Below are 57,671 nucleotides of genomic sequence, written 5' to 3'. Positions count from 1 at the left end.
ATCTTCGTGGAAGCGCAGGGACAGGACGACGACGCTTTCGAGCGCGCGCTGTTCCGCGCCCGCCGCCGTGCCGAGACGGCGCTGGCGGAAGATGCACACTTTTATGTGGTGACCTTGTCCGCCCAGGTGATCGGCTACAAGGCGATGGCCGCTCCCGGCCGCCTGCGCGAGGTCTACCCGGACCTGGGCCACGCCGCCCTGGTCTCCGACGCGGTGGTATTCCACCAGCGCTTCTCCACCAATACCACGCCGCAGTGGAGGTTGGCCCAACCGTTCCGCCTGCTGGCGCACAACGGCGAGATCAACACCATCCGCGCCAACCGGCGCTGGATGCAGGCGCGCGAATCGATCCTGCGCTCGCCGCTGGTGGAGCTGTCGGATCTGGGTCCGCTGGTGCGCCAGACCGGCTCGGACTCGGAAAGCCTGGACAACGCGCTGGAGGTACTGACCACCGGCGGCCTGGAGCTGATCGCCGCGATGCGCGTGCTGGTGCCGCCGGCGTTCGCCGCGCGCGAAGGTATCGACGAAGACCTCGCCGCGTTCTACGAGTACTACGCACTGCACAGCGAACCCTGGGACGGTCCCGCCGGCCTGGTGATGTGCGACGGCCACTACGCCGCCTGCACGCTGGACCGCAACGGCCTGCGCCCGGCGCGCTGGGCGCTGTCGGACGACAACCACCTGATCGTCGCCTCCGAAGCCGGCCTGTGGGACGTGCCCTCGTCGCGCGTGATCGCCAAGGGCCGCCTCGCGCCCGGCGAGATGATCGCGGTGGATTTCGCCAACCGGCGCCTGCTGCGCAACGCCGACATCGACGACATCAACCGCCGCCGCGCGCCCTATCGCGACTGGCTGCGCGCGGGCGTGAGCTATCTGGAATCCGACCTGATCGATCCCTCGCTGGCCGCCGAACCGCTGCCGGCCGAGCAGCTGCGCTGCTATCAGAAGCTGTACGGCCTGTCGCGCGAAGAGCGCGAGTCGGTGCTCAAGGCGCTGGCCGAGCTGGAGATGGAGGCGACGGGCTCGATGGGCGACGACACGCCGATCGCGGCGATGTCGCGCCAGGTGCGCCCGCTGTTCGACCGCTTCCGCCAGGCCTTCGCCCAGGTCACCAATCCGCCGATCGACCCCCTGCGCGAAAAGCTGGTGATGTCGCTGGTGACGCAGATCGGACCGGAGGGCAATCCGTTCGAACTGCAGCCGGAGAACGCGAAGCAGATCCTGATCAACTCGCCGATCCTTTCGCAGCGCAAGCTCAGGCAACTGCTGGCACTGCCGCAGTTCGCCGGCACGCCGCGCTTCGACCTGATGTACGCGCCGGAGGAAGGCCTGGAGAACGCGCTGCGCCGCTTGTGTCGCGAGGTGGCGCAGGCGGTGCGCGAGGGTTGCGCGCTGGTCTTCCTCAGCGACCGCTATCCGGAGCGCGGGCTGCTGCCGATCCAGTCGCTGCTGGCCACCGGCGCGGTGCATGCGCACCTGATCGACGAAGGCCTGCGCTGTCAATGCAACATCCTGGTCGAGACCGCCGCGCCGCGCGATCCGCACCAGTTCGCCTGCCTGATCGGCTACGGCGCCACCGCGATCTATCCCTGGCTGGCCTACCAGAGCCTGTTCGAGCTGGGCCGCGAAGGTCATATCGCCAGCGACCGCATGGAAGTCGGCCGCAGCTATCGCCGCGGCATCCGCAAGGGTCTGCTGAAGATCCTCTCCAAGATGGGCATCTCCACCGTCGCCGGCTATCGCGGCGCGCAGCTGTTCGAGATCGTTGGCCTGGCGCCCGAAGTGGTGTCGCTGTGCTTCCCCGGCACGCCTTCGCGCGTTGGCGGCGCCGGTTTCGCGGAGCTCGAGCAGGACCAGCGCCTGCTGGCCGCCGAAGCCTGGAACGAAGCGCAGTCGCTGCGCGCTGGCGGCCTGTACAAGTACGTGCACGGCGGCGAGTACCACATGTACAACCCGGACGTGATCGCCAGCCTGCAGAAGGCGGTGCGCACCGGCGACGCGACCGACTACCGCGTCTATGCGGATTTCGTCGACCGCCGCCCGCCGTCCGCGCTGCGCGACCTGCTCAGCCCGCGGCCGCTGGGCGACGCCATCGCGCTGGACGACGTCGAATCGGTGCAGAGCATCCTGTCGCGCTTCGACTCGGCCGGCATGTCGCTGGGCGCGCTGTCGCCGGAGGCGCACGAGGCGCTGGCGATCGGCATGAACCGCCTCGGCGCGCGCAGCAATTCGGGCGAGGGCGGCGAGGATCCGGCGCGCTACGGCACCGAGAAGATGTCCAAGATCAAGCAGGTCGCGTCGGGGCGCTTCGGCGTCACGCCGTCCTACCTGGTCAACGCCGAAGTGCTGCAGATCAAGATCGCCCAGGGCGCCAAGCCGGGCGAGGGCGGCCAGCTGCCGGGCCACAAGGTCGATGCGACCATCGCGCGACTGCGCTACGCCAAGCCGGGCATCGGCCTGATCTCGCCGCCGCCGCACCATGACATCTATTCGATCGAGGACCTGGCCGAGCTGATCCACGACCTCAAGGAGGTCAACCCGGCCGCGCTGGTCTCGGTGAAGCTGGTCAGCCATGCCGGCGTCGGCACCGTCGCCGCGGGCGTGGTGAAGGCCGGCGCCGACCTGATCACGGTCAGCGGCCACGACGGCGGCACCGGCGCCAGCCCGCTGACCTCGATCAAGTACGCCGGCACGCCGTGGGAGCTGGGCCTGGCCGAGACGCAGCAGACCCTGCGCCGCAACGACTTGCGCGGCCGCGTGCGCCTGCAGACCGACGGCGGCCTGAAGACCGGCCTGGACGTGGTGAAGGCCGCGCTGCTGGGCGCCGAGAGCTTCGGCTTCGGCACTGGCCCAATGGTGGCGCTGGGCTGCAAGTACCTGCGCATCTGCCATCTGAACAACTGCGCCACCGGCGTCGCCACCCAGCACGCGGTGCTGCGCAAGGATCACTTCACCGGCCTGCCGGAGATGGTGATGCACTACTTCCGCTTCGTCGCCGAAGACGTGCGCGGGCATCTCGCGCGGCTGGGCGCGCGCAGCCTGGCCGAGATCATCGGCCGCAGCGACCTGCTGGAACAGCTCGAAGGCGCCACGCCGGTGCAGCACAAGCTCGACCTGCGTCCGCTGATCCACGGCGACGCGCTCGGCGCGGACGTCGACTTCGCCTGCACCCTGCCGCGCAATCCGATGCGCGACGACGCGGCGCTGGCCTCGCGCATCGAAAACGACACCCGCGCGGCGGTGGCGAACGGCACGGGCGGCGAGTTCCGTTATGCGATCGCCAATACCGACCGCGCGATCGGCGCGCGGCTCTCCGGCGAGGTGGCGCGCCGCTGGCGCGACCATGGCATGGACGAGCAGCCGATCGTGCTGCGCCTGGAAGGCGCGGCGGGCCAGAGCCTGGGCGCGTGGAACGCCGGCGGCGTGCACATCGACCTGATCGGCGAAGCCAACGACGGTGTCGGCAAGGGCATGGCCGGCGGCCGCATCGTGGTGCGTCCGCCGCTGGATTCGCCGTTCGCCAGCCAGGACGCCTCGATCATCGGCAACACCTGCCTGTACGGCGCCACCGACGGCGAGCTGTTCGCCGCCGGCCGCGCGGGCGAGCGCTTCGCCGTGCGCAACTCCGGCGCGCTGGCGGTGGTGGAAGGCGCCGGCGACCACTGCTGCGAGTACATGACCGGCGGCGTGGTGGCGGTGCTGGGCAAGGTGGGCCTGAATTTCGGCGCGGGCATGACCGGCGGCTTCGCCTACGTGCTCGACCTCGAGCGCGACTTCGTCGATTGCTACAACCACGAGCTGGTGGACATCCTGCGCATCTCGCCGGAAGGCATGGAGCACTACATGCAGCACCTGCGCGGCCTGGTGTCGCGCCATGTGGAGCTGACCGGCAGCGAGTGGGGCCGGCAGATCCTGCGCGACTTCCGCGGCCTGCAGTACAAGTTCTGGCTGGTGAAGCCGAAGGCCGCGAGCCTGGATGCGCTGGCGGAAGAACTGAGGAGTGCGGCGTGATGACGATGACGATGCTGCCGCCAGGAAGCGGAGCAGGGAAACGCGGCGTACGGATCGGGCGAAAACGCTCGATCCGCGCGGCCTCCTGCGGTTGACCCTTTCCATACTCCTGCCGACTTCCAGCTCCCATGCCAGACAAGTCCTTCCAATTCCTCCATGTCGAACGCCAGACGCCGCGCACCGTCCCGGTCGCGATCCGCGTGCTCGGCTACGGCGAGATCGCCGGCGACTTCGCGGCGCCGCAGGCGGCCGGGCAGGCGGAGCGCTGCATCGATTGCGGCAACCCGTACTGCGAGCACGCCTGCCCGGTGCACAACTACATTCCCAACTGGCTGAAGCTGGTGCAGGACGGGCGCATCCTCGAAGCCGCCACGCTGATGCACGAGACCAATCCCTTGCCGGAGATCTGCGGCCGCGTGTGCCCGCAGGATCGCCTGTGCGAAGGCTCTTGCACGCTGGAGCAGACCGATTTCGGCGCGGTGACCATCGGCAGTATCGAGCGCTGGGTCACCGACGAGGCGCTGCGCCAGGGCTGGCGCCCGGACCTGTCGCGCGTGCGCGAGAGCGGCAAGCGCGTGGCCATCGTCGGTGCCGGTCCCGCCGGCCTGGCCTGTGCCGATCGCCTGCGCCGCGCCGGCATCGCCGCCGACGTCTACGACAGCCAGAGCGAGATCGGCGGCCTGCTCACCTTCGGCATTCCGCCGTTCAAGCTGGACAAGGGCGTGGTGCGCACGCGCCGCGACGTGCTCGAAGGCATGGGCGTGCGCTTCCTGCTCGGCCGCGAAGTCGGGCGCGACGTGGAGTTCGGCCAGCTGCTGGACGATTACGACGCGGTGTTCGTCGGCACCGGCGCCTACACCTATGTGGACGCGGAGCTGGCGGGCCGCGAGCTGCACGGCGTGCACGACGCGCTGCCGTTCCTGATCGCCAATACCGAGCGTCTGCTGCGCGACGAACCGGCGCCGCACGCCTTCGATTTCCGCGGCAAGCACGTGGTCGTGCTGGGCGGCGGCGACACCGGCATGGACTGCAACCGCACCGCGATCCGCCTGGGCGCCGCCTCGGTCACCTGCGTGTACCGCCGCGACGAGGCGAACATGCCCGGCTCCGCGCGCGAGGTGAAGTACAGCCGCGAAGAGGGCGTGGAATTCCTGTTCCAGCGCCAGCCGCTGCAGATCCTGGGCGACGCCGAAGGCAAGGTGCGCGCGGTGCGGGTGATCGACACCACCCTGGTGAAGGACGGTCATGGCCGCGCACGCCCGCAGAACGTGCCCGGCACCGAGGCGGAACTGCCCGCCGACGTGGTGATCCAGTCCTTCGGCTTCCTGTCCAGCCCGCCGGACTGGCTGCGCTCGCATGGCGTGGCGCTGGACCGTTCCGGCCGCATCGTCACCGGCGCCGCCGGCATGCTGCCGCACCAGACCAGCCATGCGCGCATCTTCGCCGGCGGCGACAACGTGCGCGGCGCGGACCTGGTGGTACGCGCGGTGTATGACGGCCGCGAGGCGGCCGGGTCGATCGCGCAGGCCTTGTTGGGCTGATTCCGGCACTGCCGCAAGAAAAAGCGCCGTCCTGCAAAGGGCGGCGCTTTTTCTTGTCGTTTGTTATTGCTGGTATTCCCGAATAAATCGCCGGAATTAGAACGTTCCAAATAAGCGGACGGGTGAATAAGGCATTTATTGGCCCGCGACATACTCATTATCTCGGGCACGCGTTATGCATTTAATTTGTCGCGCAAAATCTTGCGTCATCAATGGCTTGGTCTGATTGGTCATGGCCTTGTGAAGCGAACCTTAAAGTGCTTGACTCTCTTTCGGACCCATTAAGCATGCGCCGTGCGGCGCATTCCCCCACCCCGGCTGATGGGTCCTCTGGCGCAATGCCTTAACAAACAAAGAGAGGCCATCCCCATGAAGCGCAACCAGCTTGCACTGACCCTGGCCGGTTTGTTGTTCGCCCCGGTCGGGGCTGCTTTCGCACAAGACGCAGCCACTCCACCCCCACCCCCGCCTCCGCAGGATCAGGCGAAGCAATTGCAGACCATTACGGTGACCGGCTCGGCCGTGCCGCGCATCGACGTGGAAACGCCGTCGCCGGTCACCGTGCTCACCGCGCAGCAGATACAGCGCAGCGGCATGACCACGGTATCGGACGTGGTGCGTTCGATCTCCGCCGACAACAGCGGCTCGATCCCCAATGCCTTCGCCAACGGTTTCGCCGCCGGTTCCTCCGGCGTCGCGCTGCGCGGCCTGACGGTGAACTCCACCCTGGTGCTGGTCGACGGCCATCGCGCGGCCAGCTATCCGGTGGCGGACGACGGCCAGCGTTCCTTCGTCGACCTCAACACCATTCCGCTCGCGGCGGTGGACCGCATCGAAGTGCTGAAGGACGGCGCCTCCTCGCTGTATGGCGCCGACGCCATTGCCGGCGTGGTCAACATCATCCTCAAGCCCAACTACAAGGGCGTGGAAGGCACGGTCGACGTCGGCACCTCGCAGCACGGCGGCGGCTTTACCCGCAAGGCGACCTTGCTGGCCGGCGCCGGCGACCTGGAGAAGGACGGCCACAACGGCTACATCGCCATCCAGTACCAGAAGGACAACCCGATCTGGCTGCGCCAGCGCGGCTTCCCGTTCAACACGCAGGACCTGCGCTCGATCGGCGGCCCCGACCTCAACATCGGCCAGCCCGGGCAGCGCACCGGTTCGGTGTATGGCTCGGTGACGCCCGGCTCGCTCACCCGCCCCGGCGATATCACCAGCGGCACGCCCAATGCCGGCGCGCTGGCGCAGCCGCTACGGCCCTGCGGCAGCAACTCGATCGGCGTCACGGATGACACCGGCAGCTATTGCGAGCAGAACTTCCAGTCGCTGTACGGCCAGGTGCAGCCGGCGATGGAACAGGGCGGCATCTATGGCCGCTTCACCATGAAGATCAACGACACCACGCGGGCCTATATCTCGGCCAGCTACTTCGAGGCCAAGACCTGGGTGCCGGGCCTGCCGCGACAGGTGCAGAGCAGCACGCCGCACAACACCAACAACATCGCCCTGCCGCCCGGCAATCCGAGCAATCCGTTCCCGAACGACTACGCACTGATCAACTACGCGTTCGGCGACATGGCCAACGGCTTCAACTACGACAACCACAATGCGCGCATCGTCGGCGGCGTGTCGGGCGCATTCGGCGAGTGGAACTACGACGTCACCGCGGTGATCAACCACGACTGGCTGGACACCAAGCAGTACGGTTTCATCAGCTACGCCGCGCTGCTCGACGCCATCAACAACGGCACCTACAACTTCGCCAACCCCGCGGCGAACAGCGCGCGCGTGCGCTCGGCGCTAGCGCCGGGCTACGACAAGACCTCCACCTCCGACCTGGATTCGCTGGACCTGGCGGCCAACCGCTCGCTGTGGGACATGGCTGGCGGTCCGCTCGGCTTCGCCGTCGGCGCGCAGTTCCGCCATGAGTCGATCGACGATCCCACGCTCAATCCGGACTTCGAGTTCCAGGGTCTGGGCAATGCCCATACCAAGGGCAGCCGCAACGTCTCGGCGGGCTATGTCGAGTTCAACGCGCCGCTGCTCGAAACCCTGGAAATGGACGTATCCGGCCGCCTGGACCACTACTCCGACGTGGGCTCGCACTTCACGCCCAAGATCGGCATCAAGTGGAAGCCGTTCGACTGGGTCGCGCTGCGCGGCACCTATTCCAAGGGCTTCCGCGCGCCGAGCTTCTCGGAGAACGGGTCGAGTTCGTCGCAGGGCTTCATCAACCACACGCCGCCGGCGGACTTCATCGCCGCGCATGGCGGCAGCGGCAACGGCTACGTCAACCAGTACGCGCTGTCGCTGGCCACGCTGGCCAACAAGGACATCAAGCCGGAGAAGGCGCGCAACTACACCCTGGGCGTGCTGGTGCAGCCGACCAACTGGCTGAACGTGTCGGTCGACTACTTCAACATCAAGAAGGAGAACGTGATCGGACCGGCCGACGCCTCCGCCGCGCTGGCCAACTACTACGCGGGCCTGCCGCAGGCACCGGGCGTGGTGGTGATCCCGGATACGCCCGATCCACTGCATCCGAACGCGCTGCCGCGTCCGGCGGAGATCGACAGCCTGTACATCAATGCCACCTCGCTGAAGACCACCGGCATCGACGTGGACCTGCAGGCCCACTTCGATTTCAACCACGACATGCACTACATCAGCCAGTTCAGCGGCACGCAGATCTTCAACTGGACGCTGACCTTGCCGGACGGCACCAAGCAGCAGTTCGTCGGCACGCACGGGCCGTACCAGCTGTCCTCCGGCGCGGGCACGCCGCGGCGGCGCATGTCCTGGGCCAACACCTTCGTGTGGGGCCCGGCCACGATCACCGGCACGCTGTACCACGTCAGCGGCATGGACAACTACGCGCTGGATGCCGGCACCGATCCGAGCAACTGCCTGAGCGTGATCCCGGTCAGTTGCCACATCGGCTCGTTCACCTATATGGACCTGACCGGCAGCTACCAGATCAACGACCACATCGCGGTCACCGCGTCGGTGATGAACCTGTTCGACCGCAAGGCGCCATTCGATCCGTCCAACTACGCCGGCGGCGGCGCCAACTACAACCCGACGTATGCGCAGGCGGGCCTGGTCGGCCGCTTCTACAACCTGGGCGTGAAACTGAAACTCTGAGGCAAGGGGAGTCCGGGGGCGGCGCGCCGGTAGCCGGCGCGCCGCTTTTTTGTGTCCTTTGACACCTGCGTTTGTCCCCGCCATGCGGCTGCGCGCGGTACGCTCTGCGTTCGATCCGTCCACCCGCAGGGGAAGCTCCGCATGCGCATCGGCCTGGCCGCCAATCAAGCCCATCACAGCCACGCGGAGTCCGCGCTGTTCCGCTGGCTGCGCGCCAGCCAGCAGGGCATCCGCGAACTGGATATCCGCCTGCATGCGGTGGGCCGCACCTACGACGCGATCGTGCGCGATGGCGTGCTGGGCGACTACGCGGGACTGCTGCGCTATCCCTATGGCCGCGAAGGCGGCCTGATGAAACTGGTGGCGGAGATCGTGGGCCTGCCGGAATCCGGCCGCGCGCTCGACGGCGCGGTGTACCTGATGCATCCGGTGGACCCGTCCTCGATCTTCCCCGAGGCGATCGCGCTGAAGCGCCAGTGCGTGATCCACCAGAAGCCGTTCATCTCGACGGTGGCCTCGGCGCGCGACTGGGTCGAGCTGGAACGCATCCTCGCCGGCTTCGCGCCCGACCCTGGCGCCGACGCGCTGCATGCACTGGAGCACCAGACGCTGGCGCTGATCGCGCACGATGCGATGAAGCCGCAGATGGTGGCCTATGCCGCCGAGCATTTCGACGTGCTGTCGCGCTTCGCGCAGCGCATCGCCACCGGCACCACCGGCCAGCGCCTCAATGAGCTGGCCTGGAGCCGCGGCTGGCCGCAGGAGCAGGACTGGGTGCAGCGCTACCAGAGCGGCCCGATGGGCGGCGACGCGCAGATCGCCGACCTGGTACTGGAACGCCGCTGTCAGCGCGCGCTGTTCTTCGAGGACCCGCACGTGGCGCGCCAGCACGAGGCGGACATCCAGCTGCTGGAGCGCGCCGTCACCACGGTCACCGACGACGCGGTGTGCATGACCTCGCCCGCCGTGGCGCGCCGCTGGGCCGAGGCGGTGCGCCGCCGCGCCGAACTGCGTCCGTGCTGATGCCATGTGCCTGATCGCCTTCGCCTGGCAGGCGCATCCGCGCTGGCGCCTGCTGCTGGCCGGCAACCGCGACGAGTTCCATGCGCGCCCCAGCGCCGCGCTGGCGCGCTGGAACGACAGCGTGGTGATCGGCGGGCGCGACCTCGAAGCGGGCGGTACCTGGCTGGGCGTGACCGACGCGGGCCGCTGCTGCGTGGTGACCAATGTGCGCGATCCGCGCGATCCGCAGCTCGGCGCTTCGCGCGGGCTGCTGGCGACGGATTACCTCGCCGGCGCAGCGGATGCTACGGCGCATGCGCAGGCCTTGCAGGCCGATGCGGCGGGCTATCGTCCGTTCAACCTGCTGACCTTCGACGAGGCCGCCGCGTTCTATCTCGGCAACCGTCCCGTGCCCAAGGCGCAGGCGGTGATGGCCGGCGTGTACGGCCTGTCGAATGCCGACTTCAATACGCCCTGGCCGAAGACGCGCGCCTTGATGGGTCACGTGGAACACTGGCTCGCCGCGCACGGCGAAGGCGACGACTTCGCGCCGCTGTTCGCCGCGCTCGCGGACGAACATCGCGCGCCGGACCAGCAACTGCCCGACACCGGCGTCGGCCTGGAGCGCGAACGCTGGCTGTCCTCGGCCTTCATCCGCGGCGAGCTCTACGGCACGCGCGCCAGCACGGTGGTGGCGCTGGGGCACGATGGGCGCGGGGTGATCGTGGAGCGGCGCTTCGGGCCGAATGGGCGCGAGGAAGGCGAGACGGCGATGAGTTTCGGTGAGGGGTAATCCTAAACCTTGCCAATTGGAACCCTTCTCCCTCCGGGAGAAGGTGGCGGCAGCCGGATGAGGGTACGGGCGGAGCGGTGCGCGTCACTCTTGCGCTCCGCCCGCACCCTCACCCCAACCCCTCTCCCGGAGGGAGAGGGGCTCAAGATTCTGGAAACGTCCCGTCGACGTAGTACCAGCGCCCATCCTCGCGCACGAAGCGGCTGATCTCGTGCATGCGCTGCGCCTTGCCGCCGCCGTAGCGCAGGCGTGCGACGAACTCGACGGTGGCGCGATCGTCCTCGCTTTCATGCTGCTTCACGCTGAGGCCCAGCCAGGTCGGCGCCGGCTGCTGCGCGCCCAGCTTGAGCGTGGTCGGCCGCGTGCTGGCGTGCCAGGTGGCGAGCAGGTAGTCCTCGCGCTTGAGCACATAGGCGCTGTAGCGCGAGCGCATCAGGGCTTCCGCGGTGGCCGCTGCCGCGCCGTCGTGCAAGGGCCCGCAGCAGCGGAGATAGCCGGCGGGATTGCCGCAGGGGCAGGGCGTGAGCGTGTCGATGGCTTGCACGGAGGGCAGGCGGCGCTTGGCGGCGAAAGACGGGACATCATGCCACCCGGGGCGGGGCTTGGCACGGGCGGTCGGCCAAATGGACGAGGCCTGCGCGCTCAGCCGCGGCGCCACACCCGGCAGCGGTTGTTCGCCGGCATCGCCACGTCGGCGACGGGGCGGAAGCCGGCCCGCGCGGCGAGCGCATCCACCGCTTCGGCAGCGCGGATGCCCATGTGCGCGCCGCGCTCCTGCAACCACTGGTCGAAGGCGGCATTGCTGTCGCTGGTGTATTCGCCGCCGTAGTTGAAGGGACCGTAGATCGCCAGCGTGGCATTGCTCGTCGTCGCCTCGGGCAGCCGTGCGAACAGCGCCTCGACTTCAGGCCAGCCCATGATGTGCAGCGTGTTGGCGCTGAACACCGCGTCGTAGCGATGCGCCGGCCAGGCGCCGCCGACGTCCAGTTCCAGCGGCGCCGGCGTATTGGGCAGTGCGGCTTCGTCGAGCCACAGACGGATGCCGGGCAGGTTCTCCGCGCGATCCGAGCATTGCCAGCTCAGCCAGGGCATCGCCGCGGCGAAGTGCACGGCGTGCTGGCCGGTGCCGCTGCCGATCTCCAGCGCGTCGCGCCGGTCGGCGAAGTGTTCGCGCAGCACCGCGAGGATCGGCTCGCGGTTGCGTTCGCAGGAGGGCGCGCTGGGTTTGTCCAACGGCTCAGGCGGGCCGGCCGCGCAGGATCCGCGCCGGCAGCATCAGCAGCGCGCCGAGGAAGGCGAACACCGCGTTCACCGTGATGCCCACCAGGCGCAGCGGCAGCGTGAGCAGCCACACGATCGGATACAGCACCAGCGCGAGCAGGGCGATCGGCCAGCAGAACACCAGCAGCAGCAACCAGAGCAGGAAACCGGCCATGGAAGGATTCCTCGCGGAACGGGGGACAGGGTGCACGAACTCTAGCGCGCCGCGCGGCGATCAGGGAGATGACTCTCTACACCCCAATATGGCGAAGCGTATGACCGTGCCGACGTTGGGGTTCGCCTGCGGCTCACCCCAACCTACGCCGGCGCAAGAATGTACGGCGCTTACGGCATCGGATTCACGCCGATCCAGCGCGTGTGCAGGACGAAGGCGAACAAGGCCCAGGCCGCCACGCCGACCACGATCGCCACCAGGTCGCCGCGCAGCGTGCCGGCGGGATAGGTGACACCGTTGGCGCGATCGCGCCGGCGCGACACCACGAAGTCCGCCACCGCCCACAGCAGGAACGCGCCGAACAGCACCACGTCGTGCAGCATGCCGGTGGCCAGCAGGTGGCCGAAGGCCCAGGTCTTCACGCCGGCCAGCATCGGGTGGCCGAGCTTCGCCTTGAAATGATTGCGCGGCACATAGGCGGCGACGATCAGCACGAACGCCACCAGGGTGAACAGCGCATTGAGATGGCGCAGCCCCATCGGCGGCACGTACAGCAGCACCGGCTGCAGCCGCGCCTGGCCGAAGCCGTAGATCAGCAGCACGAAGCCCGCGATCGAGACCAGCGAATACAGGCCTTTCCAGCTTTTCTCGCCCAGGCGCGCGATCTGCCGCGCGCGCCAGCCGGCGGCGAACATGTGCACGCAATGCACGCCCAGGAACAGCAGCAGACCCAGGATCAGCAGTGTCATCGGGAACCCCTTCCGGACGGATGGGGCGAGTATAGGGCGCTAGGCGCCCGGCGGCTGCAGGCGCACGGCCAGCGCCGTCGCCTCGTCATCCAGCGCCAGCGTGCCTTGCATGATCGACGGGACGTGCCACACGTCACCCGGCTGCAGACGGCCTTCGGGCGTGACGATCTCTCCCGCGACCGCATACAGCAGCGCGACACCTGCCAGCGCGTGCGCGCCCGCGCGCCAGGTCTCGAGCTGGCCGTCGATCGCACCGCGCCGCAGCATCAGGTTGAAATCGCGCGTGGCGCCGCCGAGCAGCACGACATCCACCGCCGCCTCGCCGGGAAAGGCGAACGGCGCGTACGGCTGCTCCAGCCGATGCTCGCGCCCGTCCGCGAAGCGCATGACGAAGCCCGCGCCTTGCAGCAGCGCGATCTGCCGGTCTACTCCGGGAAACGCGGAGAACGGCGCGGCACTGTCCACCTCGGCCACGCTCACGCGCCAGGCGAAGTTGCCGAGATCCGCCCCAGCCGGATGAATGGCCAGCTCACGCGTGCGGCCCATGCCGTTCTTCCACGGCGTCACCGCGATGTCCGCGGCGCGCACGATGCTCACGCCGCGCGCTCGATCGCGCGCGCGAACGGCGGCAGTGCGTTGAGCATGCGTTCGCCGTAGCGCTTGGTCACCACGCGGCGGTCGAGCAGCACGATGCGGCCGTGGTCGGTCTCGGTGCGGATCAGGCGGCCGCAGTACTGGGTGAGCAGGCGCGTCGCATCCGGCACGGTGACTTCGATGAAGGGATTGCGCCCGCGCGATTCCAGCCACTCGGCATAGGTGGCGCCGACCGGATCGGTCGGCACGGCGAACGGCAGCTGGGTGATCACCACGGTCTCGCACAGCTTGCCGGGCAGGTCCAGGCCTTCGCCGAACGAGGCCAGGCCGAACAGCGTGCTGCCCTTGCCGGCCTCGACGTCGACGATGTGCTCGGCCACCAACTGCGCCTTGCCCAGCGAACCCTGCGCGCGCACCTTGCGCACGCATTCGATCGGCAGCTTCTGCAGCACGCGGTCGAGCTTGGCGCGCGAAGTGAACAGCACCAGGTTGCCGGCGCCCCAGTCCAGATTCGCGGCGAGCCAGTCGCTGATTTCCTGCGCGTGTTCCTCGCGCGCATCCGGCATCGCGCGCAGCGCCGGCACTTCCAGCCGCGCCTGTGCGGCCAGATTGAACGGCGAGGGCAGGCTGAGCGTGACTGCACCGTCGGGCAGGCCGACGGCGTCGGCGAAGGTGCGGAAATTGCCGCCCGCGCTGAGCGTGGCCGAGGTCATCACCACCGCGCTGGCGTTCTCCCACAGCACGCTGCGCAGCAGGCCGCCGGCGGAGACGGAGGAGGCATGGCAGACCAGCTGCTGGTCGCCGGACATCGTGACCCAGCGCGCCAGCGGCGGCCCGCCTTCGCGGTCCTCGCTGGACCAGGCGCGCCAGGTGCGCAGCTGGCGGTCGATGCGCTCCAGCGCCATGCCCAGCTCGCGCGACAGCGCCTCGTTGGTGGGGCCGCTCTCGGTCATTTCCAGCACGGCGCGGCGCACGGCGCCGACCCAGCGTTCCATTTCGCCGGTGAAGACGTACAGCACGCGCGCGTGTTCCACCCACGACTCCGGCAGCTGGCCGAGCGAGCCGCGGTACATCGGTTCGTCGTCGGCGGGCGAGGGCAGCCAGTGCAGGCGGATGTCTTTTTCCAGTTCTTCCAGCGCGTCGCTCAGTTCCTGCAGTTTCTCGTCGCCGGCATCGAGCGAGAGCTTGCCGATCACTTCCTTGTCGGTGAGCGAATAGGCCGCGTGGATCTGTCGGCCGAGGCGGCTGAGCTGGCGCACGGTGACGCTCATATGCACTTCGGCGGCGCCGCGGTCGATCGCCTTCGACGGCACGTGGTGGCCTTCATCGAAGATGTACAGCACTTCATCGGGCTTGGGCAGGATCACGCCGCCGAAGCCGTCTTCTTCGCGCGGCATGGTCAGGTCGGCCAGCACCAGGTCCTGGTTGGCCACGATGATGTCCGCGTCGCCCACTGCGCGACGCGCGGCGAAGAACGGGCAGGCCATGAACTGGCCGCATTTGCGGCCGGTGCAGCCGCCGGCGCTGGTGGTGATCATGGCGCGCAGCAGGTCGCCGGGGGCTTCCGGCGCGTTGTCCATGTCGCCGTCCCATTCGTGGCGGTCGAACGCCCCGGCGAGCTTGGCCAGCACCTGCTTGTCGCGCTCGGCCGGCGGCTTGGACCACAGCGCGAGATCAGCCTCGAAGCCCAGCCCCATCTGCGCGGTGTCCTGCAGGCTGTTGCTGGCCATGGCCAGGTTGCGCGGGCACAGGTAACGGCCGCGGCCCTTGGCCAGCGCGACCTTGGCCTCGCGGCCGTTGAGCTTCAGGTACAGCGGAATGTCGCGCTGTACCAGCTGTTCCTGCAGCGCGATGGTGGCGGTGGCGATCAGCAGCTTTTTCTTCTGCGCGCGCGCCACTTCGACGCCGGCAATCAGATAGGCCATCGACTTGCCGGTGCCGGTCGGCGCCTCGATCACCGCGGCGCCGCCTTCCACGGCCAGCGCCTTGGCCACCTCGGCGATCATCTTTCCCTGCGACGCGCGCGCGCGGAAGCCAGGCAGGCCCTCCTTCAGGCGCGTGTAGGCGGCGCGGATGGATTCCTTGGTGTCGTCGGTGAGCATGCGGCCGGCGGGGAGACTGCGAAAGGCGCGACCGTCGAAGCGGCTGGCGCGGTCCGGCCATTGTAAGGGGTGGACGTAGGTTGGGGTGAGCCGCAGGCGAACCCCAACGTCACCGTAATCGAGTGCCATGTTGGGGTTCGCCTGCGGCTCACCCCAACCTACGCCGTTCGTCGTGTCAGCTTTCCGCCGCGATCTTGCGCAGGCTTTCCTCGAACACTTCCGGCGGCTGGCCGCCCTGGATCAGGTAACGGTCGTTGACGATCACCGACGGCACCGCGCGCACGCCCTGGCCCTGGTAGAAGGCCTCCTGCGCGCGTACCTCGTCGGCGTAGCGGCCCTCTTCCAGCACCTGGCGCGCGTGGCCGGCATCCAGGCCGACCTGGGCCGCGGCGGCGACCAGCACCTCGCGGTCGCTGACATTGCGGCCGTCGGTGAAATAGGCGCCGAGCAGCGCGCGCTTCAGTTCACCCTGCCGACCCTGGGTCTCGGCCCAGTGCAGCAGGCGATGCGCGTCGAAGGTGTTGTAGATGCGCTGGCGCCTGTCCAGGTTGAAGGTGAAGCCGACATCGGCGCCGCGCTGGCGGATCGCCTCCTGGTTCTGCTTCATCTGTTCCGGCGTGCTGCCGTACTTGCGGGCGAGGTGTTCGCCGACGTCCTCGCCTTCCGGCGCCAGCTGCGGGTTGAGTTCGAACGGCTGGAAGTGAATGTCCGCCTGAACTTCGCCGTCGAGCCGGCGCAGCGCTTCGTCCAGCGCGCCGAGGCCGACCGCGCACCAGGGGCAGACCACGTCGGAAACGAAATCGATCTTGAGCTTGCGTGCCATGGCGGGCCTCCGGTGGTGGAAGGACAGGAGATGCGGCCTGGATTGCGTGCGATCAAGCCGGTGCCGTCCGTACGAACGGCACCGGCGCGCGGAGTGCTTACATCTTGCCCATGAAATCCGACTTGCCGAGTTCGGCGCCCGCCGCGCGCAAAATCGCGTAGGTGGTGGTGCAGTGGAAGAACAGGTTCGGCAGCACGAAGTGCAGCAGATAGGCCTGGCCTTCGAACTGATGATCGCTGCCGCGCGTCTTGATGGTCACCGTGCGTGCTTCGCTGCCGTCGACCTGTTCGGGCTTGAAGCCCTTGATGTATTCCACCACGCGTTCGATGCGCGCATAGAGCTGCTCGAAGCTGGTCTCGGTGTCCTCGAACTTCAGCGGCTCCACGCCGGCCAGGCGGGCGGTGCCGTTCTTGGCCATGTCGGTGGCGATCTGCACCTGCCGCACCAGCGGATGCATGTCGGGGATCAGGCGCGTCTGCAGCAGCACGTCGGGCGCGATGCCCTTGGCCTGCGCGTGCGCCTCGCCCTTCTTCAGCACGTGGTGCAGGTTGGACAGCGCGCGCAGGAACACCGGCACCGAGGCCTGGTACATGGAAAGCGTCATGAGGATGGCTCCGAGGAGTGGACAGGATCGATATCGACAGGATGCGTCGCCGCGACCGGCGAGAGATCGTGCGGCACGCTGGCGGCGCATGGCGTGGGTTCTTCGTGCGGCGTCAGCGAAGGGTCCGTCACGCGCCGCGCCGTGCGCGCGGCGATCACCGTGCCGATCACCAGCAGCGCGGCCGCGACCACGAAGGCCAGGCCGGGCAGGTGCAGCGGCGAGGTCGGCAGGATCGAGAACGAGAAGATCTGCGCGAACAGGGTCGGACCGAAGATGCCGGCGAAGCTGCCCAGGCTGGTGATCGCGCCCTGCAGCCGGCCCTGTTCGGTGGGATCGACCTGCTGGGTCATGATCGCCTGGATCGGCGGCCCGGACAGGCCCCACAGCGCCATCAGCGGGATGCCGAGCAGGAACACCCAGCCCACGTCGGCCAGGCCCATCAGCAGGAAGGCGCCGATGCCGCACAGCATGCCGGCGACCAGCACGCGCCGTTCGCCCCAGCGCGGGGTCAGCCGGCCGGTGAGGAAGGCCTGCACCGAGCCGTCGCAGGCGCCGACCAGCATCAGCACCAGGCCGACCGCGCGCGTGCCCCAGCCGTAGCGGTAGTCGGCGTAGAGCACGAAGGTGGTCTGCAGCACGTAGTGCGCCAGGTAAACCAGGAACATCACCGTGCCCAGGCCGAGCAGCACCGGGTCGCGGCGCAGCAGCTTGAGCGCGCCGAACGGATGTGCGCTGTGCAGTTCGAAACGCGCCGTGCGGTGCTCCTTCGGCAGCGATTCGGGCAGCACGAACAGGCCGTAGAGGAAATTGCACAGCGCCAGGCCCGCGGCCACCCAGAACGGCAGGCGTAGCGAGATCTCGCCGAGCACGCCGCCCAGGCCCGGCCCCATGATGAAGCCCAGGCCGAACGCGCCGCCGAGCATGCCGAACGCGGCGGCTCGCTTCTCCTTCGGCGTGATGTCGGCGATGTAGGCGTTGGCGGTAGTGAAGCTCGCCGCGGTCATGCCCAGCAGGATGCGTCCCGCCAGCAGCAGCCACAGCGTGGGCGCCAGCGCCAGCACCACGAAATCCACGGCGAGCCCCAGGTTGGAGATCAGGATCACCGGGCGCCGGCCGAAACGGTCCGACAGCGCGCCCTGGATCGGCGAGAAGATGAACTGCACCACGGCGAACACCGTGCTGAACACGCCCACCCAGGACGCCGCCGCGGCGATGCCGCCGCCGGCGAGCTGTTCGATCAGGTGCGGCAGCGTGGGGATCACGATGCCGAAGGCCAGCATGTCCAGCAGGACGGTGACGAAGATGAACGCGACCGCCGCGCGGCGCCGCGGCTCGGAGACGGTGGTGACAGGCTGGTCCATGTTCCGGCGGCGAGGGAGAAAGCGCGAACGATAGCGCAGCCGGCGCATGGGTGTTGCAGCGGTGCGGCAATCGGGAGCCCGGCCGCCGTTTAGCGCCCGGGGAAAAGGCTCAGGCCGGCGGCGCCGCGAGCTCCTTCGCGTCGAGGTAGCCGTCGTGGTTGCGATCCAGCTTGTGGAACTGGCGGCGCAGGTTGTCCTGGTGGCCGCGCAGGGTCACCGGCTTGCCGCGGCCGCCCGGCAGTTCGTCCGCCTCGAGCACGCCGTCGCCGTTGGTATCCATGCGGCGGAAACCGGCGCTGAGATAGTCCACGTATTCCTGCTCGCTGATGCGGCCGTCGCCGTCCGCGTCCATCAGCTTCAGGTATTCGGCCGGCGTGCGCGGGTAGCCCTGGGCCGCGGCCAGGCACGGCAGGGCCAGCAGGGCCGCCGCCAGGGCGCGCCGCATCAGCGCACGCCGCCGCGGATGCCGATGAACTGCAGGAATTCGGCGCGGGTGCGCGCGTCGTCGCGGAAGGAACCGAGCATCTGGCTGGTGACCATCGACACGCCGCGCTTGTGCACGCCGCGGGTGGTCATGCATTCGTGGCTGGCGTCGATCACCACCGCCACGCCGGCCGGATGCAGATTTTCCTGGATGCACTGCGCGATCTGCGCGGTGAGCTTTTCCTGCACCTGGAAACGGCGCGCGTAGGCTTCCACCACGCGCGCCAGCTTGCTGATGCCGACCACGCGGTTGGTCGGCAGGTAGCCGACGTGGGCGCGGCCGACGATCGGCGCCATGTGGTGCTCGCAATGGCTTTCGAACTCGATGTCGCGCAGCACCACCATCTCGTCGTAGCCGGCCACTTCCTCGAAGGTGCGGCGCAGGTACTCGCCCGGATCGGTCAGATAACCGGAGAACCAGTCGCGGTAGGCCTTGACCACGCGCTTGGGTGTGTCGAGCAGGCCTTCGCGCGACGGGTCCTCGCCGGCCCAGCGCAACAGCACGCGCACCGCCTCCTCGGCCTGCTCGGGGGTGACGTCGGTCGGGTGCTGGTCGCTCATGGGGGTTCCTTACGTGGCGCAGGCGGTCAAGTGTAGCGCCGGCGTCAAGCCCTGGAGGCTCAGGGGTCGGGCACGAAGCGGCCGGGGAAGGGATCGGGACGCACCGGGTGCGGCCGTTCGCAGGGGATCACGCATTGGGCGGCGAGGTTGTCGCGGGTGTCGTAGTACAGCGTGACTAGTTCGTCCGGCGAGCTGGAGGCGCGCTCGAATTCCACCTCGGTGACGGAGGAGTATTCGCGCTCGCCATGGCCGGTGCCCAGCGGCGTGCCGGCCTTGGCAGCGCGCTGCACTTCGCCGCGCGCGGCGGGTGCTGCAGCCATCGGCGCGGCCTGGTCCGCCGCCATATCGGCCTCGTAGACCACCGGCGGCGGCAGCGGCTTGCGGCGGAACACGGCCACGCCGATCACGCCGACGTTGTCGGGGCGCCCGGTCTTCGCGGCATAGCTCTGGCCGATATCGGTGAACACGAAATCCGCCACCTGGCTGAGGCTCTTGCGCCAGCCAAGCACGTCGGTATTTGCGCGCGGATCGAGCACGTAGCCCGCCTGCGACCAGCCGGCGGTCTGGCCGGACACGGCGTTGACGCCATCCACCGACAACACCGCCAGCAGATCCTCGCCGCTGCGGCTGCGCAGGGCGACGCGGTAGCGATGGCCGGGCTCGCCGGCGACGTAGTAGCGTCCCTGATGCACATACACGGGCAGGCTGCGCTGGGTGTCGCGGTCGTACACGCTCAGGTCCAGCAGGCGGCCCACGGCATGGGCCGGGGCGACGTGGGCCAGGCCGGCGGCGATGGCCAGCGCGATCAGCAGGGTTTTCATGGGAAGGCTCCGGCAGGCATCGCGGATCGATGCGTGGGATGCAACGCGTGGCGGGAGTCGCTGGGGTTGATCAATGTGGGTTGATCGATGCGGGGTTGATCGATGGCATGCGGCATGTCTATGGTCCCGCTGACGCTTCAAGCCACGAGTAGCTCCCCATGACCCTGCGCATTTCCCGCGACACCCAGCTGTGCATGTCGCTGTCCGGCCGCCCCGGCAATTTCGGCACGCGTTTCCAGAACTATTTGTACGAGGCGCTCGGCCTGGACTACGTGTACAAGGCCTTCACCACGCGCGACCTTCCCGCAGCCATCGGCGGCATCCGCGCGCTGGGCATCCGCGGCTGCGCGGTGTCGATGCCGTTCAAGGAAGCCTGCATGCCGCTGGTGGATTCGATCGATGCGTCGGCGCAGGCGATCGAATCGGTCAATACCATCGTCAACGACGATGGGCATCTGCGTGCGTACAACACCGATTACATCGCGGTGGCACGGTTGATCGAACAGCATCGGGTCGCACCCGAGACCACGCTGGCGCTGCGCGGCAGCGGCGGCATGGCGAAGGCGGTGGCTTGTGCGTTGCGCGACAAGGGATTCCGGCGCGGGCACATCATTGCGCGCAACGAAACGACTGGTCGCGCGCTGGCGCAGACCTGCGGTTATGCGTGGGCGCCGGACATGCGCGACGTGGAAGCGCAGTTGCTGATCAACGTCACGCCGCTCGGCATGGAAGGGCCGGAGGCGGAATCGCTGGCCTTCACCGAGGCGGAAGTGGAGCGTGCGAGCGTGGTGTTCGACGTGGTGGCACTGCCGCCGGAGACGCCGCTGATCCGGCTGGCGCGCGCGCGGGGCAAGCAGGTGATCACCGGCGCGGAAGTGATCGTGCTGCAGGCGGTAGAGCAGTTCGTGCTGTATACGGGCGTGCGGCCGGAGGATGCGTTGATCGCGGAGGCGGCGGCGCACGCTTTGTCGTAAGGGTACTAGTGAACCCTTCTCCCACCGGGAGAAGGTGCCGGCAGGCGGATGAGGGTTCGGCCGGAGTCGTGCACATCACTTCCGCGCTCCGCCCGTACCCTCACCCCAACCCCTCTCTCCCACGGGGACTACCTTCGGGTCGCCGGGGGAGAGGGGCTCAATCGCCAGCTTCATCCTCTTCTTCAGCGTCGCTGCTCGGCGCTTCCCCCAGCAACTGCTGCACCTGCTCCCCCGGCAGCGTCTCCACATGCCGCAGCTTGCGCTCGATCGCACGCGTGCGCACACCCGCCTGATCGATCACATTGCTCGCCTCGGTAAGCTTCTTGCGGGTCTTTTCCAGCACCCCCGCGAACTTGCCGAACTCGGTCTTCACCGCCGCCAGCAGCTGCCAGACCTCGCTGCTGCGCTTCTCAATCGCCAGCGTGCGGAAACCCATCTGCAGACTGTTGAGCAGGGCGGTGAGCGTGGTGGGGCCGGCCAGGGTGATGCGGTAGTCGCGCTGCAGCAGGTCGGACAGGCCGGGGCGGCGGATCACTTCGGCGTACAGGCCCTCGGTGGGCAGGAACAGGATGGCGAAGTCGGTGCTGTGCGGCGGCGCCACGTACTTGCTCTGGATGCGCCTGGCCTCTTCGCGCACGCGCACTTCGAGCGCGCGGCCGGCGGCCAGCGCGGCGTCGGCGTCGGCGGCCTCTTGTGCGTCGAGCAGGCGCTGGTAGTCCTCTACCGGGAATTTCGCGTCGATCGGCAGCCACACCGGCTGCTCGCCCTGGCTGCCGGGCAGGCGGATCGCGTATTCCACGCGCTCGGCCGAGCCGGGCACGGTGGCCACGTTGGCGGCGTACTGCTCGGGAATCAGGATCTGTTCCAGCAAGGCGCCCAGCTGCACTTCGCCGAAGGTGCCGCGCGTCTTTACATTGGTCAGCACGCGCTTCAAGTCGCCCACGCCGATGGCCAGGCTCTGCATCTCGCCGAGGCCGCGCTGCACCGCTTCCAAGCGCTCCGATACCAGCTGGAAGGACTGGCCCAGGCGCGTTTCCAGCGTGTTCTGCAGCTTCTCGTCGACGGTGGCGCGCATCTGTTCGAGCTTGGCCGCGTTGTCGTCCTGGATCGCCTTGAGCTTGCTCTCCAGGGTGGCGCGCACCTCGCCCAGGCGTTTCTCGTTGTCGGCGGTGAGCGCGGCCAGGCGCTGCTGCTGCTGTTCGCCGAAGCGGTTGAGGGCGAGCGTGAGTTCCTGGCGGCTGTGGCGCGCATCCTCGGCCAGCCGCTGCGCCAGCGCCTGCAGGCCGGCGTCGGTGCGCTCGGTGAGCAGGGTCAGGCGCTGGCCGAAGCCGTCGACGCGCTCGGCCTGGTGCTGGCTCACGGCGGCCAGCTGTTCGCCCATGTGTGCGCGGAAGCGGTCGAAGCCCTGCTGCAGTTCCTCGCGGCCGGAGCGCTGTTCCTCGCGCAAGGCGCGCTGCAGGCGTTCGCCGTCGTCTTTCAGCGCATCCAGCCGCGCGGCGATCGAGCCGTCGTTGCGCGAGCGCAGCAGCACGGCCTGCAGCGCGAGCGCGGCCAGGGCCAGGAGGATCAGGACGATCAGCAGGACTTCGACGAGAGACATGGCGGTTCCATACGGCAAGGCCGCAAGTGTACGCGCCCGCGTCTCATGCGCCGGGACGGGCGCGGACCGGGCGCTTTACCAGACCCGGCAGAACACGGCCTTCAGATAGCGCCCTTCCGGCACGTCGCTGCGCACGGGGTGGTCCGGGCCGGCGCCGCGCGCTTCCAGCACCTGGATCTCGCGGCCGGCGTTGAGCGCCACGCGGCGCAGCATCTCCAGGAAGTCCGCCTCGCTGACCAGGCCCGTGCAGGAGCAGGTCAGCAGCAGGCCGCCGGGCGGGATCACGTCCAGCGCCAGGCGGTTCATCGCGAAGTATTTCTTCAGCGCGTCCATCACGCGGTTGCGGTCGCGGGTGAGCTTGGCCGGATCGAGCACCACGGCGTCGTATTGCTCGCCGCGCGCGACGGCGCCGCGCAGCCAGTCGAAGATGTCGGCCTGCTCGAACTGCGCGTCCACGCCGTTGGCGGCCGCGTTGGCGCGGGCGACTTCCAGGATGCCCGCGTCCATGTCCACGCCGGTGGCTGCGCTGGCGCCGCCGGCCAGCGCGTGCACGGCGAAGCCGCCGGCGTTGCAGCACAGGTCGAGCACGCGGCGGCCGCGCGCCAGTTCGGCGAAGCGGGCGCGGTTGTCGCGCTGGTCGGCGAAGAAACCGGTCTTGTGGCCCAGGCCCGGCGCGGCGTGGAAGCGCAGGCCGTGCTCGTGCACTTCCACCGGCGCGGGCGCATCGGCGGCGCGGCAGTCGAAGGATTCCTGCTTCTGCACATGGCTTTCGGCGAACCAGTACAGGCGCGCGCCGGGGAAGTGCGCCAGCAGCGCGGCATGGATCGCCTCGCGGAACTTCCACATGCCGGCGGCGAAGTATTCGATCACCAGGATGTCGGCGTAGCGGTCGACGATCAGGCCGGACAGGCCGTCGCCCTCGCTGTGCACCACGCGCCAGGCGTCGGTGACCCCGTCCAGCGCCAGCCATTCGCGGCGCAGCTGCACGGCGCGCGCGATGCGCGCGGCGATCCAGTCGGCGTCGATCGCCTGGTCCGGATCGCTGGAGAGCAGGCGCAAGGCGATGCGCGCATGGCCGTTCCAGAAGCCGCGGCCGACGAAGCGGTCCTTGGCGTCCACCACCTCCACCACGCTGCCGGGCGGCAGCCGCTCGGCGGGCTTGTGCACCTGCGCGGACCACACCCAGGGGTGGCCGGGCGTGCGGTCGGACTTGAGGCGGATGACGGGCAGGGCGGGGGAAGCGGGGCTGTTCATCCGCGCATGATAGCGGCTGCGCCCGGCTTTCCCGCGGAGAGCCGCTCAGCGCAGCCGCAGCGCCAGCCAGGACAGCAGCGCCAGCAGATTGATGCCCAGCCGCGACACCGCGGGACCGGCCACTGCCAGTACGAAGCCCTGCGAGCCCACGTGCCAGTCCAGGCCCAGATGCGGCGAGGACTGCAGGCTGGCGAAAATATTCACGAAGGCGCCGCAATGCAGGCCGTAGCTGAACATCGGCGTGGCGATCAACGGCAGCTGCAGCAGCTGCGCGATGCGCGAGAAGGTCACGCCGCGCTCGGTGTTGCCCAGCAGCTCGAAGCCCGCGACCAGCACGAAGCCGTACAGCGCCAGCCCGATCACCGCCACGATCGAATCGTGGGTGCTGCCCAGCGGCAGCAGGCGACGCAGCATGGTGACCACGCCGTAGAAGCCGCCGGCCACTTCGAGGATGCCGATCAGGCGGAAAAGAAAGCTGCGCACGCGGGGGTTCCGTCGACAAAAGAGCCGCAAGCTTAGCCGGATAAAAGCCCCTCTCCCACCGGGGAAGGGGTTGGGGTGAGGGTTCGGGCGGAGCGCAAGAGTGATGTGCATCGCTCCGGCCGAACCCTCATCCGGCTGCCGCCACCTTCTCCCGGAGGGAGAAGGGTTGCAATGGTGCAGGTTTACGCCATCAGCACCGCGCGCGGCTCATCCAGAATCGCATGCGGCACGAAGCGCGCGCCGTCCTGCGTCACCGGCGAGCGATCCTCGCGGATGCCCATGCCGCAGGCGCGGTCGGCCACCACCCAGCTGCCGATCAGCGGATAGCCGCCGCCGAAATCCGGCAGCGGATGCCAGGCCTGGCGGATACACGGGCCGGCATAGGGACCGTCGGTTTCCACGCGCCGGCCGTCCGGCAGATGCATGGCGATGTTGGCGCCCTCGCGCGAATGCAGCGGCTTGCGCACCCAGCCGGGCTGCAGCGCGGCGCCATCGTCGAACGCGGCCGGCAGCAGGTTGGGATGGCCGCGGTGTTTTTCCCATAGCAGGGGCAGGATGCCCTTGTTGCTGAGCACGGCCTTCCACGGCGGCTCGATCAGCTGCAGCCCCGAGTTCGGCAGATGGCGGCCGAATTCCTCGCGGAACAGGTCCTCCAGCGGATACAGCTTGAACAGCGCGCCGATCACGCGGTCGTCCAGGTCGGTGAAGCGTCCGTCCGCGCTGATGCCGATGTCCTCGATGGCGATCTCGCCGCTGTCGACGCCGGCCTGCAGCGCGCAGTCGCGCAGGTAGGCGATGGTGCCCTGGTCTTCCGTCGAGTCGCGCAGCGCGGCGAACAGGAACGGCCGCGGCAGCTGGCGCGCGATCGCGCCGAAGGCCTCGACCAGCGCCTCCTGGATGGCGTTGAACTGATCCGCGCCGGCCGGCAGGCCGTTGCGCGCGAGCTGGTCTTCCAGCCATTCCCACTGGAAGAACGCCGCCTCGTACAGCGAGGTGGGCGTGTCGTAGTTGAGCTCGTAGAGCTTGGCCGGGCCGCGGCCGTCGTAGGCGAAATCCATGCGGCCATAGAGATGCGGCTGGCGTTCGCGCCAGCTGTGCGCGATCCAGTCCCAGTACGGCTCGGGGATCGCCAGCCGGCGCAGCTGCTGCTCGCTGGCGAGGATGCCGTCGACCAGGTCCAGCGCCATCGCGTGCAGTTCTTCCGTGGGCGCTTCGATGTCGTCCTCGATCTGGCGCAGCGAGAACGCGTAGTACGCCGACTCGTCCCAGTACGGCTCGCCGTCGATGGTGTGGAAGGCGAAGCCGTACTCCTCGGCGCGAGCGCGCCAGTCGGAGCGCTCGCGGATGGCGATGCGGCGCATCAGCTGCCGATCCGGCCGCGGAAGGAGGAGCCGAAGCCGCCGCGGCTGACGGTGACGGCGCGATCGGGCGTGCTGCTGACCGGCACCAGTCCGCTGGAGCCGCGCGCGCTCGAACCGTAGTAGCCGCCGGTGCCGGCCGTGCCGCTGTTGCGCCAGCGGCTGCTGCTGCCATAGGCCGGGCCGGGACCCGCGGCGGGATCCGGGCGGCCCCATTGCCCGCGCGTGTCGCGGAAGGCGGGGCCGGCGGTGAAGCCGGTCATGGGCGAGCCGTTGCGCAGCATCTGCGAGAGGAAGAAGCCGGTCATCAGCGGGCCGAAGAACGAGTGGCCGCCGCTGTCGCGGCGTTCCTCGCAGCGATCCCAGTCATAGCTCGCGGCGCATTGGGCGCGCGTATCGAAATGCGGTCCTTTCTCCGCCGCTTCCGAGGCGGCATTGGCGAACGCCTGCTCGCAGGTTGGCCGGTCCTGCGTCTGCGCCACGCAGGCGTCCACCGAGGTGTAGAGGCCTTCGCGGGTGGCTTCGTCGTCGCCGCAGGCAGTGAGGCACAGCGGCAGGCTGCCCATCAGCAGCAGGGCGGCGGTCCTTGAGCGTTTCATCGCGTTCCTCGCGCAGTGAAGCGGCAAGCATGCCTGCGCGGCCGGGCGGACGGAAGTTCCCCGGGCAAATTCTTGCGAGGCCGGTGTCGCGCCACGGTCACAGTGCGAACCGCTTCATGACAGCGGCAAGTCCAGCCCCAACCTAGGGTTAGCCCCACTAGGCGCCTCCCCGCGCCGGCCTTTCCAATAGCGGCCTCCCTGTCCCCCTTCGCAAAGGCTTACGACCATGGCGATCCCGCGCGATATCGGCATCCAGACCTACACCCCGCCGCCGCCGCCGCCCCCGCCGCCGGAAAAATACCGGGTGGAGCACGGCGATTCGCTCGACGGCATCGCCCAGAAATTCGGCACCACGGTAGAGGCCCTGCACCAGGCCAATCCCGCGGTCTCCGGCTCGCGCATCATGCCCGGCGACGTGCTGGCCATCCCCCCGGCGAATGCGCCGGCCGTGGCCGGCGTGCAGGCGCCGAAGCCCACCCCGCAGCAGATGGTGAACCGGGCGCTCAACAACTATCAGGAAGCCGTCGCCGACAAGCGCACCGGCGACCTTCCCGGCCTGCAGCATGAGCTCGACCAGGCGGTCAACGACGAAGTGCAGGCGCGCCTGAAGGAGCCGGTGAACGACGGTCTCACCCCGCAGCAGCGCAAGCAGCTGGGCGAGCAGCCGCCGAGCATCGCCGAACGCGAGAAGTCCGCGCGCACCGACATCCTGGCCCGCTACCAGGGCGATGCCGCGGTCCAGCACGCGGTCGATCAGCAGGAGGCCGACAGCCTCGTCGCCAGCAACGACCGCGCCGGCTACACCTCGCCGAAGGACAAGCTGCTGGCGCTGGATACCTCGCTCAAGAACGCCAGCTCCGACCAGGTGCGCAAGCTGGCCGAAGCGAGTCCCGGCTTCGCCAAGACCGTGCAGGACGCGGCCAACTGGGCGGCGCAGCCGTACAAGGAAGAGCAGCTCACCAACAGCAACCAGATCGAGCCGAAGGCGAAGCAGGCGGAGGAATCCTCCGGCCGCTACGCCGAGCTGATGGCCGGCCTGAGCTCGCCGGCGGCGCGCGCCGCCATCGCGTCGCAAGGCCGCACGCAGATGGAGCAGATCACGCATTTCGCCTTCCTGTACGACAACGAGCAGCGCCACTCCGGCAACATCCTCACCAGCCTGTCCACCGCGGTGGGCACGCTGCGGCAGAGCGATCCGGCGGCGGCGCAGTCGCTGGCCGACGACCTCGCCGGCCAGCTGCCCGACCCGCGCATCGTGGCCGGCGGCATGAATACGCAGTCGATGCTGACCTCGATGGCGCAGCAGTCCGGCGATCCCACGCTGGCGCTGAGCTTCGTCGACAAGGTCAGCCACGGCGGCTACGAGCGCATCACCGGCCCCTGGGTCGAGCAGACCAAGGCCGAGCTGTTCAAGACGGTGGAGAACACGCACTACCGCGTCGACAACGACGTGCAGTCGTACGTGAAGCTCACCGGCGAGCTCAACAGCCTGATCGCCAAGGAAGGCAAGTCGATGAGCGCCGACCAGCTCAAGGCGGCGATCGACAAGTACAAGCAGATGAAGGGGCCGGACTGGGAGCAGCAGGTCGCCGCCGCGCAGCAGCAGATCGCCGACGACGGCAAGCTGCTGCTGTCGCAGCAGACCGCGCTGGCGCAGTGGGCCGCCGGCCATCCGGGCGACCAGAAGGCGGTGACCGACACGCTGGGCAAGATTCTCGGCAGCGACAACAACGCCGCGGCGATGCGCCTGGCCGTGTCGAGCGACCCGACCGTGCTCAAGGGCGAGCCGGGCCAGGCCCTGCTCAACCAGTGGGCGCAGTACGGCAAGGTCGCCGACCAGGCCGGCCGCAAGCTCACCCAGGAGCTGGGCACCAACTACGTCAAGGGCCGCCTCGACGATCTGCGCGAGCAGCTGGGCAAGAGCAATGATGCCGCCACGCGGACCCGAGTGATCCAGCAGCTCGACGACCTCGGCAACAACAAGTCGCTCGCGGTGGTGCTGGGCCTGGACGGCGACAAGGTCGGCAGCCTGAAGCAGGCCACCGATGTGCTGAAGAGCAACCTGTCCGACTTCGACGCGCTGGCCAAGGACGCCAAGACGCCGGACGCGCTCACCCAGTCGCTGCAGTCGGGCCTGAAGGACACCGACGGCAAGCTCGGCAAGATCAAGGGCTTCGACAACGGCACGCCGGTGAGCACGCTGTTCCGCGCCTTCAGCGTCGGCGCCGCGGGCCTGAGCCTGGCCAATGCCTTCGACAAGGTCGGCACCGGCAAGACCGGCACCGAGGAACTGCGCAACGACATGTCGGCGCTGATCGGCGCCGCCGGCTTCAGCCAGAAGACCGCCGGCCTGGTGACGAGCGTGGGCTGGGCGCCGAAGGAAAGCCTGTGGGGCACGGTGGGCCAGCGTTCGGTCGACCACTGGGTGAACATCCTGTCCGGCGGCATCGACCTGTGGAAAGCGGGCGATGCCTTCGGCAAGGGCGACAACACCGAGGGTGCGCTGTACGCCACCACCGGCGTGGGCTCGATCATGTGGGCGGCGGGCAATGCCGCCGTGGGCGGCGAAGGCATGCTCGGCGCGGCGCTGGCCGGCGGGGCGGGCTGGGGCAGCTGGGCCGGCCCGATCGGCATCGGCCTGGTCGCGCTGGGCACGGTCGGCCTGATCGCCTACCAGAGCAAGAAGGACAACGATGCGGCCGTGCCGGGCCGCGAAGCCTTCCTGCAGGGCCTGGGCTACAACCAGAGCGCGTCGCAGGCGCTGGGGGCGTGGCACAGCAAGGACGACCAGCCGGCGGCCAACATGCTGATGCGCTACGGCGAACTGCACGGCATGAATGCGCAGCAGACCATGGCCTGGTTCAACGGCCTCGGCGCCGACCAGCAGAAGACCTTCGCCGGCGCGATGGTTTCGTCGCTCGACACGGTGGGCGGCGATCCGTCGAAGTTCCAGCGCACCGACCGCAACGACGGCAACTGGGACGACCTGGCCAATCGCAACGGCCTGCTCGCCGGCAATGTGGACCATGGCCTGTTCGGCAGCGGCCCGGGCGTGCTGATGCGCGGCACCATCATCGCGGGCAACCCGATGCCGCTGAATACCGAGGAGAAGCCGGCCTCGGCGCACCAGCTCGACGTGGTGCTGAAGAACGTGCTGGGTATCGATCCGCCGCCTTACCACTGAGGCATGGCGGCCGGGCGCTGCTCAGGCGGCGCCCATGTCGTCCGCGAGCCGGCCGTCCGCGAGCAGGCCATCCGCCAGTTCGTGCAGGTCGTCGACGTGCTGCTCCCACCAGCGCGCCTCGCCCGCGAACGGGAACGCGGCAGGGAAGGCCGGATCGTGCCAGCGCGCGGCGATCCAGCCGGCATGGTGCAGCTGGCGCATCGCGCGCAAGGCCGGGACCAGGGCCAGCTCGATGCGATCGAACTCGCGGAACTGTTCGTAGCCGGTGAGCAGCGCTTCCATGCTGGCGTCGTCGTTGGCCAGCATCCACAGGTCCTGCACGGCCGGACCCATGCGCGCATCGTCCAGGTCGACGAAGTGCGGGCCGTCGTCGGTCCACAGCACGTTGCCCGGATGGCAGTCGCCGTGCAGGCGCAGCTGGCGCACCGGACCCACCGCCTCCAGGCGCAGCGCCACCGCTTCGTCCACGCGCTGCGCGGCGACGCGGTAACGCGCCTGCACGTTCTGCGGCAGCAGCGGCGAGGCGAGCACGGCCTGCATCGGCTGCTCGATCAGCGTGGCGCGGTCGATGCGGCCGCGGTGCGCGAACGGTGCGCGCGCGCCGATCAGGTGGATGCGCGCGATCAGCCGCCCCAGCCATTCGAGCTGGTCGGCGGATTCGAGCGAGGGCGCGCGGCCGCCGCGGCGCGGCGTGAGCGCGTAGCGGAAGCCGGCGTGGTGCAGCAGGGTGCGGCCGCCGAAGGCCAGCGGCGCGACCAGCGGCAGTTCCGCTTCGGCCAGTTCCTGCGCGAAGGCATGCTCCTCGAGGATCGCCGCATCGCTCCAGCGCGCGGGGCGATAGAACTTCGCGATCACCGGCTGGGCGTCGTCGATGCCGACCTGCCACACGCGGTTTTCGTAGCTGTTGAGGGCGAGCAGGCGGCCATCGGGATACAGGCCGCAGGCGGCGACCGCATCGAGGACATGATCGGGAGTGAGGCTGGCGTAGGGGGCGTCTTGGGACATCGGGCGATTATCGCCGCCAAACCCGGCCGTAGGTTGGGGTGAGCCGCAGGCGAACCCCAACGGGCGCTCCGTCCATGCCTCTGTTGGGGTTCGCCTGCGGCTCACCCCAACCTACGTCGTTATTTGAGGTTGACGGCGCGCGACGGAATCACCGCCATGGTGATGCGCGAGATGCATACCAGCTCGCCGGCTTCGGTCTCGATGCGGATCTCCCACACCTGCGTACTGCGCCCCAGGTGCAGCTTGCGCGCGGTGCCGATCACGATGCCGCTGCGCACGCCGCGGATGTGGTTGGCGTTGATGTCCAGGCCGACGGCGGCTTCCTGCGTCGGGTCCAGGGTGAGCATGGCCGCGGTGCTGCCCAGCGTCTCGGCCAGCACCACCGAGGCGCCGCCGTGCAGCAGGCCGTAGGGCTGGTGGGTGCGCCGGTCCACCGGCATGGTGCCTTGCACCCAGTCGTCGCCGACCGCGGTGAAGCGGATGCCCAGGGCCTCCATCATGGTGTTGGCGCTCCAGCCGTTGAGGCGATCGAGGCTGGTGTCCTGCTTCCAGATGGCTGTCATGGTTGATACTCCCGGGTGAAGACCGCATTGTCGGTCGACCGCTGTCGCCGCGACAATCGATCCGTGTTCACCGTCACCCTCAAGCAGTCCGGCCGCCGCTTCCCGGTCGAGCCCGGCGAAACCGTGCTGGAAGCCGCGCAGCGCGCCGGCATCGCGCTGCCGTATTCGTGCCGCGCGGGTGTCTGCGGCAGCTGCAAGGCGATCCTGCTGGAGGGGCAGTGCCAATACCCGCGCAATCCGCCGGTGGCGCTGAGCGGCACCTCGCCGGCCCAGCACGCGGTGCTGCTGTGCCAGGCGGTGCCCTGCGGCGACCTGCTGATCGCCGCGCGCGAAGTGACCTCGGTGGAAGACATCGCGCGCCGCCGCCTCGAGGTGGTGGTGACGGAGAAAAGCGCGCTCGCCCCGGACGTGATCGGCCTGCGCCTGGAGCCCGCGCCGGGCGAGACGCGCCTGAACTGGCTGCCGGGGCAATACCTGGACGTGCTGCTGGAAGACGGCCGCCGCCGTCCGTTCTCGATCGCCGGCGGGCCGCGTGCGGACGGCAGCATCGAGATGCACGTGCGCCACGTCGCCGGCGGCGGCTTCACCTCGTGGGTGGCCGACGGCCTGCGCGTCGGCGACCGGCTGCGGCTGGAGGCGCCGCTGGGCACCTTCGTGCCGCGCGAGGATTCGGAGCGGCCGATGGTGTTCATGGCCGGCGGCACCGGCTTCGCGCCGGTCAAGGCGATCGTCGAGCACTTCCTCGCGCTCGGCACGCGGCGTCCGATCGAGGTCTACTGGGGCGCGCGCAACGCGGCCGACCTGTACCTGCTGGAGCTGGCCCGCGGCTGGGAGCGCTCGGCGCACGCACTGCGCTTCCATCCGGTGCTGTCCGATCCCGAACAGGCCGCCGCCAGCGGCCTGCGCATGGGCCTGGTGCACGAAGCGGTGCTGGAAGACCTGCCGGACCTCTCCGGCCACGACGTCTACATGAGCGGGCCGCCGGCGATGATCGACGCCGGCCGCAAGCTGTTCCTCGACGCTGGCCTGCCGGAGGAGCGGCTGTACTACGACTCCTTCGACTACGCGCCGGACGTGCTGGCGCAGATCCTCGCCGGCCGCGCGGGCCTGGCGCACGCCTGAGCCTGGCCCCCAAACGAAAAGCGCGCCCGTGGGCGCGCTGTCGAACGAGCGGATGCCGGCGAAGGTCTTACTTATTTCCTTTGGCCACCGGCAACTGCGCCTGCTGCCAGGCCAGCACGCCGCCGCCCAGGGTATAGACCTTGCCGAAGCCGGCCTTGATCAGGCGCTGCGCGGCCTTGTCCAGGCCACGGCCGTCCTTGTCGATCAGCACCACCGGCAGCTCCCTGGCCTTGGCCAGGTCCTTGTGCTCGGGGTCGAACTGGCTCATCGCCACGTGGCGGGCGCCGGGCACGTGGGCCTTCTCGAAGTCGGCGTAGGCCGACAGGTCGATCAGCAGCGGGCTCTCGCGGTTGATCAGCAGGGTGAGGCCGGCCGGCGTCAGCTCCTTGTACTTGCGCAGCAGGCGCATGATTTCCAGCACGACGATCGCCACCAGCAGGATCACGAACAGCGCGGCGAGCGCGAGATGGTTGCCGATGAACTCGGGCAGCTTGTGCAGGAAGTCGTTCATTCGATGGTTTCCGCAGGCGCGGTGGTGGAGAGTGAGCCGGCGATTATAGGGTTAAAGCCCCTCTCCCGTCGGCGACCCGAAGGTAGTCCCCGTGGGAGAGAGGGGTGGGGGTGAGGGTACGGGCGGAGCGAGGAAGTGATGCGCACCGCTCCGCCCGCACCCTCATCCGGCTGCCGCCACCTTCTCCCGGAGGGAGAAGGATCCCAATTTGGAAGGCTGAGGCATTACTGGTCCGCGGTGAGGTTCGGCAGGCCGGTGAGCAGCCACCAGTGGTTGGTCTGGGCGTCGTAGCGCCAGGTCTGGCGGTCGATCACGGTGCGCTCGGCCTGGGTGTTGTTGTTGACCATGCTGATCGCGACCACCTGGCGCACCTCGTTCTCGCCGCTGGCGGCCGGGCCGCCGCCATCGTCGTAGCCGGTCACGCGGAACTGGTCGAAGCGGGCCATTTCCAGCTGGGTCGGCATGTGTTCGTCGCGTACCTTGGGGTCGATGAACTGCAGCGCGCTGCCGAAATCGCCCCAGCGCACCACGCTGCCATAGGCGTTGAGCGTATTGGTGAGGGCCTCGTTGCGCTTATTGGTGGCGCAGCCGGACAGCAGCAGGGTGGACAACAGGACGACGAGGACAAGCAGACGGCGCATGGAGCGTTCCCCCGGGTGAAGACCCGTCCATTCTGACCCAAGCCGGCGCATCGGGTGACGCTCAGTCCCGGCGTTTTGCGACGAAGCGCGCGCTCAGCGTGGCGGCGGGCTTGTCCGGATGCTCGCCGGGCACGCGGCAGGCCACCTCGATGCGGGCGCGGCCGCGCGTGTTCAAGGTATGGAAGAACGCGTCCCAGCTGGCGCCATGGCCGAGCCGGGCCTCGCTGAGGAAGTCTTCCCATACCGGCGCCAGGTAATGCACGGTCGATTCGGCGACGAACACATCGCAGTCGAAGCCGCGCCGGCGCAGCTCCAGTTCGACCAGGCCCCAGCCGCTGAGGGTCATCAGGCTGACCAGGCTGCCGCCGAAGGCGCAGCCCTTGTCGTTGATGTTCGGCGGCAGCGGGGCGATCACGGCCAGATGGTCTTGATCGTGGCTGTGCAGGTGCAGGTCCATGGCGTGGGCGAGGGGGATCGAGTCGCGGATGAAGGCGACCAGGTCCTGGGCGGGGGAGGTTGTGTTGCTCATGCGGGAGAGGCGTGGGACGGGGAGCCGCCCAGTTTAGCCGGCGCGGCGGGGGCCGGGATGGGGCAGAAGTCGCGGGAGCGGCCGCAAGAACGCACGCGCGATCGGCCGGCGCTCCCTCGCTACACTCCGGGCGTTCCCTTTCCAGGTAAGCCATGAGCCGAGTCCGCGCCGATGTACCCGCTCCGCTCGCCGGCCGCGTGGTGGTGATCACGCGCCCGGCCGGCACCGCCGCGCCGCTGTCGCGCCGGGTGCGCACGCTCGGCGGCGAGCCGCTGGCGCTGCCGGGCCTGTCGCTGCGCGGCGCGGACGATGCGCGCGCCGCGGCCACGGGCCTGCGTGCCGCCTTGCGCGACGACGTGCTGGTCTTCACCAGTCCGGCCGCGGTGCGCTTCGCCGCGAAGCTCGCGCCGCTGCGCACGCGCGCCACGGTGCTGGCGGTCGGGCAGGGCACGGCGCATGCGCTGCGCCGGCATGGCATCGATGCGATCGCGCCGTCGCGGCAGGACAGCGAAGGCCTGCTCGCGCATCCGTCGTTGCGCGAGCTGCGCGGACGCCGCGTTGCGCTGATCGGCGCACCCGGCGGCCGCGGCCTGCTGCGCGAGCAGTTCGCCGCGCGCGGCGCCGAGCTGCGCGAGCTGCATGTCTATCGCCGCGTGGCGCCGCGGCTGCTGCGCCGGCACGTGGACGCGGTGGCGGCGCTGCCGAAATCGGCGCGTGTGTTGCTGTCCAGCGCCGAGGCGCTCGACAACCTGCGCGCGCTGCTGCCGCCGCCGGCCTGGGCCAGGCTGTGCGCCGCCACCGCCATCGCCAGCAGCGAACGGCTGGCGGCGGTGGCGCGCGCGGCCGGTTTCGTGCGCGTGCGCATCGCGCGGTCCGCCATGGCGGCGGATCTGCTGGCCGCGGCGGCGCAACGCTAGCCATCGCTGCGGCGATGCGCCGCCGGGAACGCGCGCTTTTCACGCCCGTTTGATGCGAACCGGCGCACGCGGGCTGCTAGCATGGCGCGCATGAGCCAGGACAACGCCACGCCCACGAGCGCCGTGCAGGCGCCCGCCCCTTCCGCCGCGCCGCGCCGCGGCGGCACCGTCGCCCTCGCCACGCTGCTCGCGCTGGTCGCCCTCGGCGGCGCCGGTTACGTGGGCTGGCGCCAGTACGTGCAGGAAACCGGCGTGCGCGGCGCCACGCAGACCGCGGCCAGCCTGGACACGCGCGTCGCCAACATGGAGCGCGCGCTCGAATCGATGGAGAACGAGCGCGGCCTGCTGCGCCAGCGCCTGGGCGATGCCGACCAGGTCAACCGCTCGCTGCGCGAGGAACTGCTCGGCCAGTCCGAGCGCACGCGCAATCTCGAGGACGCCGTCGCCAAGCTGTCCGACAAGACCCTGTCCGGCCACGACGGCATGCTGCTGGACGAAACCGAAACGCTGCTGCGCATGGCCAAGGAACGCTACGCGCTGTTCCACGACGCGCAGGGCGCCGCCGCCGCTTATGCGCTGGCGGACCAGACCCTCGCCGCGGTGAACGACGGTGCGTTCTCCGGCCTGCGCCAGAGCATCACCGCCGAACGCGAAGCGCTGGCCAGGAGCCAGCCGGCCGGCCAGGCCGCCGCGCTCGACGCGCTCAACCAGCTGCGCGCCGCTTCCATCGCGTGGCCGCTGAAGCCGCTGGACCGCACCGAAGACAGCGCCGCCGCCGACACCGCGTGGATGCGCGTGCGCCGCTCGCTGGCCGACGTGATCCGCGTGCAGCGCACGAATGGCGCGCCGCTGGCGGTGGCCGATGCGCGCTTCGCGCGCGAGCTGGTCGGCCTGGACCTGGCTCAGGCGCAGGCGGCGCTGCTGGCCTACGACGCCGACGGCTATGCGGCCGCGCTCAAGCGTGCCGAGGCCAATCTCGACACGCAGTTCGACCTGCAGGCTCCGGTCGTGCAGCAGGCGCGCGCGAAACTCGCCGAACTGGAACGCCAGCTGCCCGCCGTCGCGCCGGTCCAGCTGGGTGCCGCGCTGGCCGAGCTGCGCAACCTGCGCGCGGTGCATGCGCTGCGTCCCGCCGCCGGCGACAGCAAGCCCGAAGCCGGGGCCAAGCCATGAACCTGTGGCGCTGGATCCTGTTGCTGGTGGCCGTCGCCGCGGTCGCCGCATTCGGCTGGCACTGGGTGGCCGAGGACCCGGGCTATGTGCTGGTGCGGCTGCGCGGCTGGCAGGCGGAGCTGTCGGTGGTCGCGGCGGTAGTCGTGCTGTTGCTCGCCTGGGCCCTGCTCGTCGCGGCGTGGCGCCTGACGCGCTGGCCGTTCGGCGCGCTGTCGCGCCGCCATCGCCGGGTCAGCCAGCAGCGCCTGGGCGAGGGCCTGGTCGCGCTGATGGAAGGCCGCCACGGCGATGCCGAGCGCGATCTCAACCGCGCCTCGCGCCTCGACACGCTGCGCGGTCCCGCCTTGCTTGCCTCGGCCGAGGCAGCCTCGCGCCGCGGCGAACACAATCGCGCGCTGGAAGCGCTGGCCGAAGCCGGCCAGTCCGCGCCGCGCGCCGCCCGCGTGCTGCGCGCCCGCGTGCTGCGCCGCGACGGCAAGGCCGCGGAGGCGCTGGCCCTGCTGGCGCCGGAAGCCGATGCCGGCACGCTCAGCCCCGGCGGCTGGCGCGAGCTGACCATCGCCGCGCTGGCGACCGGCGATTTCCGCCGCGCCCGCGAAGCGCTGGAGCCGCTGCAGAAAAGCGGCGCGCTCGGCGCCAGGAACTACGCGGTACTGGAAGGCCAGGTGCTGGCCGCCTCGCTGCGCGCCGCACCGGATGGCGCCGCGCTCAACCAGCAATGGTCGCAGTTGCCGAAAGCGCAGCGCCGCTCGCCGGCGGCCATCGATGCCTACGCGCGCGCCGCCGCCGGCTACGGCATGGTGCTGCCGGCGATGGACGAAGTGGAGTCCGCGTTGCGTCGCGACTGGTCGCCGCAGCTGATCGAGACCTACGGCGTGCTCGGCGACGACAACCTCGACGCACGCCTGCGCCGCGCCGAGAGCTGGCTCGATGCGCATCCGAACGATCCCTACCTGCTGCTCACGCTCGGCCGCATGGGCGTGCGGCTGCAGTTGTGGAGCAAGGCGCATGCATACCTGGAACGCTCGCTCGCGCTCAAGCCCACCGCCGAGGTATGGGAAGCGCTGGGCGACGTTTACGCCGGCGAAGGCGACGACGCGCTGGCGCAGCAGTGCTACCGCAACGCGCTGGCTTTCCACCGCGGCGCGGCGGTGACGCCGCTGCCGCAGGACACGCTGCGCGGCACGCGCCTGGATACGCGTCCGGTCGCGGTCGAGGAACGCAGCGAGCACGGCGTGCCGCGCCTGCGCGAGTGATCCTCAGCCTTTGGACACCGCCCAGGTGAGAAAGCCCGCGTTGACCGTGGTCAGCGTCAAGGCCAGCAGGAACAGCACATCCGAAACCCGCTCCAGCCGGTGATTGCGGCTGAGGCTGCGCGTGCGCAGCGCCCAGTACGACAGCAGGCAGGCCAGCAGGTAGAGGATCGTGTTCAGCGCCAGCAGGTCGTTGCCGATCAGGTCGATGCGGCGCATCGAGACGGCCACGCGCAGGATGCCGATGACCGTGATGCACACGCCGACCATCGCGGCCGAGGCGGTGAAGATGTGGACGCAGATATCGTGGTCCAGCGGTTTCGTCTTGGGCGACCAGTTCATGGCGGCAGCTTGCGGATGGGGACTTGAGGTGGAGACCGGCTCGCCACCGCCGCGGTTCGCGGACAGGTTCTTGCGTTCAGCGGGCGCCCACATTCCGGTGAGTGAGACCGGGGCCGGCTACAATGGCGCGATGGATGTCTCGCATTTGATCGACAAGCTCAATGACGCGCAGCGCGAAGCCGTCTGCGCGCAGCCCGGCCACTATCTAGTGCTGGCCGGCGCCGGTTCCGGCAAGACCCGCGTGCTGACCCACCGCATCGGCTGGTTGACCCAGGTGCTGGAGGTGCCGCCGTGGGCGATCCTGGCGGTGACCTTCACCAACAAGGCGGCCGGCGAGATGCGCGGACGCCTGGATGCGCTGATCGGCGCCGGCACGCAGGGCCTCACCGTCGGCACCTTCCACGGCATCGCGCATCGCCTGCTGCGCCGGCACTGGCGCGAGGCGGGGTTGCCGGAAGGCTTTCAAATCCTCGATGCCGACGACCAGCAGCGCATCGTCAAGCGCGTGGTCGCGGGGCTGGGGCTGGACGAGGCGAAGTTCCCACCGCGCCAGGCCACCTGGCAGATCAACAGCTGGAAGGACGAAGGCAAGCGCCCGGGCAGCATCGAGCATCGCGACCATCCGGTCACGCGCACCTTCGTGCAGATCTACCAGGCCTATGAGGAAGCCTGCCAGCGCGCCGGCCTGGTCGATTTCGCCGAGCTGCTGCTGCGCGCGCACGAGCTGTGGCTGAAGAATCCGGCGGTGCTGGAGCATTACCAGCAGCGCTGGCGCTATCTCCTGATCGACGAGTTCCAGGACACCAACACGCTGCAGTACGCGTGGATCCGCGTGCTGGCCGGCAGCAGCGGGCAAGCTGCTTCTGCTCAGGTATTCGTGGTGGGCGACGACGACCAGGCCATCTACGGCTGGCGCGGCGCCAAGGTGGAGAACGTGCAGCAGTTCCTGCGCGATTTCCCCGGCGCCAAGACCATCAAGCTGGAGCAGAACTACCGCTCCACCTCGACCATCCTCAAGGCCGCCAACGCAGTGATCGCGCGCAACGGCAGCCGCCTCGGCAAGCAGCTGTGGACGGATGGCGAGGACGGCGAGCGCATCGCCGTATACGCCTCGTACAACGAGCAGGACGAGGCGCGCTACGTGATCGAGCGCATCCGCGAATACATCGCCGAACATGGCGATGCACGCGACTGCGCCATCCTGTATCGCTCCAACGCGCAGTCGCGCAACTTCGAAGAGCAGCTGATCCAGCGCGACATCCCGTATCGCGTGTATGGCGGCCTGCGCTTCTTCGAGCGCGCGGAAATCAAGGACGCGCTGGCCTATCTGCGCCTGTCCGCCAACCGCCACGACGATGCGGCCTTCGAGCGCGCCGTGAACACGCCGCCGCGCGGCATCGGCGACCGCACGCTGGACGCCTTGCGCAAGCGCGCGCGCGGCGAGGGCACCTCGCTGTGGGAAGCGGCCTTGAATGAGCTGGCCACCGGCCGCGAACTGGCCGGCCGCGCGAAGAATGCGGTGAAGGCGTTCCTGCAGATGATCGAGGAGATGGCGCGCACCTTCTCCGGCAAGACCGACGGCGACACCGAGGCCACGGCGCTGGCGCTGGCCGAGCAGATGGAACACGCCATCTCGCATACCGGCCTGCGCGACTTCTACGAGAAAGACAGCCGCGGCAACGCCGAATCGCGGGTGGAGAACCTGGACGAGCTGGTCAACGTGGCCAGCCGCTTCGAGCCCACCGCCGAAGACATCGAGGCGGGCCTCAGCGAGCTGTCGGCTTTCCTGTCGCATGCGGCGCTGGAGGCCGGCGAAGGGCAGGGCGAATCCTGGGACGACTGCGTGCAGCTGATGACCCTGCATTCGGCGAAGGGCCTGGAGTTTCCGGTGGTGTTCCTGGTCGGCATGGAAGAAGGGCTGTTCCCCAGCCAGCGCTCGGTCGAGGACGAAGGCCGCCTGGAAGAGGAGCGCCGCCTCGCCTACGTCGGCATCACGCGTGCGCGCGAGCGGCTGGTAATCACTTATGCCGAATCGCGCCGCATGCATGGCGTGGAGATGCTGGCGCGCCCGTCGCGCTTCCTCGCCGAAGTGCCGCCGGACCTGGTCGACGAGGTGCGCCCGCGCGTGCAGGTGACGCGTCCGTTGTATGCCGGGCGTTTCGCCGAATCCGCGGCGTCGTCGCTCAAGGAAGACCTGCCGGTGAAGCTGGGCCAGCGCGTGAGCCATCCGAGCTTCGGCGAGGGCGTGGTAGTGAGCGCCGAGGGCAGCGGCGCGCATACGCGGCTGCAGATCAACTTCGAGGCGGCGGGGAGCAAGTGGCTGGTGGCCGCATACGCCAACCTCACGCCGCTTTAGATTTAGCCCCTCTCCCCTCGGGAGAGGGGTTGGGGTGAGGGTACGGCCGGAGCGTGGAAGTGATGCGCACCGCTCCGCCCGCACCCTCATCCGGCTGCCGCCACCTTCCTCGCTCCTCCACGCGAAGAGGGCACAGGGATGTGCCCGGCTTTGATGAGCGAGGAAAGCCGGGCACATCCCTGTGCCCTCCCCGCGTGCTCTCCCACGGGGACTACCTTCGGGTCGCCGGAGGGAGAAGGATTCAGCCTTGTATGTCGAGGCTCAGCCCTTGCGAAGAAACCCGCCGATCGCCAGCAACGCTCCCACGGCGATCCCCGCAATCCCCATCCACGTCGGCACCGCCTTGTCATGCGTCGCGGTGATCTTCGCCGAGCCCAACTGCACCAGCGTATCGGTCTGCTGATAAGTGGCTTGTCCGGCCAGCACCCAGATGCCGGCAGCGACAAGGATCAGGCCAAGGACGATCAGGACGGTGCGCATGCGGAAGCTCCTTTCGACACGATGCCGCCGATCATAGGCGGCGCCGCGTGAACGCGACAGCCGCCCCGCTCAGGACAGCCGGGCGAACAGCAGGCCGTGCGGCGGCAGGCGCAGCAGGCCGTCTTCCAGCGTGCCTTCGGCCAGGCCATGGCCGCCGATGCGCTCGCCGGCCAGGGGCAGCGCGACGGCGACAGGCGCGGACCCGAGATTGAACGCCGCCAGCACCGTCTCTCCCGCATGCGTGCGGGTAAAGGCCAGCACCGGCTCGGGCGTATCGAGGAAACCGATCGCGCCCCAGCGCAATTCCGGTTGCGCCTGCCGCCACTGCATGAAGCCGCGGAAGCCGTGCAGCGCCGAGGCCGGATCGAGCTCCTGGCGCGACACCGCCAGCGCGCGATGGCCGGCCGGCACCGGCAGCCACGGCGCGCCGCTGCTGAAGCCGGCGTTGGCCGACTCGTCCCAGGGCATCGGCGTGCGGCAGCCGTCGCGGCCCTTGAAGTTGGGCCAGAAGGTGATGCCGTAGGGATCCTGCAGCGCCTCGTACGGCACTTCCGCTTCGGTCAGCGCCAGCTCTTCGCCCTGATAGACGCATACCGAACCGCGCAGCGAGCACACCATCGCGGTCAGCAGGTTGGCCAGCCGCACCGACGCATCGCCGTTACCCCGTGCCTCACGACCCCAGCGACTGAGCACGCGCTCCACGTCATGGTTGGAAATGGCCCAGCACGGCCAGCCCTCGGTCATCTGCGCTTCCAGCCGCTCGACCGTGCCGCGGATATAGGCCGCGCTGAAATCGGCGGTGAGCAGCTCGAAGCTGTAGCCCATGTGCAGGCGGTGGCCGGTGGTGTACTCGGCCATGGTGGCCAGCGAGTCCTCCGAGGAGATCTCGCCCAGCGCGGCGGCGCCGGGATAGCGGTCGAGCAGCCCGCGCAATTCTTCCAGGAACGCGAGGTTCTCCGGCTGCGTGTTGTTGTAGTAGTGGTATTGGAACGCGTACGGATTGTCGGGACTGAAGCCGCGGCCCACGCGCATCGCCTGCGGCTTGGGCGGGTTGTCGCGCAGCTGGCGGTCGTGGAAGCAGAAATTGATCGCGTCCAGGCGCAGGCCGTCCACGCCCTTGTCCAGCCAGAACTGCACGTTGTCCAGCACCGCGCGCTGCACGTCCGGATGGTGGAAGTTGAGGTCCGGCTGCGAAGTCAGGAAGTTGTGCAGGTAGTACTGCCCGCGCCGCGGCTCCCATTGCCAGGCCACGCCGCCGAACAGCGACATCCAGTTGTTGGGCGGCGTGCCGTCGTCCCTGGCGTCGGCCCACACGTACCAGTCGGCCTTGGGATTGTCGCGGCTGGCGCGGCTTTCCTTGAACCACTCGTGCTGGTCGGAGGTATGGCTGAGCACCTGGTCGATCATCACCTTCAGGCCCAGCGCATGCGCCTTGGCCAGCAGGCGGTCGAAGTCGTCGATCGTGCCGAACAGCGGATCCACCGCGCGGTAGTCGGCGATGTCGTAGCCGAAGTCCGCCATCGGCGAACGGAAGAACGGCGCGATCCAGATCGCGTCCACCCCTAAGCCCGCGATGTAGTCGAGGCGCTCGACGATGCCGGGCAGGTCGCCCACGCCGTCGCCGTCCGTGTCCAGGAAGCTGCGCGGGTAGATCTGGTAGATGACGGCTCCGCGCCACCAGGGTGTTTCACTCATGTCCCGTAATCCCGAGGCTTTATCGGCGCACGCAGCAGATGGGCGGTGCGCGGGGTGCGGGGCAGCTTAAATGCAGGCCGCGGCGACGACGGCTTTCATGCATACGTATTCAAGAAATGAGGATTTTGCAGCGCAGCAGCGCACGCGTCGATGCGCTGCGACGAACGAAGCGTGGCAGCTTGGATCGTGGCAAGTAGAGACTTGCGCGCTCGCATGGCGCGATGCGCACGAGCATCGCACGGCCCCTGCGCAACGTGCGCGCACTGTGCTTTTTGTCACGACCGCACAAAAAAAGCGTCCTATGAATACGTATGCATAACTGCATCCCCCTCGGAAAGCCGGGCCTACCATGGCCGCCACGCGAAAGCGCACACCTAAACAGCAAGCCTGCCGCAGCACCCGCGCGAGCCGGCACCGTAGTGACGATTCAAGCCCTGGGGAGGGGACAAGGTGATCCTGAAACGCAACGTATTGGCCATGGCGCTGGCGTCGGCCGGCTTGTGCTTCACCGTCGGCATCCAGGCGGCTCCGGCCGGCGCGGATAACGGCGCAGCAGCCGCGACGCAGCCTGCCGCCGCACCCGCCCAGGACGCGCAGCAGTCCGGCACTGCGCAGACGTCCGACCAGCAGGACGGCCGCAAGAAGAGCAACGAAGAGCAGCTCGCCAAGAGCCTCGCCGGCATCACGGTGACCGGCTACAGCAACAGCGTGCAGAAGTCGATCGACTACCAGCGCTACGCCGACACCATCCAGAACGTGATCACCTCGGCCGACATCGGCGGCCTGCCCGACCAGTCGATCGCCGACGCGCTGACCCGCCTGCCGGGCGTGTCCGCCGAGCGCATCGCCGGCCAGGCCTCGCAGGTGAACATCCGCGGCCTGTCGGGCAACTTCATCCAGACCACGTTGAACGGCCGCGAGCAGCCCTCGACCAGCGGCAGCAACTACATCCAGTTCGACCAGTACCCGTCCGAGCTGATCAACATGGCCACGGTGTACAAGTCCACCCAGGCTTCGCTGGTCACCGGCGGCGTGGGCGGCACCATCGGCATGCAGACGGCCAATCCGCTGGATGCGCCGAAGGAACAGAACTTCAACGTCGACGCGCGCGGCAGCTATAACGACCGCGCCAACGACGTCGCCGGCGCCAGCGCGAAGGGCTATCGCCTGAGCGCGGCCTACCAGGGCAAGTTCCTCGACAACACCCTGGGCGTGGGCCTGGGCGTGGCGCAGATGTACCAGCCGCACGTGTCCGAGCAGTTCGTGGGCGAGGCTTCCGACGGCAACAAGTACACGCTGTCCGACGGCCGCCAGGCCTACCTGACCCAGGGCCTGCAGCTGCAGCAGAACGGCGGCAGCGAGCGCCGCACCGGCGAAATCGCCACCGTCGTGTGGAAGCCCACCGACGAGCTGACCGTCAGCGGCGATGCGTTCTACTCGAAGTTCAAGAACACCTCGTTCGGCTACGGCTTCCGCACGCAGAACATCTACCAGAGCGGCGCCACCGTCACCAACGCGGTGCTGGGCCCCTACGGCACGATGACCGGCGGCACGGTGACCGGCACCGGCGGCAATCAGCAGTTCTCCAACGAGACCACCGCGGACAACTACACGACGAACACCAGCGTGTTCTCCAGCGGCCTGAACCTGAAGTGGAACCATGGCAACTGGCACGTGGATTCTGACGTGTCGCTGTCGCGTGCCTCCAGCAACCAGATCAACGTCGACACCACCGCCGATCCCTACGTGGGCCTGGGCACCGCCAACCCGACGCTGGCCGCGCAATCGGTCACCTACCAGCTCAAGGGCCGCCAGCTCGGCAACGTGTCGTACGCCAACCCGGGCCAGTACACCGACCTGAGCACGCTGGGCCTGTCGCGCTATGGCGTGTATCCCTACATCTATCACGACAAGATGAAGGCGTTCCGCACCGACGTGAAGTACGACCTGCCCAACAGCTCGTTCCTGTCGGCGATCGAATTCGGCTTCTACGCGAACAACCACAACTACAACGCCGACCGCGAGGTCTACGTCTACGGTTCGGAGTGGGGCACCGACCAGAGCAAGGGCGTGCCGCTGAGCATTCCGGCCGGCGCGGCCAAACGGACCTGCTGGAAGGGCGACTTCTCCCGCTACCCCTGCTTCATGCAGCTCAATGGCCCGGCGATCCTCGCCGCGCACGGCATCACCGCCAACCCGGTGAAGAACATCACCGACCAGAGCTGGTCGGAGATCCAGAGCGGCCAGGTCGACGAGCAGACGCGCGACCTGTACTTCATGGCCGACATCGCCACGCAGCTGTTCGATCATGACCTGACCGGCAACATCGGCGTGCGCTACTCGCACCAGAAGCAGTACAGCTACGGCCTGCAGCAGGTCGGCAACGGCGCCGGCGTGCCGATCACCGACGGCAACGGCAACACCAGCCTCGACTACGCGCCGCTCACCGTCGGCAAGAAGTACTCCGACTGGCTGCCGTCGATGAACCTGATCTACCACTTCACCGACAACGACCAGGGCCGTTTCTCCGCCGGCAAGGTGCTGGCGCGCCCGCCGATCAACCAGATGATGGCCGGTTCCGGTTCGTGGGTGGACAATGGCCACTACAACGTGTGGGGCGGCACCAGCCCGCTGCTGGATCCGCTGCGCGCCACGCAGTACGACGCCACCTACGAGCACTACTTCGACGACTCCACCGGCGTGATCAGCGGCGGCGTGTTCTTCAAGAAGATCAAGTCGTTCGTCCAGGCGGTGACCTACAACAACTTCGACTTCGCCTCGGCCGGCATCACCGTGCCGACCGACCCGGCCACCGGCCAGCCCTATCTCAACGGCCAGTACCAGACGGCCTACAACGCCAAGGGCGGCCTGGTGCGCGGCGTGGAGTTCTCGTTCTCCAAGACCGGCTTCCTGCCGGGCGCGTGGAAGGGCCTGGGCGTGCAGGCCAATGCGGCCTACACCAAGAGCACGGTGAGCAATCCCACCACGCTGGGCGGCGCGACGTCGTATATCGGCCTGCCGGGCCTGTCCAAGCGCGTGGCCAGCCTGGCGGTGTTCTACGACAACGGTCCGTTCTCGGCCCGCCTGTCCGGCAACTACCGTTCGAAGTTCGCCTCCGATACGCAGATGTCGGTGACCAACCAGATGGTCACCTTCGCCTCGGAGACGGTGTACGACTTCCAGGCTTCGTACGACGTCAACAAGCAGTGGCGCATCGTCTACCAGATGCTCAACCTCAGCGACCAGCCGACCAAGACCTACTTCGGTTCGGATCCGTCGCAGACCGGCACCATCCAGTACTTCGGCCGCACCAGCTACCTGGGCGTGGAGTTCAAGCTGTAAGCAACCATCGGGAGAGCCGCGCTTTCACTTGCGCGAGCTCTCCAGAGTTATTTCCTTCTCCCGTCGGGAGAAGGTGCCGGCAGGCGGATGAGGGTGCGGCGAAGCCTCAACGTTCCGCGCTGGCCGTACCCTCACCCGCCTGCCGGCACCCTCTCCTGATCGGAGAGGGATTTCCCAGCCAGGCGTCGAGGTTCGGTCTGGCGTAACAGAGGAGCAAGCCATGCCGCCGTTCCGTGCACTAAGTCGTCTGACCGTTGCTTTCGCTCTCGCGCTTGGCGCCACTGTCGCCTACGCCGCCGATTCCACCCCACCCGTCGCCACCTCCACCGCACCGAAGACCCAGGGTTCCGGCGTGTGGTACGAGATCTTCGTGCGCGCCTGGTACGACACCAACGGCGACGGCATCGGCGACCTCAACGGCGTCACCGCCAAGCTCGATTACCTGCAATCGCTCGGCGTCAGCGGCATCTGGCTGATGCCGATCAATCCCTCGCCCACCTACCACGGCTACGACGTCACCGACTACGAGGGGATCAACCCGCAGTACGGCAGTATGGCCGACTTCGAAAAGCTGGTGAGCGAAGCGCACAAGCGCGGCATCGAGGTGATCATCGACCTGGTGATCAACCACAGCAGCGACCAGCACCCCTGGTTCAAGTCCGCGCTGGATCCGCATAGCCAGTACCGCCACTGGTACACCTGGGCCGGCAAGGACACCGACCTGAAGGCGATCAGCGCGGTCGACGGTCCGGCCTGGCACGCCAACGGCAAGCAGCACTACCTGGGCGATTTCACCGGCGCCATGCCCGACCTCAACTACGACGAGCCGGCGGTGCGGCGCGAGATGATCGCGATCGGCAAGTTCTGGCTGAGCAAGGGCGCCGACGGTTTTCGCCTCGACGCGGCGCGCCACATCTACGACGACCTCAAGAGCGACAACGGCCAGCCCGCGGTGATCCGCAAGAACGCGCAGTGGTGGAGCGAGTTCCGCCAGGGCCTGCGGCAGGTGCGTCCGGACGTCTATCTGGTCGGCGAAGTCTCGGCCAGGCAGCCGGGCGAGCTGGCACCGTATCTACCGGCGCTCGGTTCGGTGTTCGACTTTCCGCTGGCCGAGCAACTGATCGCCAGTGCGAAGCAGGAGCAGGCCGGCAAGCTGCCGGCGTTGCTGACCGAAAGCTACGCCGCCTTCCACGCCGCCGCGGGCGACGACTATGCCGACGCGCCGTTCCTCTCCAATCACGACCAGGAACGCGTGCTCAGCCAGCTCGGCGGCGACCTGCACCATATGCGCACCGCCGCGGCCATGCTGCTGACCCTGCCGGGCCGGCCGTACATCTACTACGGCGAGGAAATCGGCATGCTCGGCCGCAAGCCGGACGAGAACCTGCGCGAGCCGATGCGCTGGCAGCGCACGCCGGCCGCACCGGGCGACAGCCGCTGGAAGACTTACAGCGTGAAGCAGGGCGGCGACGTGTCGGTACAGGCGGAGCGGGACCAGCCCGATTCGCTGCTCAACCTGTATCGCACGCTGATCCATTGGCGCGTGGAGGTGCCGGCGCTGCGCGACGGTGCCCTGCGCGTGATCGCCACCGGCAAGCCTGCGCTGGTGGCTTATGAGCGCGCGACGGCGGACAGTCGCGCGCTGGTGGTGCACAACCTGTCGGGCAAGCCGGGCAGCTTCAAGCTCGACGGCGACAGCGCCAAGGCGTTCAGCGCGATCCGCCTGCATACCGTGCCGGGCGCCACGCTGGCGAACGGCCAGCTCACGCTGCCGGCGTATGCCACGGTGGTGTTGCAGTGAGCGTGCGCTGGCGCGCCTTGGCACTGGCTTTGTCGGGAGCATTGGCCATGACGGCGATGGCGCAAGCCTCGGAAGAGCTGCGCCCGTCGCCCGTCGGATTCCAGGTCGCGCAAGGCACGGTGACGGTGCATTACCTGTCGCCGGATATCGTCAGGCTTTCCTTCGTGCCGAAAGACGGCGCGCCTGCGCCACCCACGGTGGTGATCGATCCCGCGCTCGACAGCGAGACATCGGGCGGCTCCGACCCGTCGTTGCGTGGGGCCGTGCGCGATGGCGCATGGGTCGTGCAGCGCGATGGGCGCGTGCTGTTGAGTATCGATCTGGCCGCGCTGGGCCGTGGCGAAGTACAGGCGCGCCACGCCGCGACCGACCCGCTGTATGGCATCCACGGCTATGGCGCCTTCGAGCGCGCCGACGGCGGCCTGCAGCGCAACGGCAAGCAGGTGGCCAAAGCCGGCGAGCAAGGCAATGCCGGTGCGCCTTTCGTCTGGAGCACGGCCGGCTACGGCCTGCTGGCCGACGCCGAAGGCGCTAGTTTCGATCTGGATGGCGGCAAGCTGCGCGTGCGTGGCCGCCAGGGTCAGGCCATCGGCGACGTCTATGTGTTCATTGGCGAACCCAAGGCGATCTTCGCCGCGCTGGCGCGGGTCAGCGGCCGCTCGCCGCTGTTCCCGAAATGGGCGATGGGCTTCACCAACAGCCAGTGGGGCATCGACCAGCGCGAGTTGCTGCAGTTGGTCGATACCTATCGCGAAAACCACATTCCGATCGACAACTTCACCCTGGACTTCGACTGGAAAGCCTGGGGCGCCGACCCGTACGGCGAGTTCCGCTGGAACCCCGACAAGTTCCCGGGCGGTTCCGACGGCAGCCTCAAGACCATGCTCGACGCCAAGGGCATGCACCTGACCGGCATCATGAAACCGCGCCTGCATGTGGACACGGCCGAGGGCCGCTATGCCACCGAGCACGGCCTGTGGGCCGCGAAGAGCAAGGCGGCGCCGGATTATTTCTCGCACCAGACCGTGCGCGACCTGGATTTCGACCGGCCCGCGGCCCGCGCGTGGTTCTTCAACGACGCCCTCAAGCATTCCTTCGACACTGGCATGGCCGGCTGGTGGAACGACGAGGCGGATACGCTGGACAGCGACACGCAGTTCCTCAACATGCAGCGTGCGCTGTACGACGGCCAGCGCGCCTACGGCAACCGGCGCGTGTGGTCGATCAACCGCAACTTCTATCTGGGCTCGCAGCGCTACGCCTACGGCCTGTGGTCGGGCGACATCGCCACCGGCTTCGCCAGCATGAAGGCGCAGCGGCAGCGCATGCTCAGCGCGATCAATGCCGGCGCGATGCAATGGGGCATGGATGGCGGCGGTTTCCAGAAAAGCAGCAAGCAGGCCGATCCCGTCACCGGCGGTTTGACGCCGGAGAACTACGCGCGCTGGATCCAGTTCGGCGCGTTCACGCCGATCTTCCGCGTGCATGGCGAGCTGGGTATCAAGCGCCAGCCCTGGATCTACGGGCCGGTGGCGGAAAAGGCGGCGACCGCGGCGATCCGCCTGCGCTACGCGCTGCTGCCGTACATCTACAGCTATGAGTACCAGCGCCGCGCCACCGGCGTGGGCCTGGTGCGGCCGCTGCTGTTCGACTGGCCGGACGATGCCAGGGTGCGCGAGGACGTGGACGCCTGGATGTTCGGCGACTATCTGCTGGTGTCGCCGGTGGTGGAGGCGGGGCAGGCGTCGAAGGACATCTATCTGCCGGCGGGGCGTTGGGTCGATTACGCCAGCGGCAAAAGCCACGACGGCGGCCAGACGATCCACTACGCGCTGGACGCGAAGCGCTGGTCGGATCTTCCGTTGTTCGTGCGCGAAGGCGCCATCGTGCCGATGCAGGCGCCGGAGGACTACGTGGGGCAGCATGCGCTGCGCGAACTCGAGGTCGACGTGTTTCCGGCCGACCGGCGCACCAGCTTCCCGTACTACGACGATGATGGCGTCACGTACGGCTACGAGCATGGCGACTACTTCCTGCAGACGCTGGCCGTGCAGCGCACGCAGCAGGGCGTGAGCTTCGAGACGGCCGCGCCGGAAGGGCGCTTCAAGCCGGCTTTGGCCTGGTACGTGGTGAAGATGCATGGCATCGCTGCCGCTGCGGTCAGCAGCGACGGCAAGCCTTTGGGCGAAGCCGCCAGCGAAGAGGCGCTGCGTGCGCGCGATGGCGCGGGCTGGGCGCGCGGCACCGACCGCTTCGGTCCGGTGACCTGGGTGCGCATGCAGGCGGGGCGGGTCGAGCGCATCGCGCTGACACCCGTGCGATGAGCGAAACGCCATCAAAGGCGAAATCCTTCTCCCTCCGGGAGAAGGTGGCGGCAGCCGGATGAGGGTACGGGCGGAGTGGTGCGCCCCACTCCGTCTGTACCCTCACCCCAACCCCTCTCCCGGAGGGAGAGGGGCTTTATGCCGCGACGGAGGGGTTTCACGTGAAAGGGGGTTGTTCCATCCACCGATGAGAGGGGCAACATGAATCGTTCGACTGAAGCGATGCACCGTTCCATGCGCGCCGTCCGCGGCGTCGCGCTCACCGCCCTGGCCTGTGCCTTGCTGGCACTGCCCTGGGCCGCGCAGGCCGCGTCCAATGACAATAACGTCGAATGGAACGGCCTGTTCCACGACCAGGGCCCGCTGTTCGTCGACCACCCCGAGCCCACCTCCGCGCAGACCGTCACGCTCACCTTCCGCAGCTTCAAGGGCGACCTGACCAGCGCCAACATCAAGTACTACGACAGCGCCGACGGCGCCTTCCACTGGGTGGCGATGCACTGGGCCTCGAACGACCCGACGGGCACGTTCGATTACTGGCAGGGCACGGTGCCGGCCAGTTCGTCCGAGAAGTACTACCGCTTCCAGCTCAACGACGGCAGCGCCAGCGCCTGGTACAACGCCGCCGGCACCAGCAGCAGCGAGCCCTCGTCCGGCGATTTCTATCTCATCCCCGGCTTCAAGACGCCGGACTGGATGAAGAACGGCGTGATCTACCAGATCTTCCCGGACCGCTTCTACAACGGCGACACCAGCAACGACGTGCAGACCGGCCAGTACAGCTATGGCGGGCAGTCCACGCAGAAGGTGGCCTGGGGCGGCAGCGTGTTCGCCACCGGCAGCGGCTCCAACAACCTGGTGTTCTTCGGCGGCGACCTGGCCGGCGTGGACCAGAAGCTGGGCTATATCAAGCAGACGCTGGGCGCGAACATCGTCTATCTCAATCCGGTGTTCACCTCGCCGACCAATCACAAGTACGACACCGAGGACTATTACCACGTCGATCCGGCCTTCGGCAGCAATACGACGCTGCAGACGCTGATCGCGGACGTGCATGCCAGCACCAACGGCCCCAAGGGCTATGTGATGCTCGACGGCGTGTTCAACCACACCGGCGATACCAGCCAGTGGTTCGACCGCTACAACTGGTGGAGCACGCAGGGCGCGTACGAGTCCACCTCCAGCACCTGGTACGGCTACTACACCTTCCAGCAGTGGCCCGGCACGTATTCCAGCTTCTACGGCTATTCGACCATGCCCAAGCTGGACTACGGCGCCAGCGGCTCGGCGGTGCGCAACCAGATCTACGGCAGCACCTCGTCGGTGGTCAAGACGTGGTTGTCGTCGCCCTACGGCATCGACGGCTGGCGCCTGGACGCACCGCAGTACATCGACGCCGGCGGCAACAACGGCAGCGACGCCATCAACCACCAGATCATGGCCGAGCTGCGCACGGCGGTGAAAGCGGTGAACGCGAACGCCGAAATCCTCGGCGAGTTCTGGGGCAATGCCAATCCATGGACCGGCAACGGCAAGGAATGGGATAGCGCACTCAACTATGACGGCTTCACCCAACCTGTATCGGAATGGATCACCGGATATGACTACAGCGGCAACGCCGCCTCGATTCCCGCCAGCCAGTTCGACAGCTGGCTGCACGGCACCCGCGCCAACTACCCGGGCAACGTGCAGCAGACCATGGCCAATTTCCTCAGCAGCCATGACATCCAGCGCTTTGCACAGCGTGCCGGCGGCGATATCTGGAAGACCTACCTGGCGCTGATCTTCCAGATGACTTACGTGGGCACGCCGACCATCTACTACGGCGACGAATACGGCATGCAGGGCGGCAACGATCCTGACAATCGCCGGACGTTCGACTGGACCCAGGGCAGCACCACCAACGCGGCGGTGGCGTTGACGCAGAAGCTGATCGCGATCCGCAACCAGTACGCGGCGCTGCGCACCGGCTCGTTCATGAGCCTGCTTACGGATGACAGCAACAAGCTGTACGCCTACGGCCGCTTCGATGCGAGCCATCGCGTCGCGGTGGCGCTTAACAATGACAGCACGGCTCATTCGGTCACCGTTCCGGTTTGGCAGCTCAGCATGGCGAACGGCAGCGCCGTCACCGACCTGCTGAGCGGCAACACGTATACGGTGAGCGGCGGCAATGTGGTGGTGTCGGTCAACGGGCACTACGGCGCGATCCTCGCGCAATGACCAGAGGCAGATGACGATGCGGAACGAGCGCAAGGTGTTCGCGTGCTGACGGCGGCACTCCTGGCCGGGATCATGGCCGCCGGACCGGGCGTGGCGGACAGCTGGCGCGACAGGCTGGAATGGCAGGGCAAGGAGGCGGTCGTCACGACCGCCTCCGACGGCAGCTACATGCTGCATGGCCCCTTCGGCGAGCGCCGCATCGGCAAGCAGAAACTGGCGGCGCACACCGCCAGTCCGCTGTTCGACGGCTTGTTCGCCATGGCGCAGGACGATCTGCGGCTGGATTCGGTGCAGGCGATCCGCGACGACGCCTTCGATCATGGCCAGGCGATCCCCTGCGCCTGCTTCGAGACCGGCGAGAAGTGGCATTACGTGTGGACGCGCGATCTCTCGTATGCGGTGGATCTCTCGCTGTGGCGACTGGATCCGGCGCGTGCAAAAGCCTCGCTGCGCTTCAAGCTCTCCGACGTGCGCGCACCGGGCGTGCCGGATGGGTTGTACGTGATGCAGGACACCGGTTCCGGCGGCAGCTGGCCGATCAGCACGGATCGCGTGGTGTGGTTCCTCGGCGCGCGGCATCTGCTCAGCGACCCAGCTTTTGCCGACGAGACCTGGCGCGCGTTGCTGGACACGCTGGCGCAGGAGCGGCGCTACGTCTTCGACGCCTCCGTGGGCCTGTACCGCGGGGAGACTTCGTTCCTCGACTGGCGCGAGCAGACCTATCCGGAGTGGACCAGGAACAACGTGGCCTTCATCGGGCAATCGTTCTCGCTGTCGACCAACGTGCTGCACTACGAAGCGTTGCGCCTGGCGGCGAAGCTGGCGCCGCGGCGCGGCGAATCGGCGGCGACCTACGAGATGCAGGCCGATGCGCTGAAGCAGGCGATCAATGCGCACTTCTGGCGTGCCGATCGCGGCATGTACATGAGCTACATCGGCGGCGTGGATCATCCGGCGCCGTACGAAGCCTACGACCTGCTCGGCCTGTCGCTGGCGATCACCAGCGGCGTGGCCGATCTCGCGCGGGCGCGCCAGGCGCTGGCGGCTTATCCGACCTGGGCGGCCGGCAGCCCGGTGATCTGGCCGGAGCGCAAGGACCAGCCGATCTACCACAACCGCGCGATCTGGCCCTTCGTCAGCGCCTATGCGCTGCGCGCGGCGCGTGCGGTCGACGATCCGGCGCGCATCGAGCATGAATTGCGCTCGCTGATGCGCGGTGCCGCGCTGGCCGGCTCCAACATGGAGAACTTCGAGCTCGCCACGCAGGCGGTGCATGTCGACGAAGGTCCGCTCAGCGGGCCGGTGGTCGATTCGCCGCGGCAGCTGTGGTCGGTGGGCGGTTACCTGGACATGGTGATCCAGGGCGTGTTCGGACTGGGCGAGGACGGCAAGGTCACGCCGAAGTTGCCGGTGGCGCTGGTGCCGATGCTGTTCGGCGACGGGCAGCGCATCAGCCTGAGCCTGGCCGACCAGGAGATCGTGCTGGTGCGGCCGTCCACGCTGGACGGCAACCTGCTGGTGACCGGCAGCGAGAGGCGCGACGGCAAGCGCATCGAGATCGCCCTGAAGGCGGTGAAGATCGATGCCCCGCCGCTGCGCCGCGATGCGCCGCTGTACGCCCCCGCCACGCCGGATGCGCCCAAGGTGAAGGCCGACGGCAAGCGCTGGCGCATCCAGGCGGATGGCGAGCTGGTGCTTTACGTCAATGGCGGGCGGCACGGCACCGTGCGCGATGCGCAGATCGAGCGCACCGCCGCGCAACAGTGCTTCAGCCTGACCCGGGTGGACGAACACGGCATCGAATCGCTGCACAGCGCCGCGGTGTGCCGGGGCGAGGAAGCGCGCATCGGCGGCGCCTGGCCGCGTGCGTGGACGGCGCCGTCCAGCGGCCGCTTCGAGCTTTCGCTGGAATACGCCAACGACCACGGCCCGATCAACACCGGCATCACCGCCGCCGTGCAGGTCGCCACCGTCAGTTGCGAAGGCGTGCCGGCGCAATCCCTGGTACTGGTGCTGCCGCACAGCGCGGGGCGGCAACGCTCCACCCGCGGCAGCTTCGCCGCCAGGCAGGGCCAGCCTTGCAAGGTGGAGCTGGCGCCGGGCTTCAACATGTCGTACCTGGCCCACTTCGCCCATTACACCGGCGGGCAGGGCGGTGACGGCGGACCGCTGAATCGGGCCGAGGTCGGCGATATGCTGATCGTTCCTCTGGCGCCCGGAAGCACCGCCCCATGACCTTGAGCAGGACGAACGGAAAACCCGCGCTGACGTTCTGGCAGATCTGGAACATGTGTTTCGGCTTTCTCGGCATCCAGTTCGGCTTCGCGCTGCAGAACGCCAACGTCAGCCGCATCTTCCAGACCCTGGGCGCCGATGTCGGCGACATTCCCATGCTGTGGGTAGCGGCGCCGCTGTCGGGGCTGATCGTGCAGCCGATCGTCGGCTACCTGTCCGACCGCACCTGGACGGGGCTGGGCCGGCGCCGTCCGTATTTCCTGGTCGGCGCGGTGCTGGCCACGCTGGGCCTGCTGTGGATGCCCAATGCGCCCGCGCTATGGGTGGCCGCGGGACTGCTGTGGATCCTGGACGCCTCGATCAATGTGTCGATGGAGCCGTTCCGCGCCTTCGTCGGCGACCAGCTGCCGCCGCGCCAGCGGCCGCTGGGCTATGCCATGCAGAGCTTTTTCATCGGCCTGGGCGCGGTGGTGGCCTCGGCGCTGCCGTGGATCCTGGAGCGCCTGGGCGTGAGCAATGCGCCGGGCGTCAGCGGCATCCCGGATACCGTGCGCTACGCCTTCTATGCCGGTGGCGCGGTGCTGCTCGGCTCGGTGCTGTGGACGGTGTGCTCGACGCGCGAATACCCGCCCGAGACGCTGGCAGCGTTCGACCACGCGCCGGTGGAGGAGACGGCGGTCGATCGCCCCGCCGCGTCGCGCTGGGGCCTGCTGTGGCTGGCGGCCGGCCTGGCGCTGACTGCGGTGGTGGCATTCATGCGGCTGGAGAAGGAGCTGTACCTGCTGACCGGCGGCATGAGCGTGTTCGGCGTGGCGCTGCTGTGGCTGGGCCGCACGGCCAGCCGCGGTCCGGCCGCGCAGGTGCTGGGCGACCTGTTCGGCATGCCCGAGGCGATGCGCCGGCTGGCCTGGGTGCAGCTGTTCTCGTGGTTCGCGCTGTTCGCGATGTGGATCTACACCACGGCGGGCGTGACCCAGGTGCACTACGGCAGCAGCGATCCGCATTCGGCCGCCTATAACGAAGGCGCCAACTGGGTCGGCGTGCTGTTCGCCGCCTACAACGGCTTCGCCGCGCTGGCGGCGATCGTGATCCCCTGGATGGTGCGGCGCTGGGGCATCCGCATCAGCCACCTGGTCAACGTATGGCTGGGCGGCGCGGGCTTCTTGTCCTTCCTGCTGATCCACGACCCGCGCTGGCTGCTGCTGTCGATGGTCGGCGTGGGCTTCGCCTGGGCCTCGATCCTGTCGCTGCCTTATGCGCTGCTGTCGGACAACCTGCCGGCGCACAAGATGGGCGTCTATATGGGGATCTTCAATTTTTTCGTGGTGATTCCGCAGTTGCTGGCGGCGAGCGTGTTGGGGCTGCTGCTGCGGGCGTTCTTCCACGGCCAGCCGATTTATGCGCTGGTGCTGGGCGGGGCGAGCCTGTTTGTGTCCGGGCTGTGCGTGCTGCGCGTGCGCGAGCCAAGTGCGTGCGGCGTAGCGGCGTAGGTTGGGGTGAGCCGCCGGCGAACCCCAACGTTGCGACGACGCCAATCGTCCGTTGGGGTTCGCCGGCGGCTCACCCCAACCTACGTCGGTCGTGCGGTCAGTGCCCGCGCAAGCTGGATTTCCTGACCACCAGCTTCACCGGCAGCATCCCGCTCTGTGCCGGCTCGTCGCGGATCAGGCGCAACAAGTTGTCCACCAGTGCCTCGCCCGCCTGGCGCGTGTCCTGCCGCACCGTGGTCAACTGCGGGTTGACGAAGCTGGCCATGGGGATGTCGTCGAAGCCGGCCACGGCGACGTCGCCCGGAATGCTCAGTCCATGGTCGGCCAGCGCGCGCATGGCGCCGATGGCGATCAGGTCGCTGGCGGCGAAGATCGCATCGAACTTCGCAGCGCGCGCCAGCAGCGTTTCCAGCGCGGTATAGCCGGACTGCTCGGTGCTTTCGCCGTTGACCTGCAACGCGGGATCGACGGCCAGGCCGGATTTCTCCAGCACGTCGGCATAGCCGCGGTAGCGGTCGAAGAATTCCGGGTAATGGCTGGAGGCGTCGCCCAGGAAGGCGATGCGCCGGCAGCCCTGAGCCAGCAGGTGGGTAGTGATGTCCTGGCCGCCGCGGAAGTTGTCGCAGCCGATCGAGACATCCGGCTGGTCCGGCAGCACCGCGCCCCAGCGCACGCAGTGCGTGCCTTGAGCCACCAGCTTTTCCAGCTTGTCGCGGTAGGCCAGGTAGTCGCCGTAGCCGAGCAGCAGGATGCCGTCGGCCTTGCGGGTGTCGGCGTAGTCGGCGTGCCAGTCGTGCGAGAGCTGCTGGAACGAGACCAGCAGGTCGTAGCCGCGCTGGGCGCAGGCGCGGGTGATCGAGCCGAGCATCGACAGGAAGAACGGGTTGATGTGCGAGTCGTCCGCGGTGGGGTCCTCGAACAGAAGCAGGGCCAGCGTGCCGGAGTGGCGGGTGCGCAGGTTGGAAGCGTTCTTGTCGACCTTGTACTTGAGCTGGCTGGCCGCCTCCTCGATGCGCAGGCGCGTTTCCTCGCTCACCAGCGGACTGCCGCGCAGGGCGCGCGACACGGTCGACTGGGAGACACCCGCCAGGTGGGCGATGTCGAAGGAAGTGGCTTTGCCTTTCTTCTGCACGTGGCGCGACCTTCTGCTCGTCCGGCGGACGCAGGGGCCGGGTCAGGCGGGGATGCTAGCCGCTTTGGGCTTACGGCGTCTTTTCGCCGGGGGAAAAAAGAAAGCCCCGAGGGTTAGGGGGGAACCCTCGGGGCGTGGCTGCGGATCCCAGGGGAAGGTCCGCCTTGCCGATGGCTCATCCAGGGAGGTGGTGAGCCGCGGACGCCGTTGCGTACGTCCGTGTCTATAGAACGTCCTTGGCCGGAAAAGTTGCAGCAAGATTCCGGAAAAAATTCATTGGCGGTTCATTTGGAAATTCCAAATGCCGCGAAAGCTCAGTGCGCCTCGTCCCAGTTGGCGCCGACGCCGGCCTCGACCAGCAGCGGCACGCGCAATTCGGCGGCGCCGGACATGCGTGCGACCACCGCGGCGCGCACTTCGTCGACGGCGTCCTCGTGCACCTCGAACACCAGTTCGTCGTGCACCTGCATCAGCATGTGCGCGTCGTCGCGGCCCTTCAACCAGGCAGCCACTGAGATCATCGCGCGCTTGATGATGTCGGCCGCGCTGCCTTGCATCGGCGCGTTCACCGCCGCGCGCTCGGCGCCGGCGCGCAACGCCTGGTTGCGGTTAGTGAGGTTCTCCAGGTACAGGCGGCGGCCGAAGATGGTCTCGACGTAGCCGTCGCGGTGCGCCTGCTCGCGCGTGGCGTCCATGAAGGCGTGCACGCCGGGATAGCGGGCGAAGTAGCGCGCCATGTAGTCGCTGGCCTCGCCGCGGTCCACGCCGAGCTGGCGCGCCAGGCCGAACGCGCTCATGCCGTACATCAGGCCGAAGTTGATCGCCTTGGCCGCGCGGCGCTGGTTGGCGCTGACTTCTTCCGGCGCCAGCCCGAACACCTCGGCGGCGGTGGCGCGATGCACGTCGCCGCCTTCCTGGAACGCGCGCATCAGGCCTTCGTCGCCGGACAGGTGGGCCATGATGCGCAGCTCGATCTGCGAGTAGTCCGCCGCCATCACCTTCCAGCCCGGCGGCGCGATGAAGGCTTGGCGGATGCGCCGGCCTTCCTCGGTGCGCAC

General features: G+C 68.6%; 45 protein-coding genes (2 of these 45 running past the window's edge). 18 read left to right on the top strand and 27 right to left on the bottom strand.

What is annotated here, in order from left to right; all coding sequences use genetic code 11:
• The 5 genes from gltB to BM172_RS15845 all read left to right on the top strand — a co-directional run.
• Window positions 1-4,011, top strand: the 3' portion of a protein-coding gene (gene gltB / locus BM172_RS15865; protein ID WP_026634989.1) for a glutamate synthase large subunit. The gene continues 438 nt to the left of window position 1, outside the view; the window shows 4,011 of its 4,449 coding nt (coding positions 439-4,449); the start codon falls outside the window, past its left edge; it ends in the stop codon at window positions 4,009-4,011.
• A 128-nt stretch (window positions 4,012-4,139) separates the two neighbouring features.
• Window positions 4,140-5,552 (top strand): FAD-dependent oxidoreductase, encoded by a 1,413-nt coding sequence (locus tag BM172_RS15860; RefSeq protein WP_026634988.1) that lies wholly within the window; start codon window positions 4,140-4,142, stop codon window positions 5,550-5,552.
• A gap of 492 nt (window positions 5,553-6,044) precedes the next feature.
• Window positions 6,045-8,699 (top strand): TonB-dependent receptor, encoded by a 2,655-nt coding sequence (locus BM172_RS15855; protein ID WP_177218828.1) that lies wholly within the window; start codon window positions 6,045-6,047, stop codon window positions 8,697-8,699.
• A 141-nt stretch (window positions 8,700-8,840) separates the two neighbouring features.
• The gene (locus BM172_RS15850) at window positions 8,841-9,722 is read left to right on the top strand and encodes a methylglyoxal synthase (RefSeq protein ID WP_026634986.1); all 882 of its coding nucleotides are present in this window, start codon (window positions 8,841-8,843) and stop codon (window positions 9,720-9,722) included.
• 4 nt (window positions 9,723-9,726) lie between these two features.
• Entirely contained in the window at window positions 9,727-10,494 is a 768-nt protein-coding gene (locus BM172_RS15845; RefSeq protein WP_026634985.1) for an NRDE family protein, read from the top strand.
• A 142-nt stretch (window positions 10,495-10,636) separates the two neighbouring features.
• Here the strand turns inward: BM172_RS15845 and BM172_RS15840 are convergent, their stop codons facing one another.
• From BM172_RS15840 to BM172_RS15785, 12 genes are all read right to left on the bottom strand, one after another.
• A complete protein-coding gene (locus BM172_RS15840; protein WP_026634984.1) occupies window positions 10,637-11,038 on the bottom strand; it encodes a YchJ family protein in 402 nt (133 codons plus the stop codon).
• Between the two features lie 98 nt (window positions 11,039-11,136).
• Window positions 11,137-11,727 carry a DUF938 domain-containing protein gene (locus tag BM172_RS15835; protein ID WP_026634983.1) on the bottom strand — a complete coding sequence of 197 codons (591 nt, stop codon included), beginning with the start codon at window positions 11,725-11,727 and terminating at the stop codon, window positions 11,137-11,139.
• Between the two features lie 4 nt (window positions 11,728-11,731).
• Window positions 11,732-11,929: a hypothetical protein gene (locus tag BM172_RS15830; protein WP_026634982.1), complete on the bottom strand. Its 198-nt coding sequence runs from the start codon at window positions 11,927-11,929 to the stop codon at window positions 11,732-11,734.
• A gap of 170 nt (window positions 11,930-12,099) precedes the next feature.
• Window positions 12,100-12,678, bottom strand: coding sequence for an NnrU family protein (locus BM172_RS15825; RefSeq protein ID WP_026634981.1), 579 nt, complete (start codon window positions 12,676-12,678; stop codon window positions 12,100-12,102).
• A gap of 39 nt (window positions 12,679-12,717) precedes the next feature.
• Complete coding sequence (locus BM172_RS15820; RefSeq protein ID WP_081805144.1) at window positions 12,718-13,275, bottom strand: HutD/Ves family protein; 558 nt, start codon at window positions 13,273-13,275, stop codon at window positions 12,718-12,720.
• A complete protein-coding gene (gene dinG / locus BM172_RS15815; RefSeq protein ID WP_026634979.1) occupies window positions 13,272-15,374 on the bottom strand; it encodes an ATP-dependent DNA helicase DinG in 2,103 nt (700 codons plus the stop codon). The genes BM172_RS15820 and dinG overlap by 4 nt, the downstream gene beginning before the upstream one ends.
• A gap of 175 nt (window positions 15,375-15,549) precedes the next feature.
• Window positions 15,550-16,197, bottom strand: coding sequence for a DsbA family oxidoreductase (locus BM172_RS15810; RefSeq protein WP_026634978.1), 648 nt, complete (start codon window positions 16,195-16,197; stop codon window positions 15,550-15,552).
• Window positions 16,198-16,294: 97 nt separating this feature from the next.
• Complete coding sequence (locus BM172_RS15805; protein ID WP_026634977.1) at window positions 16,295-16,801, bottom strand: DUF1993 domain-containing protein; 507 nt, start codon at window positions 16,799-16,801, stop codon at window positions 16,295-16,297.
• Window positions 16,798-18,162, bottom strand: coding sequence for a TCR/Tet family MFS transporter (locus BM172_RS15800; RefSeq protein WP_051548595.1), 1,365 nt, complete (start codon window positions 18,160-18,162; stop codon window positions 16,798-16,800). Before BM172_RS15800 ends, BM172_RS15805 begins: the two co-directional genes overlap by 4 nt.
• 109 nt (window positions 18,163-18,271) lie before the next feature.
• Window positions 18,272-18,607, bottom strand: a complete 336-nt coding sequence (locus BM172_RS15795) for an EF-hand domain-containing protein (RefSeq protein ID WP_026634976.1) — start codon at window positions 18,605-18,607, stop codon at window positions 18,272-18,274.
• Window positions 18,607-19,206, bottom strand: coding sequence for a GTP cyclohydrolase I FolE (folE, locus tag BM172_RS15790; protein ID WP_026634975.1), 600 nt, complete (start codon window positions 19,204-19,206; stop codon window positions 18,607-18,609). Before folE ends, BM172_RS15795 begins: the two co-directional genes overlap by 1 nt.
• A 59-nt stretch (window positions 19,207-19,265) precedes the next feature.
• Window positions 19,266-20,027 carry a hypothetical protein gene (locus BM172_RS15785; protein ID WP_026634974.1) on the bottom strand — a complete coding sequence of 254 codons (762 nt, stop codon included), beginning with the start codon at window positions 20,025-20,027 and terminating at the stop codon, window positions 19,266-19,268.
• Window positions 20,028-20,185: 158 nt separating this feature from the next.
• Between BM172_RS15785 and BM172_RS15780 the strand changes: the two genes are divergently transcribed.
• Window positions 20,186-21,001, top strand: coding sequence for a shikimate 5-dehydrogenase (locus BM172_RS15780; RefSeq protein WP_026634973.1), 816 nt, complete (start codon window positions 20,186-20,188; stop codon window positions 20,999-21,001).
• Window positions 21,002-21,158: 157 nt separating this feature from the next.
• Here BM172_RS15780 and rmuC read toward each other — a convergent pair whose 3' ends face one another.
• The 5 genes from rmuC to BM172_RS15755 form a co-directional block, all read right to left on the bottom strand.
• Window positions 21,159-22,601, bottom strand: coding sequence for a DNA recombination protein RmuC (gene rmuC, locus BM172_RS15775; RefSeq protein ID WP_026634972.1), 1,443 nt, complete (start codon window positions 22,599-22,601; stop codon window positions 21,159-21,161).
• Between the two features lie 75 nt (window positions 22,602-22,676).
• Complete coding sequence (locus tag BM172_RS15770; protein ID WP_026634971.1) at window positions 22,677-23,855, bottom strand: class I SAM-dependent rRNA methyltransferase; 1,179 nt, start codon at window positions 23,853-23,855, stop codon at window positions 22,677-22,679.
• A gap of 45 nt (window positions 23,856-23,900) precedes the next feature.
• Window positions 23,901-24,338, bottom strand: coding sequence for a hypothetical protein (locus BM172_RS15765; protein ID WP_026634970.1), 438 nt, complete (start codon window positions 24,336-24,338; stop codon window positions 23,901-23,903).
• A gap of 182 nt (window positions 24,339-24,520) precedes the next feature.
• Window positions 24,521-25,699 (bottom strand): glutathionylspermidine synthase family protein, encoded by a 1,179-nt coding sequence (locus tag BM172_RS15760; protein WP_026634969.1) that lies wholly within the window; start codon window positions 25,697-25,699, stop codon window positions 24,521-24,523.
• Window positions 25,699-26,295 carry a DUF1190 domain-containing protein gene (locus tag BM172_RS15755; RefSeq protein ID WP_026634968.1) on the bottom strand — a complete coding sequence of 199 codons (597 nt, stop codon included), beginning with the start codon at window positions 26,293-26,295 and terminating at the stop codon, window positions 25,699-25,701. Before BM172_RS15755 ends, BM172_RS15760 begins: the two co-directional genes overlap by 1 nt.
• A gap of 226 nt (window positions 26,296-26,521) precedes the next feature.
• Between BM172_RS15755 and BM172_RS15750 the strand changes: the two genes are divergently transcribed.
• Complete coding sequence (locus tag BM172_RS15750) at window positions 26,522-29,479, top strand: LysM peptidoglycan-binding domain-containing protein (protein WP_035323200.1); 2,958 nt, start codon at window positions 26,522-26,524, stop codon at window positions 29,477-29,479.
• 21 nt (window positions 29,480-29,500) lie between these two features.
• Here BM172_RS15750 and BM172_RS15745 read toward each other — a convergent pair whose 3' ends face one another.
• Window positions 29,501-30,484 carry a serine/threonine protein kinase gene (locus BM172_RS15745; protein WP_051548594.1) on the bottom strand — a complete coding sequence of 328 codons (984 nt, stop codon included), beginning with the start codon at window positions 30,482-30,484 and terminating at the stop codon, window positions 29,501-29,503.
• A gap of 119 nt (window positions 30,485-30,603) precedes the next feature.
• Entirely contained in the window at window positions 30,604-31,047 is a 444-nt protein-coding gene (locus BM172_RS15740; RefSeq protein ID WP_026634967.1) for a hotdog fold thioesterase, read from the bottom strand.
• Window positions 31,048-31,110: 63 nt separating this feature from the next.
• Between BM172_RS15740 and BM172_RS15735 the strand changes: the two genes are divergently transcribed.
• Entirely contained in the window at window positions 31,111-32,169 is a 1,059-nt protein-coding gene (locus BM172_RS15735; protein ID WP_035323189.1) for a 2Fe-2S iron-sulfur cluster-binding protein, read from the top strand.
• A gap of 67 nt (window positions 32,170-32,236) precedes the next feature.
• Here BM172_RS15735 and BM172_RS15730 read toward each other — a convergent pair whose 3' ends face one another.
• The 3 genes from BM172_RS15730 to BM172_RS15720 all read right to left on the bottom strand — a co-directional run bounded on the left by BM172_RS15730 (window position 32,237) and on the right by BM172_RS15720 (window position 33,850).
• On the bottom strand, window positions 32,237-32,680 hold the full coding sequence (locus BM172_RS15730) for a rhodanese-like domain-containing protein (protein ID WP_026634965.1): 444 nt from the start codon (window positions 32,678-32,680) through the stop codon (window positions 32,237-32,239).
• Window positions 32,681-32,904: 224 nt separating this feature from the next.
• Window positions 32,905-33,321: a hypothetical protein gene (locus tag BM172_RS15725; protein ID WP_026634964.1), complete on the bottom strand. Its 417-nt coding sequence runs from the start codon at window positions 33,319-33,321 to the stop codon at window positions 32,905-32,907.
• Between the two features lie 61 nt (window positions 33,322-33,382).
• The gene (locus BM172_RS15720) at window positions 33,383-33,850 is read right to left on the bottom strand and encodes a YiiD C-terminal domain-containing protein (protein WP_026634963.1); all 468 of its coding nucleotides are present in this window, start codon (window positions 33,848-33,850) and stop codon (window positions 33,383-33,385) included.
• A 152-nt stretch (window positions 33,851-34,002) separates the two neighbouring features.
• Between BM172_RS15720 and BM172_RS15715 the strand changes: the two genes are divergently transcribed.
• From BM172_RS15715 to BM172_RS15705, 3 genes are all read left to right on the top strand, one after another.
• Window positions 34,003-34,767: a uroporphyrinogen-III synthase gene (locus BM172_RS15715; RefSeq protein WP_026634962.1), complete on the top strand. Its 765-nt coding sequence runs from the start codon at window positions 34,003-34,005 to the stop codon at window positions 34,765-34,767.
• Between the two features lie 90 nt (window positions 34,768-34,857).
• A complete protein-coding gene (locus BM172_RS15710; protein WP_026634961.1) occupies window positions 34,858-35,940 on the top strand; it encodes a uroporphyrinogen-III C-methyltransferase in 1,083 nt (360 codons plus the stop codon).
• Complete coding sequence (locus BM172_RS15705) at window positions 35,937-37,196, top strand: heme biosynthesis protein HemY (RefSeq protein WP_026634960.1); 1,260 nt, start codon at window positions 35,937-35,939, stop codon at window positions 37,194-37,196. The genes BM172_RS15710 and BM172_RS15705 overlap by 4 nt, the downstream gene beginning before the upstream one ends.
• Before the next feature lie 3 nt (window positions 37,197-37,199).
• Here BM172_RS15705 and BM172_RS15700 read toward each other — a convergent pair whose 3' ends face one another.
• Entirely contained in the window at window positions 37,200-37,535 is a 336-nt protein-coding gene (locus tag BM172_RS15700) for a hypothetical protein (protein WP_026634959.1), read from the bottom strand.
• Between the two features lie 130 nt (window positions 37,536-37,665).
• Between BM172_RS15700 and uvrD the strand changes: the two genes are divergently transcribed.
• Window positions 37,666-39,891 carry a DNA helicase II gene (gene uvrD, locus BM172_RS15695; protein WP_026634958.1) on the top strand — a complete coding sequence of 742 codons (2,226 nt, stop codon included), beginning with the start codon at window positions 37,666-37,668 and terminating at the stop codon, window positions 39,889-39,891.
• Window positions 39,892-40,152: 261 nt separating this feature from the next.
• Here uvrD and BM172_RS15690 read toward each other — a convergent pair whose 3' ends face one another.
• Complete coding sequence (locus BM172_RS15690; protein ID WP_026634957.1) at window positions 40,153-40,371, bottom strand: hypothetical protein; 219 nt, start codon at window positions 40,369-40,371, stop codon at window positions 40,153-40,155.
• 69 nt (window positions 40,372-40,440) lie between these two features.
• A complete protein-coding gene (locus BM172_RS15685; RefSeq protein WP_026634956.1) occupies window positions 40,441-42,066 on the bottom strand; it encodes an alpha-glucosidase in 1,626 nt (541 codons plus the stop codon).
• 450 nt (window positions 42,067-42,516) lie between these two features.
• Here BM172_RS15685 and BM172_RS15680 point away from each other — a divergent pair, with 450 nt between their 5' ends.
• From BM172_RS15680 to BM172_RS15655, 6 genes are all read left to right on the top strand, one after another.
• On the top strand, window positions 42,517-45,408 hold the full coding sequence (locus tag BM172_RS15680) for a TonB-dependent receptor (protein WP_026634955.1): 2,892 nt from the start codon (window positions 42,517-42,519) through the stop codon (window positions 45,406-45,408).
• 220 nt (window positions 45,409-45,628) lie between these two features.
• Window positions 45,629-47,209: an alpha-amylase family glycosyl hydrolase gene (locus BM172_RS15675; protein WP_051548592.1), complete on the top strand. Its 1,581-nt coding sequence runs from the start codon at window positions 45,629-45,631 to the stop codon at window positions 47,207-47,209.
• A gap of 47 nt (window positions 47,210-47,256) precedes the next feature.
• Window positions 47,257-49,533: a TIM-barrel domain-containing protein gene (locus BM172_RS15670; RefSeq protein ID WP_081805143.1), complete on the top strand. Its 2,277-nt coding sequence runs from the start codon at window positions 47,257-47,259 to the stop codon at window positions 49,531-49,533.
• Between the two features lie 201 nt (window positions 49,534-49,734).
• Window positions 49,735-51,756 (top strand): glycoside hydrolase family 13 protein, encoded by a 2,022-nt coding sequence (locus tag BM172_RS15665; protein WP_051548589.1) that lies wholly within the window; start codon window positions 49,735-49,737, stop codon window positions 51,754-51,756.
• A gap of 72 nt (window positions 51,757-51,828) precedes the next feature.
• The gene (locus BM172_RS15660) at window positions 51,829-53,991 is read left to right on the top strand and encodes a glucosidase family protein (protein WP_231504187.1); all 2,163 of its coding nucleotides are present in this window, start codon (window positions 51,829-51,831) and stop codon (window positions 53,989-53,991) included.
• Entirely contained in the window at window positions 53,988-55,481 is a 1,494-nt protein-coding gene (locus BM172_RS15655; RefSeq protein WP_026634951.1) for an MFS transporter, read from the top strand. The genes BM172_RS15660 and BM172_RS15655 overlap by 4 nt, the downstream gene beginning before the upstream one ends.
• Before the next feature lie 97 nt (window positions 55,482-55,578).
• Here BM172_RS15655 and BM172_RS15650 read toward each other — a convergent pair whose 3' ends face one another.
• A complete protein-coding gene (locus BM172_RS15650) occupies window positions 55,579-56,613 on the bottom strand; it encodes a LacI family DNA-binding transcriptional regulator (protein ID WP_026634950.1) in 1,035 nt (344 codons plus the stop codon).
• A gap of 314 nt (window positions 56,614-56,927) precedes the next feature.
• Window positions 56,928-57,671: the 3' end of a DNA polymerase I gene (polA, locus tag BM172_RS15645; protein WP_026634949.1), read on the bottom strand. The gene runs 1,983 nt beyond the window's last position; the window shows 744 of its 2,727 coding nt (coding positions 1,984-2,727); its start codon lies beyond the right edge, outside the window; its stop codon occupies window positions 56,928-56,930.

The organism is Dyella marensis, from assembly GCF_900112865.1.
Classification (GTDB): Bacteria; Pseudomonadota; Gammaproteobacteria; order Xanthomonadales; family Rhodanobacteraceae; genus Dyella_D; species Dyella_D marensis_A.
Note: the sequence above shows the minus strand (reverse complement) of the source record. Positions and strands in the feature narration are given on the sequence as shown.

What these genes read in the sequence shown, in the direction of transcription:
- BM172_RS15780 (WP_026634973.1), top strand. Translation starts at nt 20,186, where the DNA reads ATGACCCTGCGCATTTCCCGCGACACCCAGCTGTGCATGTCGCTGTCC.
- BM172_RS15725 (WP_026634964.1), bottom strand. Translation starts at nt 33,321, where the DNA reads ATGCGCCGTCTGCTTGTCCTCGTCGTCCTGTTGTCCACCCTGCTGCTG.
- BM172_RS15665 (WP_051548589.1), top strand. Translation starts at nt 49,735, where the DNA reads ATGAATCGTTCGACTGAAGCGATGCACCGTTCCATGCGCGCCGTCCGC.
- BM172_RS15750 (WP_035323200.1), top strand. Translation starts at nt 26,522, where the DNA reads ATGGCGATCCCGCGCGATATCGGCATCCAGACCTACACCCCGCCGCCG.
- BM172_RS15740 (WP_026634967.1), bottom strand. Translation starts at nt 31,047, where the DNA reads ATGACAGCCATCTGGAAGCAGGACACCAGCCTCGATCGCCTCAACGGC.
- BM172_RS15850 (WP_026634986.1), top strand. Translation starts at nt 8,841, where the DNA reads ATGCGCATCGGCCTGGCCGCCAATCAAGCCCATCACAGCCACGCGGAG.
- BM172_RS15795 (WP_026634976.1), bottom strand. Translation starts at nt 18,607, where the DNA reads ATGCGGCGCGCCCTGGCGGCGGCCCTGCTGGCCCTGCCGTGCCTGGCC.
- BM172_RS15755 (WP_026634968.1), bottom strand. Translation starts at nt 26,295, where the DNA reads ATGAAACGCTCAAGGACCGCCGCCCTGCTGCTGATGGGCAGCCTGCCG.
- BM172_RS15730 (WP_026634965.1), bottom strand. Translation starts at nt 32,680, where the DNA reads ATGAACGACTTCCTGCACAAGCTGCCCGAGTTCATCGGCAACCATCTC.
- BM172_RS15845 (WP_026634985.1), top strand. Translation starts at nt 9,727, where the DNA reads ATGTGCCTGATCGCCTTCGCCTGGCAGGCGCATCCGCGCTGGCGCCTG.
- BM172_RS15670 (WP_081805143.1), top strand. Translation starts at nt 47,257, where the DNA reads ATGACGGCGATGGCGCAAGCCTCGGAAGAGCTGCGCCCGTCGCCCGTC.
- BM172_RS15660 (WP_231504187.1), top strand. Translation starts at nt 51,829, where the DNA reads ATGGCCGCCGGACCGGGCGTGGCGGACAGCTGGCGCGACAGGCTGGAA.
- BM172_RS15715 (WP_026634962.1), top strand. Translation starts at nt 34,003, where the DNA reads ATGAGCCGAGTCCGCGCCGATGTACCCGCTCCGCTCGCCGGCCGCGTG.
- BM172_RS15720 (WP_026634963.1), bottom strand. Translation starts at nt 33,850, where the DNA reads ATGAGCAACACAACCTCCCCCGCCCAGGACCTGGTCGCCTTCATCCGC.
- BM172_RS15705 (WP_026634960.1), top strand. Translation starts at nt 35,937, where the DNA reads ATGAACCTGTGGCGCTGGATCCTGTTGCTGGTGGCCGTCGCCGCGGTC.
- dinG (WP_026634979.1), bottom strand. Translation starts at nt 15,374, where the DNA reads ATGCTCACCGACGACACCAAGGAATCCATCCGCGCCGCCTACACGCGC.
- BM172_RS15810 (WP_026634978.1), bottom strand. Translation starts at nt 16,197, where the DNA reads ATGGCACGCAAGCTCAAGATCGATTTCGTTTCCGACGTGGTCTGCCCC.
- BM172_RS15710 (WP_026634961.1), top strand. Translation starts at nt 34,858, where the DNA reads ATGAGCCAGGACAACGCCACGCCCACGAGCGCCGTGCAGGCGCCCGCC.
- rmuC (WP_026634972.1), bottom strand. Translation starts at nt 22,601, where the DNA reads ATGTCTCTCGTCGAAGTCCTGCTGATCGTCCTGATCCTCCTGGCCCTG.
- BM172_RS15770 (WP_026634971.1), bottom strand. Translation starts at nt 23,855, where the DNA reads ATGAACAGCCCCGCTTCCCCCGCCCTGCCCGTCATCCGCCTCAAGTCC.
- BM172_RS15830 (WP_026634982.1), bottom strand. Translation starts at nt 11,929, where the DNA reads ATGGCCGGTTTCCTGCTCTGGTTGCTGCTGCTGGTGTTCTGCTGGCCG.
- BM172_RS15655 (WP_026634951.1), top strand. Translation starts at nt 53,988, where the DNA reads ATGACCTTGAGCAGGACGAACGGAAAACCCGCGCTGACGTTCTGGCAG.
- BM172_RS15860 (WP_026634988.1), top strand. Translation starts at nt 4,140, where the DNA reads ATGCCAGACAAGTCCTTCCAATTCCTCCATGTCGAACGCCAGACGCCG.
- BM172_RS15785 (WP_026634974.1), bottom strand. Translation starts at nt 20,027, where the DNA reads ATGAAAACCCTGCTGATCGCGCTGGCCATCGCCGCCGGCCTGGCCCAC.
- uvrD (WP_026634958.1), top strand. Translation starts at nt 37,666, where the DNA reads ATGGATGTCTCGCATTTGATCGACAAGCTCAATGACGCGCAGCGCGAA.
- folE (WP_026634975.1), bottom strand. Translation starts at nt 19,206, where the DNA reads ATGAGCGACCAGCACCCGACCGACGTCACCCCCGAGCAGGCCGAGGAG.
- BM172_RS15825 (WP_026634981.1), bottom strand. Translation starts at nt 12,678, where the DNA reads ATGACACTGCTGATCCTGGGTCTGCTGCTGTTCCTGGGCGTGCATTGC.
- BM172_RS15805 (WP_026634977.1), bottom strand. Translation starts at nt 16,801, where the DNA reads ATGACGCTTTCCATGTACCAGGCCTCGGTGCCGGTGTTCCTGCGCGCG.
- BM172_RS15745 (WP_051548594.1), bottom strand. Translation starts at nt 30,484, where the DNA reads ATGTCCCAAGACGCCCCCTACGCCAGCCTCACTCCCGATCATGTCCTC.
- BM172_RS15700 (WP_026634959.1), bottom strand. Translation starts at nt 37,535, where the DNA reads ATGAACTGGTCGCCCAAGACGAAACCGCTGGACCACGATATCTGCGTC.
- BM172_RS15800 (WP_051548595.1), bottom strand. Translation starts at nt 18,162, where the DNA reads ATGGACCAGCCTGTCACCACCGTCTCCGAGCCGCGGCGCCGCGCGGCG.
- BM172_RS15760 (WP_026634969.1), bottom strand. Translation starts at nt 25,699, where the DNA reads ATGCGCCGCATCGCCATCCGCGAGCGCTCCGACTGGCGCGCTCGCGCC.
- BM172_RS15685 (WP_026634956.1), bottom strand. Translation starts at nt 42,066, where the DNA reads ATGAGTGAAACACCCTGGTGGCGCGGAGCCGTCATCTACCAGATCTAC.
- BM172_RS15690 (WP_026634957.1), bottom strand. Translation starts at nt 40,371, where the DNA reads ATGCGCACCGTCCTGATCGTCCTTGGCCTGATCCTTGTCGCTGCCGGC.
- BM172_RS15675 (WP_051548592.1), top strand. Translation starts at nt 45,629, where the DNA reads ATGCCGCCGTTCCGTGCACTAAGTCGTCTGACCGTTGCTTTCGCTCTC.